Source organism: Janthinobacterium foliorum (assembly GCF_978021625.1).
The window spans coordinates 341730-399400 of the sequence record NZ_CDXDQE010000003.1 but is presented as its reverse complement, the minus strand read 5'-3'; the positions used below and the strand labels follow the sequence as shown (position 1 = coordinate 399400).

Genomic DNA, 57671 nt, shown 5'->3' with positions numbered 1-57671 from the left:
GCGGCTGGCCTGGAAGGTTGCCTCGTCCGGATATTTGTCCAGCACGTTGTCGACGCCGGCGCGGATCGATTGCTTGTCGCTGATCTTGTAGCCGACGGCCAGGTCGAGAAACTGCATGGCGCCGAAGCGCTGGAAGATATCGCCCGTGGCATTGCCGGAATTGTCCGTCCACGCGCCGTAGTAGCGCACGCGGGCCAGGGTATTCCAGTTGCCCAGGTCATAGTTGCCGCTGATGGTGGCTTTCTGGCGCGGCAAGCGTTCCTCGAAGACCTGGCGCTGGGCCGGGTTCGTCACCAGGCTGGAGTTGCCGCCATCGACTTTCGTCGTGTTGTAGTTGTAGGCTAGGGTCAGGTTCAGCTTGCCGTCGCCGATGCGGCTCAGGTGGCTGCCGACGATATCGATGCCGCGCGTGGTGGTGTCGAAGTCATTCGTGAAGTAGCTGACGGAGGTGTAGCGCAGCGGATTGGCCACGCCGGCCGGCACGGCAAACGAGGCGGACGTGCTGAAGCGGTCGCTGACCTTGATGTCATACACGTCGACGGAACCGGAAAAGCCCGCCGGCGTCTTCCACGTAAAGCCCAGCGACAGATTTTTCGATTTTTCCGGCTTCAAGGCCTTGGCTCCCAGCAACATGGCCAGCGGATCGTTGTTGGCCAGGCGGCCGCTGGTAAACAGCAGCAGGGTCTTGGTGTCGAGGCCCTGGTTGGTGCTGTTGGTGTTCGACTGGCCCGGCGTCGGCGCACGGAAACCCGTCGAATAGGAGCCGCGCAAGGCCATGTCCTCGCTCAGCGCATAGCGGGCCGACAATTTGCCGTTGACGGTGCTGCCGAACTCGGAGAAATGTTCATAGCGGGCCGCGCCGCCCAGGCTCAGTGCCTTGGTGACGGGCACTTCCACGTCCAGGTAGGTGGCATAGCTGTCCTGCCCCCAGCTGCCGGCCTGGCGGTCGCTGAAGCCGGGAGCGCCGTTCGAGTTCGCATCGAGGCCGATGGCCGCGCCCGGCCCCACCAGGTAGGACGCCGCATCGCCCGCCTTCACGCCATAGGTTTCATTGCGCGCTTCGGCGCCGAAGGCGATGTTGACCGGTTGCGGCAGCGACGCCACGGGCAATTCATAGTTGAAGTTAGCGTTGAGGATCTTTTCCGTCTGCGACAGCTGGCCCAGGTAGAACGATGTCGGACTGCCGGGACCCATCGAGGCATTGATGGAATTGGCCAGGTGATAGTCGATGCGGTTGCGGCCGTAGGAAGCGCTCACGTCCCAGCCGAAACGGTCGTTGAAATGGCCGCGCACGCCGGCCACCAACTGCATATCATCCTGGTCGTTCGAATAGCTGGGACTGAAACCGAGCGGATAAATGCTGCGCAAGTCCCAGCCCGGGAACAGGGTGCTGGTTTTATAGGCGCCCGTGCTGGTGTCGGGATTGCGCCAGTTGAAATCCGACGTGCCGTCGCTGCGGCTGAACAGGCCGAAGCCGTACAGCTCCGTCGTGTCGGACAGGGCCATGCTGGCGTTGAAGCCCACGCGCTTGCTGTCGAGCTCAGGCTGGCCCCAGCGCTGCACGGGATTCGGCACCTTCAGTTCCGGATGGGCTTGCTGGAAAGCGATGGCATCGGCCCGCTGGCGCGTGCGCGAAGTGGGGTCGGACTTGGCCAGAGCGCCAAAGAGCGTCACCTTGCCCGTCTCGCCGAAGGTAAAGCCCGTTTTCAGGTTGACTTCATTGCCCTTGCCATCGCCTTCCGAATATTGCGAGTGGTGCACGGACAGCTCCGTGCCCACCGTGTCGTCGAGAATGATGTTGATCACGCCGGCGATCGCGTCGGAACCGTACTGCGCCGATGCGCCGTCGCGCAGCACTTCGATGCGCTTGATGGCGGAGACGGGTATCTGCGCCAGGTCGGGCGCCTGCGCGCCGCGCGCGCCCAGCAGGGCGCTGCGGTGGAAGCGCTTGCCATTGACCAGCACCAGGGTCTGGTCCGGCGACAGGCCGCGCAAGGTTGCCGGACGCACGAACACTTGCCCGTCGGCCATCGGCAAGCGCTGCACCACGTAGGAAGGCACGAGTTGGGCCAGCACATCGTTCAAGTCCGACGATTCGACGGCGCCGATATCTTCGCGGTTGAAGACGTCCACGGGCGCCATGGTGTCGAACTGCGTGCGGTTGCTGCCGCGCGTGCCCGTGACGATCACGGCTTGCGGGGCTTCAAGGGACTCGCTGGCGGAGGCGGGGGCAGCGGGCGCATCGCCATGGGCTTGTGCCTGGTTGGCGAACACGGCGGTCATGGCACACATCAGGGCCACCGCGCGGGCGATGCGGGTACGGGAGTAGGTCATGGGAAAGTCACTTGGCAGGTTGGATCAACAACGACGCGTCAGTGCAAGAGTTACATCTTGCATGAAATATCACGAAGTTCGGCTTACTTACATTAAAAGCATCTAAATTGCGCAGATAACGTCAGATGGCGACATCATACGAAGGCAATATTTCACCCGTATGACGAACTGATCACTGCTGGCAAGCCGCCGCATGCCCGGCGTCGCTGACAGCAAGACCTGTCGTCCATACAGCCTTGGCTTGCGTCGAACGCACGGATGGACATGGCGGACATGGCGCCGGCATGCAGAGGGAAAAATGGGGAAACGACGAGACAATTCGATAGATTTCCTACAATAAACCATCCCTATAATGCCGCGGCGCAACGACACGCATTCTTGTCGCTCTATTAGGTTGTAAAGATGAAGAAACAGACCATATTGTGCGCTCTGGTCAGCTTGCTCGCCGCTTGCGGCGGTGGCGGTGGTGACACCGGTGGTAGCGGCGGGAACGGCAACAGCCCGGATCCCAAACCGGTGGTGCCCCCGACACCGGTCCTGGCATCCATCAATGCCGCTGACGCATTAAAGAAATTTCTGGGCAGCGATCTGACCATCTCGAACCTGGCATCCAATGATGGCTATCTGGGCTCGGCGATGTTAATCGTCAGCCAGGAAGCTGGACAGCCAGCCCCATTCGTGACCAATGGCGTGTCGCAACAGGCAGCATCCGTCAAAGTCATTTCCCTGCTGCGCAGCAGTGCCAGCGGCAAGCTGCTATACCGAAACACCTGGAAACTGCATCTGGACGCGACCATGCAGCCCATCGGCATGGCGATCGGCTATGCCGATGCCGGCTACAAGGCATGCATGTCCGTCACGGGCCGCAACGAGTTGCCCGCCCTCAGCAATTCATCCGGCACGTATTTTTCGGGCGTGCAAACCTCGGCGTATGTCGAAGGTTTCAAGGCGGGAAAATACGCGAATTACTGCGACCCAAGCGGCACGACAAGCGCCAACGTGGAGTGGTCGGTTGCGGCAGGTTCGCCGCATCCCTATTTCTGCCTGACCATGCCTGGCAGCATGTCCACGACCAAAACGAGAATGTGCATTCCGGTCGATGCGGCCGGCACGCAGAATAATTCCGCATGGGTTCGACTCTACAACCCGGACGGCAGTGTCGCGATCGACTACAAGAACACGGACCTGAATAAACCGGTTGAACAACTGGGTACCGCCGTCGATGCGAACAACTATTGGTACGGCGCCGTATGGCGTCCGCAAGACGGTTATGTCTACCAGCGCTACCAGGACAGCAAATTTGCGTCCGAGCAAGCATGCAGGGATCAGACGACGATTAACTGGAAAGCGACCTGGGATGCCTCGAATATCGCGTGGATGTGCGTCAACGTCCAATCGAAATAAGAAGGTAAGGCAGTAGCGCCCCGGCCTGCGGGCAGCAATGCCGCTGGCCGGGGTATGTCAGGGCGGCGTTAGCCGCCCGCCACTACCATGCTCTCGATGAGGATGGAGCCTGTCTGCTTGGTGCCGCGGCGCAGCACGTCGGCGCCCACGGCAACCATGTTGCGCAGCATGTCTTTCATGTTGCCGGCGATGGTGATTTCTTCCACCGGGTACTGGATCACGCCATTTTCCACCCAGAAGCCGGAAGCGCCGCGCGAATAGTCGCCCGTCACATAATTGGTTCCTTGCCCCATCAATTCCGTCACCAGCAAACCCGTGCCCAGCTTTTTCAGCATGGCGACAAAATCGTCCGTGGCGGCCGTCCGGGACGACGTCAGGTACAGATTGTGCGAGCCGCCCGCGTTGCCCGTGGTCTGCATGCCCAGCTTGCGGGCCGTGTAGGTCGACAGGAAATAGCCTTGCACCACGCCATCCTTGACGACGTCGCGGCTGACGGTTTTCACGCCCTCCTCGTCGAACGGCGCCGAGCCGACGCCGCCGATCACGTGCGGGTCCTCGAAGATCTGCACGTGCGACGGCAGCACCTGCGTGCCCAGGGAATCGATCAGGAAAGTGGACTTGCGGTAGAGGGCGCCGCCGGAAGTCGCTTGCACATAGGTACCGAGCAAACCGGCGGCCAGCGGCGCCTCGAACAGCACGGGGCAAGTGCGCGTGCCCAGCTTGCGCGCGTTCAGGCGCGACAGGGCGCGCTCGGCGGCATAGCGGCCGATGGCTTCCGGACTCGACATTTTCGACGCATCGCGCACGGACGAATACCAGTCGTCGCGCTGCATCTTCGCGCCCTTGCCGGCGATGGGCGCCACGGACAGGGTGTGGCGCGAAAACGGGTAGCCGCCGATGAAGCCGCGCGAATTGGCGGAAACAAAATGCGATTGCTGCACGTGCACGCCTGCCCCTTCGCTGTTCGTGATGCGCGGGTCGACGGCAAAGGCGGCCGCTTCGGCGCGCTGGGCCAGCACGACGGCTTCCTCGGCGGAAATGAGCCACGGATAGTACAGTTGCAAGTCGCGGGGCGCCATTTCCAGCAGCTCGGCGTCGGCCAGGCCCGCGCAATCGTCCTCGGCCGTGAAGCGGGCGATGTTGTAGGCGGCGTCCACCGTGGCGCGCAGCGCGGAAGGGGAAAAGTCGGACGTGCTGGCATTGCCGCGCTTCTTGCCGACAAATACCGTCACGCCCATGCCCTTGTCCTTGTTCTGCTCGATCGTCTCGATCTTGCCTTTTCGGACAGACACGGACAGGCCGCCCCCTTCGCTGACTTCGACGGCGGCATCGGTGCCGCCCGCTTCCCGCGCAAAAGACAACACATCACGGGCCAGTTGCTGCAATTGCTCTTGACTATGGGTAAATACGGAGTCGTTCATGCGCTGTTTTCTTCGGAAAGCCGCTAAAACGGTTATCATAGCAGTCGTTTACAGTTTACAGGAGCGGTCCACAAGTCCTCTCCCGCCTTATATATCATGCCAAATCCAAACCGGGGAGCTTGCGGCTTCCAATCCACCGAATTCGAACAGGAATACGAGCGTCCTTCGAAATCGGAACTCAAGCGCCAGATGACCGTCCTGCAAAAGCTGGGCGAAGAACTTGTCAATGAGGCACGTGACCGCGTCAAGCGCGTTCCGATGCCGGAAGACGTGCGCGACGCCATTCTCGAGTGCCAGCAGATCAAGGATCACGAAGGCCGCCGCCGCCAGCTGCAATACGTGGGCAAGAAAATGCGCACCCTGGACGAGGAAGAAGTTGCCGCCATCCAACGTACCATCGATAGCTGGAAAGGCTTGTCGAAAGCCGACACGGCGAATATGCACGCGATGGAACGCCGCCGGGACAAGCTCTTGACGGATGACAAGGCGCTGACTGTCTTGCTGTCGGAAAACCCGGAACTGGACGTGCAGCATCTGCGCACCCTGATCCGCAACGCCCGCAAGGAACAGGCCGAGAACAAGCCGCCGAAAGCTTACCGCGAAATCTTCCAGATCTTGAAAGAGATCGCCAAGAAGAATAACAGCGGCAAGAAAGATGCCGATGAAGATGGCGTTGAGCCAGAAGAAGACGAATAACCCAAAAGCAAGGACCGGAGTCGCACCTTCAGGGGCCAGGCGTCCCTGTACGTCCCCGGCTTTTGTACTTGGGTTGGCAAAAACCGGGATCAGCCCGGTTTTTTTACGACATAGACAGGTGCCCCATGACCACTCTCGAAGACGAATTGATTATCGGCCTCGTGTCGATTTCGGACCGCGCCAGCGGCGGCGTGTATGAAGACCAGGGCATCCCCGCCCTGGAAAGCTGGCTGGCCGCCGCCATCCGCACGCCGTTCCGCCTGGAAAAGCGCCTGATCCCGGACGAGCGCTCGCAGATTGAAAATACCCTGATCGACATGGTCGACCTGAACCATTGCCATCTGATCCTGACGACAGGCGGCACGGGCCCGGCGCGGCGCGACGTGACCCCGGACGCCACCTTGTCGGTCGGCACCAAGGAAATGCCCGGCTTCGGCGAACAGATGCGCCAGATCAGCCTGCAATTCGTGCCGACGGCGATTTTGTCGCGCCAGGTGGCCGTGATCCGCGAGACGCCCGAGCGCGCCGCCCTGATCATGAACCTGCCGGGCCAGCCCAAGGCCATCAAGGAAACCCTGGAAGGGCTGAAAGACGCCGACGGCAAGCAGTTGGTCAACGGCATCTTTGCCGCCGTGCCCTATTGCATCGACCTCATCGGTGGCCCCTACATGGAAACCGACCCGGCCATCTGCAAGGCCTTCCGTCCCAAATCGGCGCTGCGTCCGGCGCAACCTTTACCTGAGGAAAACACATGAGCACTCTGCTGGAAACCATCGAACTCGACAGCGCACCGAATCCCACCGTTTCCATCATCTGGATGCACGGCCTGGGCGCCGATGGCAACGATTTCGTGCCCCTGGTAAAAGAACTCGATTTGCGCGGCTGCCCCGCCATCCGTTTCATTTTCCCCAGCGCCGGCACGATGCCCGTCACCATCAACAACGGCTATGTGATGCGCGCCTGGTACGACATTCTCGTGAGCGACCTGGTGCGCCGCGAAGACGAGGCCGGACTGCGTGCCTCGCAGCAACAGATCGAAGCGCTGATCGCACGTGAAAAAGCGCGCGGCATTCCCGCCAGCCGCATCATCCTGGCCGGCTTCTCGCAAGGCTGCGCCATGACCCTGCAAACGGGCTTGCGCCATCCCGAGCCGCTGGCTGGCCTGATGTGCTTGTCCGGCTACCTGCCGCTGGCCGACAAGACGGCCGCCGAGCGTACGCCGGCCAGCCTGCAGACGCCCATCTTCATGGCGCACGGCACGGCCGACCCGGTGGTGCAGATCGCCCGCGCGCAGCAATCGCGCGACTTGCTGACCGGCATGGGCTACAAGGTGGAATGGCACGAATACATGATGCAGCACTCGCTGTGCCAGGAAGAGATCGACGCCATCGGCGCCTGGCTGAAAAAAGTATTGGCTTAAAATACAACAGGCGCGGCTCGCGCCACGCCTGCAGGTTTTCCACTACGCCGGGAACTAGTTGTTCGCCGGCGTTTTTTCGTTCCAGACCTTCAACATGTCGGGCGACGCTTCCGCGCGGATGCCGTTATCGGTCAGCACGGATTCCGTGGCCGCCAGCATGTCCTTGCGCGGCACCACGACCATTTCCGCATCGCGTTGCTGGAAACGGAAGGTGAGCAAGTCGTCGGTCTGGTCGCGCAACAGGGCCACCAGATGCGCCAGGCTGCGCACGGACACGCCATTGACGGAATCGACGACCGAGAAGAAGCGGGTGCTGTAGCCATTCATCAGTTTGTGCGGGAAAAATGGCGCGGCAACCACCACCAGCTCTTCGCGCTCGGCATCGGGCGCATCGCCGCGACGCGTGACGAGCGGATTGCCGGCAAAGCTCATGCCATTCAACATCGGCGCATTGCCGTTCGGCGCGGCCATGAATTCCGTGGTGGCACGCGAAAACACCATCGGGCCGAAGATGAAATAGGAAGGGTAATTTCCCTGCAGGCTGGAAATGAGCATCGGGTGTGCGGCCGAGACGGGCACGCTTACCTTTAAAGGCACGCCCTGGCGCACCACCGTCAACGGCAGCAAACCGTTTTTCGCCAGCTGCTGCACGCGGTACTGGAAGCGCACGCGGCTGTTGGCATTCAGCTTGACCATGCCCTGGTTATCGATGGGAAAGTCGCCGATATGCGTGATGACATCCCATTGCCTGAGCGGATAGGCGGCATCCTTGCTGGCCGGCGTCATCACGACGGCGCCCTCGACCCCCTTGGCCAGCTTCAGGTAGCTGCGCAGCGCGGGATTTTCCAGGGTCTGCGTCATGTCGCGCAGGGCCGGCTTGCCCTTGGGCGCGCCGCTTGCCTCATCGCGCAGGAACAGTTCGATTTCCTCGTTGGGGATGATGTAGCCGATGTTTTGCGCATTGACCATGCCGGCAAACGCCAGGCCGATCATCTTGTCGCCGGCAATCACGGGACCGCCGCTATTGCCCGGGTTGATGGCCGCATCGATCTGGATGCGCAGACCGGACACGGGAAAGTTGTAGCGCACAAACTCGATGCGCGAGACGATGCCCTTGGTGATCGACAGCGAGGTGCCGCCCGTCGGATAACCATAGGCCAGCACGGCATCGCGCACGTCAGGCAAGACGTTGGCACGCGGCACCGGCTTGTGGCTGTCAAAAAAACTCTCGTCGTCGACTTTCAGCAGGGCCAGGTCCATGCCCCGCGAAATGGCCAGCACCGTGGCGGGAATCTTGTCGCCCGCGCCATTCGCCTGGATCTGCACCTGGCTGGCATAGCCGACCACGTGCGCATTGGTGAGGATGCGGCGGCCATCGATGACCACGCCCGAGCCCGTCACCTCTTGCGGCGCCGCCTTGCTCCACGGCTTGTAGGGATCGGGCCCGCGCAGGGTGGAAAACACCTTGACGACGGAATTTTCCAGGGCCGAGGCGCTGGCCGTACTGCTCTCCGCAGCCAGCGCGCGCACGCTCATCAGCGGGCAAAAAGAAAGGGCCAGCACCAGCAAGGTACGGCCCATCAGGGTGAAGCACGAACGAGTTTTCATTGGGCGTTTTCGCAATGGAAGGGAGACAAAAGTATATATTGAATAACAGCAATATCATTACATTTTGTCCACCTTTGCCCGAAGAAATCTTCTAATCGGGTAAAGGCGTGACGCCCAATGCCGGCACCGCCGTCTGCGCGCCATTCATCACCATGGCCAGGAAGGTGTAGTAGCCGCTGATGCCCATCAAGTCGACCACGCCATGCTCGCCAAACAGGGCCCGCGCCCGTGCATACGTGGCGTCACTGACCCGCTTGTTCTGCTGCAACTCGATGCAGAAATCATGCACGGCTTGTTCGTCTTCCTTCAAGGCAAGGGGCGCACGCCGCGCGGCGATGGCATCCACGGCCGCTTGCGCGATGCCGTTCTGCACGGCCAGCGGCGCGTGGATGGCCCACTCGACTTGCTGGTCCCATTGACGCGCCGTCACCAGGATCGCCAGCTCCGACAGACGCGTGCCGATGGCGCTGCGGTAGCGCAAGTATTCTCCCATGCGCTGCGCCGTTTCCATCAGCTCGGGGCTGCGGATCAGCGGCACGAAGGGGCCGTACAGCGCCCCGCGCGGGCCGTCGATGATGGCTTGCGCGGCCGCGCGCTGCTGGGCGTCGAGCTGGTCCAGCGGCAGCGCGGGCAAGCGGTCGATATTTGACCCCGCCATCAGGCAGTCCAGGCGACCACGTCCTGCTGCTGTTCGCCCAGGCCGGCGATGCCCAGGCGCATGCTGTCGCCCTTTTTCAGGAAGCGCTGCGGCTTGCGGCCCTGGCCCACGCCCGGCGGCGTGCCCGTGGCGATGACATCGCCCGGTTCCAGGGTCATGAATTGCGACAGGTAGCTGACGATCTGCGCCACGCTGAAGATCATGGTTTGCGTATTGCCCGTCTGCATGCGCTTGCCGTTGACTTCCAGGTACAGGTCCAGATCCTGCTCGTCGATGACTTCATCGCGCGTCACCAGCCAAGGGCCGATGGGGCCGAAGGTGTCGCAGCCCTTGCCCTTGTCCCATTGGCCGCCCCGTTCCAGCTGGAACGAGCGCTCGGAAATATCGTTGACGACGCAGTAGCCGGCCACGTATTTCAGGGCCTCTTCTTCACTGACGTACTGCGCGCGCGTGCCGATGACGACGCCCAGTTCCACTTCCCAGTCCGTCTTTTTCGAGCCTTTCGGCAGCACGACATTGTCGTCCGGGCCATTCAGGCAGGTGATGGCCTTCATGAAGACGATCGGTTCGGCCGGGATCGGCATGCCCGACTCGGCCGCGTGGTCCGCGTAGTTCAGGCCGATGCCGATGAACTTGCCGACCTTGGCCAGCGGCACGCCAAAGCGTGGATTGCCGCGCACCAGGGGCAGCGTCTTTTCGTCGAGCTTGGCCAGCTTGCGCAGGGCCTTGTCGGACAGTTGTGCGCCGTCAATATCAGCTATCACGCCGGACAGGTCGCGCAGTTTGCCTTCTTCATCGATCAGGCCCGGTTTTTCCTTGCCTGGACGTCCATAACGAACGAGTTTCATAGTCTTCCTTGGAGTTGATCATTGCCGCTGTGCAGGCCGCCATTTTACCGGATGGCCCGGCACGCCTGCAGCGGCCGATGAAAAACATCGCAAGTCCCGGCAACTGCAAGGCCGCCAGCACGCCAAACGCCACCTGGTAGGCCTGCGGCGGATACTGCAGCTGGCTGTTCAAGGGCCAGCAGCCCAGGATCAGGCCAAAGCCCGCCTGCACCAGAAAGGCGCCCGTGAAAATCAGCAGATTCAGGCAGGTGGCCGCCCTGCCCGTCAAGCTGGCCGGCATGCTTTGCGCGACGATCGCATACTCGAGGCCCGTGACCGTGCCCAGCAAGGTGAACAGCACGGACAGCAGGGGCAGGCTGGGCGCGGCGTTGCACGCCATGGCCATTTGCACGGCGACAAACAGGGCGACGCCCATGGCGGCCACCTGCATGGGCGCGATGCCGCGCCGGCCCGCCCATTCCGTCAGCATGCCCATGCCGATGGCGCCAAAGATGACGGCCGCCATGCCCAGGTACAGCAAATACGCCACGTTGTCGCCGGACATGCCGCCCACGTCGGCCAGCCAGCGCCCTATCCACAGCCCCTGCACGCCAAAGAACACCGTGTGCGGCAACAGGATCAGCCCGATGGTGCGGCGAAAGGCCGGGTCGCGGTAGACGCTCCACACGCCGCTCTGATGCACCGCGGCGCCAGGCGCGGGCGTAGCGGGCGACAGCACGCGGATCAGCACGCCGATGGCCAGGGCCGCCAGCGCCAGCGCCAGGAACACGCCGCGCCAGTCCGTGTAATGCAGCGCCAGCTTGACGGGCATGGTGGCCGTGGCCGCGCCCAGGCCGCCGACGGCGATCAGGTAGCCATGCACGGAAGGCAGGCGCGACGGCGCGATGGCGCAGGAAATGGCTTTCACGGCAGCCATGAAGCAGCCGCCCAGCCCGGCGCCCATGATGGCGCGCGCCCACATCAGCTCGGCAAAACTGTGGCCGCGGCTGAACAGCCATACACCGGCGGCCGCCAGCGCCAGCAGCCACACTTGCACGGCGCGGGGACCGTAGCGGTCCAGCGCCATGCCAACTGGCAATTGCACCAGCGCAAAGGCGAGAAAGAAGGCGCTGGTCAGCAGTCCCAGCTGCGCCGGCGTCAGGGGCACCGCGCCCAGCAGCTCGGCCGTCAGCACGGCATTCACGCCACGCAGCAGGCACGACAGGTAATGCCCCAATGCAAACGGCAGGAACACCAGGCAAAACACGGCCACGCCGGAGCGCGATGGTGCGCCAGCCGCGTGCATGCTCAGGCTGCCTGCGCCAGGCGGATGACCTTATGCGGCAGGTGCGGAATAGGCTCATCCGTTTCAAAGAAGAATTTCTCCTGGCCGAACGCGGGTTGCAGATGATCCATCCATGTCGCTTCCGCATCGAACTTCGCATAAAACGGCCGGCGCACCCAGTCGGGATTGCGCGCTTGCAAGAACTGCAGGGCAAACAGTTTTTCCCCATTGATGGTGACGATGCCATCGATGACGACCTTGCCGGGAAACGCACTCATGGAAGGTCCGCGCACCGTGCGCGACAAGCCGGACACCATCTGGTAGGCGGCCTGGAAAATCTCGTGCGCCTTTGCCAGCGGCAACTCGAAATAGCCGCGCGGCCCCGTGTCGCGCTCGACAAACATATAGTACGGAATCGCTCCCAGGCGCGTGCCCGTCTGCCACAATTCGGCCCAGCTTTTCGGGTCTTCATTGATGTGGCGGATCAGCGGCCCCTGCATGCGCAAGGTGGCGCCCGTCGAGACGATGCGTTTCACGGCTTGCTGCGCGATATCCTGGCGCAACTCGACGGCGTGGCTGTAATGCCCCATCACGGCCAGGTTCTTGCCCGCCTTGACGATGCGTTCGAACAGGCGCAGCAAGTCATCCGCATCGCGGTCGGAGACAAAACGCTGCGGCCAGTACGCCACCGACTTGGTGCCGATGCGGATATTCTGGATGTGTTCCAGGCCCGGTTCCAGCAGCGGCTCCAGGTAGGCGGCCAGCTGCCGCGTGTTCATGATCATCGGGTCGCCACCCGTGATCAGCACGTCCGTCACTTCCGGATGCAGTTTCAGGTAGGCGGCCAGCTCATGCGACTCGCGCGCGTCGAACTTCATGTCGTCCATGCCGACGAACTGGGGCCAGCGGAAGCAGAAGGTGCAATACGCGTGGCACGTCTGGCCGGCGCTGGGGAAGAACAGCACGGTTTGCGCATACTTGTGCTGCAAGCCGCGCACGGGCGCATCGTTGACGCGCGGCACGTTATGCGTCATCTGCCCGGCCGGGTGGGGATTCATGCCCAGGCGCAGGCCATGCACATAAGCATCGATGGCCGCCTTGTCCTGCCGCGCCAGCACCAGGTCGCGCAAGTGGGCGTACTGCTCCGGCGGCAGCATGTCGCGGTGAGGAAAGACGAGGCGGTAGATGGGATCGTCCGGAATATTGTTCCAGTCGATCAGCTGGTCAAGCACATATTCGTTGGTGCGAAATGGCAACACGTGCGACACCACTTGCACGGCTTCGCGCTGCTCTTCCGGCATCCAGGCCCACTGCCGGGCCTGTTGAATGGTTTGCCGCGTATACGGCTTGAACTTGGTTGGAAACGGCTCGGTAATCAATGCGGACACGGTCGGCTCCTTGCCAGTAAATGACGATAACTTCCATGAAATCGACCGAATATCAGCCAATTCCTGCCTGTTCTTCTGCACGCCACGGTGCTGTGAAAGTCATCATAGTTCTTGCCTCAAGGAACCAAATTGCCACACATCAACAAGCGTTTCGATACGGCGCAAGCTGCCTGTGAGCACGACCTTAGTTTGTTCCATCGCAATTTGATCGCGCCCATGCCGACGTAAATTACGGCTTGGCAACACATCCCTCGATATCAAAGGAGTTTTCATGAAACGCTTATTCACGGGTAGCCTGCTGTGCCTGGCATTTGCCAGCGCCAGCGCCAGTGCCGCAGTCGAGCCGACGGAAAAAGACGCCATCGCCATGGCCGAACGGGGCGCCGCCTTCATGAAGGCGCATGGCAAGGAAGAAATGATGAAGAAGATCACGGCGAAAGATCCCGATTTCGTGCAGGGTTCGCTGTACGTGGACATGCGCGACATCAAGACGGGCATCGTGCTGGCCCACCCCATCAACCCGTCCATCGTCGGCAAGGACTTGACGGACGTGCCCGATGCGAACGGCAAGAAGTATCGCCGTGAAATCATCGAACTGGCGCAAAAGCAGGGCAAGGGCTGGGTCGACTACCAGTACAAGAACCCCACCAGCGGCAAGATCGAGCCGAAGACCACGTACATCTTGCGCGTCAATGACGTGGTGCTGGAAGCGGGCATCTACAAAAAATAAGCCATCCCCGGCGCAGTGCGGGCGCGGCGGCTGGCCGCTGCGGCGCCTGCAATGTGCACAGCCACTGGCAGGAGTCAGACATGCTCAATCGACTACGCATCGGACCAAAATTACTGCTGGCGCCCATCCTCATCCTGCTGCTGCTGATACTCAGTTCCAGCGGCGCCTGGTATGGCATGGTGCGGCAAAATGCCTCGCTGGAAAACATGGTGCGGGTGCGCATCACGCACCTGAAAGCGGCCTCCGACGTGGCCGGCGATGCCAAGCATGTGCACGGCAATATGTACCAGTTGCTGTCGTGGACGAATGGCAGTTTCGCCAAGGCCCGCATCGATGCGCTGGAGCAGCAGATCAAGGCACGCCACACGGCCATCGGCAGCCAGCTGGCCGCGCTGCGGGGCACGGCCACGGGCGCCGAGCGCACCCTCGTCGATGCGGCCATCGCGGCGCTGGCCGCCTACCGCAAGGCCGTGCTGGAAACCATGGAAATGGCGCAGATGGATCAGTCGATCGCCACCAATTCCATGCTCAAGGCGGAAACCCAGTTCGTCCAGCTGGCCACGCAGCTGGCGCAGCTGTCCGCGCTGGAAACCACGCTCAGCAGCCAGGCGCACGCCACGGCCAGCGCGGAGTTCCGCAGCCTGGGCTGGAGCATGCTGCTGACCGTGCTGCTGTCCATCCTGGTGTCCATCGTGGTGACGGTGCTGGTGCGGCGCGCCATGCTGGCGGAAATCCGCGGCATCGCCGACGCCGTGCAAGACCTGGCGGCAGGCAAGCTGATCGCCGGCGCCGCCAAGCAGGGCAACGACGAGATCGCCGATGCGTCGCGCGTGCTGGACCAGACCATCGCCAACCTGAACCAGACCTTGCGCACCATCATGGATGCCGTGCAATCGATCGACACGGCCTCGCGGGAAATTGCCAGCGGCAACCTGGACTTGTCGGCGCGCACGGAAATGCAGGCCAGCTCGCTGGAAGAAACGTCGAGCGCCATGGAAACCCTGACGGAAGCCGTCAACGACAATGCCAACAATGCGCAGATGGCCTGCGACCTGGCCGCGCAAGCGTCGGACCTCGCCGTGCAGGGCGGGTCGGCGATGCAGGAGGCGGTGACGACGATGGCAACCATCCGCGCCAATTCGCGCCAGATCGTCGATATCATCGGCGTCATCGACGGCATTTCCTTCCAGACCAATATCCTCGCCCTGAATGCGGCGGTGGAAGCGGCGCGCGCGGGCGAGCAGGGACGCGGCTTTGCCGTGGTGGCGTCCGAAGTGCGCACCCTGGCGCACCGTTCGGCGCAGGCGGCCAAGGAAATCAAGACCCTGATCGCCACCTCCGTCACCACCATCGATGGCGGCAGCGTGGCGGTGCAAAAGGCCGGCGACAGCATGGGCGCCATCGTTGCCTCGGTACAGCAGGTCAACGATATCATCCAGCGCGTGAAACAGGCCAGCGCCGAGCAGGCGTCGGGCATCACGGAAGTGAACCAGGCCGTCACGCAAATGGATGATGTCACGCAGCAAAATGCGGCCCTGGTGGAAGAGGCGGCGGCGGCGGCGGCCAGCCTGCAGGACCAGGCCGTGAAACTGTCGGCGGCCGTGGCCGTATTTACGCTGGACAGTCCGGCGCCGTCCGCGGCGGGCACCGGCGATGAACAGGCCTTCCAGGATCCGGCCAGTTCCGCCGCGGGCACGCAGGCGGAACGCCGGGCGCTGCACAGTCCATTGCGCGGCGCGCCACGCAATGGCGCCGGCGCTGCAGGCCGCGCCCCGCAGCGCCAGCGCGGCGCCTGATACCGGCCCGCGCGCTAGCCGGCGGGCACGCGCATGGGCTTGCTCAAATACGGCGAACCGGCCAGCACGAAGCGCCACGGCGTGTCCATCGCCTTGGATATGCCGATGCGCGGGCCCGCCTGCACCGTCACGTCGGCCTCGCGCGCCAGCAAGGTGAATGGCGGCGCATCGAGCGCCAATCGATTCTGCAGGTGGCTCACGCCCAGCGCCTGGCACACCTTGCCCGGTCCCGAGCACAGCAGCCGCAACGCTTCGACCCCGCGTCGCTCGCGCATGACATCGATGCCGGCCAGCGGTTCAATGGCGCGTATCAGCACGCCCGCGCCATGGCCCGGCTCGCGGCAAACGAAATTCAGGCACCAGTGGATGCCATACGAGCGGTACACATACGCGTGCGCGGGCGGACCGAACATGGCCGCATTGCGCGGCGTCATGCCGCCATATGTGTGCGAGGCCGGGTCCAGCCGGTCATACGCTTCCGTTTCCACGATGCGCCCGCCCACGCCATCGACCAGCACGGTCACGCCGATCAGCTGGCGCGCCACGGCATGGGAATCATCCGCAAAATCGATACCGGCAAGGATTTTTTTCATGCGGCAATTGTAGCGCCGCCCTGCCCTGCGCACGCGCCCGACAGCCTTGAAAACAAATAAAGCTTACCGTTTCAACCATGAAAATCGAGAGAATGATCGTCGCAAATCGGCGAAAACCAGGCGGTAACAGGGAAAAAAACAGGATTTTTTCGTCAATCCATTGCTAAGATGAACTATTGCCATGCATAAACAGCGATAATCGTCCGGCACTGCGTTGCACGCCCCCGAGGCGGCCAGCGGCAGCGCGCCAAAGAATATCCACCAAGCATGCAAAGACAACGATGATGAGAGCGGCAGCGCAAGCGCAAGTAGTGCAGGAAGATCCGGTCGACGCCCTGATGCGCTCCATCCGTATCCCGCCGCGCCCCAGCCTGCTGGTCGACTTGCAGCGCGAGCTGGCCGAGGACGACCCGTCGCCGCGCAGGATCGCGCGCATCATCGCCGACGACGTCGGCATGTCGGGCGCCCTGCTGAAACTGGCCAATTCGCCGTTCTATGGCGCCGCGCGCAAGGCCAAGTCCGTCGAGCAAGGCATCAATTTTCTCGGTATCAACCAGTGCAGCGCCATGATGACGGGCTTGCTGGCGCGCCAGGCGCTGGAAGCGGAAGGCGTGGAGCTGACCAACTTCTGGGACGTCTCGGCCAAGCGCGCGCGCGCCGTGGTATTTACCTCGCGCAAGCTGCGCATCGCCCCGCCCGACATCGCCCACACCTTCGGCCTGTTCTGCGATATCGGCGTGCCCCTGCTGATGAACCGCTTCCCCGACTACGTCAAGACGTACGCGGCGGCGGCCAACGATGCGCACAATTGCTTCACCACCCTGGAAGACGCGCGCCACCAGACCAACCACGCGGCCATCGGCTGCCTGCTGGCGCGCAACTGGGGCCTGTCGTCCGACGTGTCCTGGGCCATCCTGCACCACCACGACTACACGGTGCTGGCCGATCCGTCCACGGACGACGCCATCCGCTCGCTCGTCGCCCTGTCGCTGCTGGCCGAAAAGGGCATTCAGCGCTACCATGGCAACAGTACCTCGCTGGAGTGGGACAAGGGCGGCAGTCTTGCCTGCCAACATCTCGGCCTGTCGGAAGAAGAAGCAGCCGACCTGCTCGACGAACTGCACGAGATGTTCGATACCGACCATTGATGTCCCAGGCTGTATGATCTGTCCGGGCGCCAGGCAAAGCCTGGGCGCCCGTTTCCGTTTGCCTGACCCGTTTTACTTAACCTGTTGATCGCCATGCCCAAAAATAAGCGCCCTGTCCCCCGTAAATCCGCCAACACGCCTGAAGACAAGGATGAAGCCGTCACGCGCATGCTGTGCACGATGGCCCTGAACCTGGCGGAACAGGAAGACAGCGAGTCGCAGGGCACGGTACTGGCCGAGCAAGCCGTCGAATTCGGCCGCCTGATCCGCAAGGCCCTGAATCAAAAGAAAGATGAAATCCTGTACGACGCCATCGAGCGGGCGAAGTACGAAGACGTGGGCGCCTACCAGTACCTGCGCGGCCATATCGAGGAAGCTTCGTCCGTCGTGACGATCCGCCGCGACAACGCGCCGGCCATGGAAATCAATGCCTTTGTCGTGCCGCTGCTGGTGCAAAGCTCGGGCGGCTTGCAGGAAGCGGACAGTTTCCAGAACCAGGACGCGTTCGAAGCGCTGGTGAAAAGTTTTCAGCAAGCAGGACTGGAAAGCCCCAAGGCCAAGGTAGTCTTGATGAGCCATGCCTACGACCTCGATGAAATCGACCGCATCACCTACAGCCATGTGCACGAGATGGTGCGCGACGCGTACAACTCCATGACGGACAAGAAGATCGTCGCCACGCCGGGCCTGGAAAGCAGCATCGTCGGCTGGAGCGGCACGGCCTTCGGCCCGCAGGACACGGCCGTCGAGCTGCGCTTCCTGCTGGGCTTTGCCCTGAAGCGCGTGGATGACCCGTTCTATGCGGAACCGAAGGACGAGGCGGCGCTCGACGCCTGGTTCGACGCGCGCATGGCGCGCTACCAGAAGTGGACGGGCGACGTGAGCGGTCTGGTCAAGCGCTGCCTGGCACCGGCCGGCAGCACGCTGGAAGTAAGTTTCCTGTACCAGGACCTGTTCCACGGCGGCAAGGAACAAGGCTTGAGCGAGTACGCGATCCTGCAAATGATGTCGGGCATCAACCATGCCCTGGCGGAAAACGCGATCGATGCCGCCGACGTGGCGGTAGTGGTCGGCCCGGCCGACGCGCACGGCGAGATGCTGCTGCGCGTGAACGTGCATGCGGCTGGCGGCGCCCTGCTGCACAGCGCCGACAAGCCGCTGGACCTGGCGGCCGACTTGCAGGATGAGGTCGACGACATCTGCGACGCGCTGGCCACCATCGGCGTCACGCAATTGTCCGTGGCGCTGAAATTCGACGCCCAGGGACAGCCGCTGGAAGCGCAGGCGTACAGCCCGGCCGTCTGAGCTACCCCTCCAGCTTGAACAGGCTGACCAGCGCCGACAGCTGATGCGCCTGTTCCTGCATGGCTTGCGCGGCGGCGGCGGCCTGCTCCACCAGGGCCGCGTTCTGCTGCGTCACGTCGTCCATGCTGATGATGGCCTGGTTCACTTGCGCGATGCCGACACTCTGCTCGTGCGTGGCCGTGCTGATGTCGTGCATGAAGGCCGTCACCCTGGCGATGCTGTCCACCACGTGCAGCATGGCGTCGCCGGCCTGGCCGGCCAGCTCGCCGCCCGCTTCCACCTGCGTCACCGAGACGCCGATCAAGTCCTTGATTTCCTTCGCCGCGCCGGCCGCGCGCTGCGCCAGGCTGCGCACCTCGCCCGCCACCACGGCAAAGCCGCGTCCCTGCTCGCCCGCGCGCGCCGCCTCCACGGCCGCATTCAGGGCCAGGATATTCGTCTGGAAGGCGATGCCGTCGATCACGCCCGTGATGTCGGCGATCCTGCCTGACGATTGGCGGATGGCGCCCATGGTGTCGACCATGCGCGCCACCACGGCGCCGCCCTGGCGCGCCAGCTGCGCGGCATCGCCCGCCAGCACGCTGGCTTGCTGCGCATTGCCCGCATTCTGGCTGACGGTGCCCGTCAGTTCCTCCATCGACGCTGCCGTCTGCTCCAGCGAACTGGCTTGCGCCTCCGTGCGCGCCGACAGGTCCAGGTTGCCGCTGGCGATTTCCTGCGATGCCGCGGCGATGGCCGCGGCATTGCCGCGGATCTGGCGCACGGTGCCGGCCAGGTCCTGCTGCATGCGCGCGATGCTGTGCAGCAGGCTGGCGTCGTCGCCTGCCCGCAGGTGCACGGCAGCGGACAGGTCGCGCCCGGCGATGCGCCGCGTGACGTCGCCCGCGTAGGCCGGCTCGCCGCCCAGCGCGCCCAGCACGCTGCGGATGACTTGCCAGCCCAGCGCCGACATCACGGCCAGGGCGGCGAGGAAAAACCACAGGAACTGCATGGCCGCATGCCAGAAGGCGCTCTCGATGTCGTCATTGAAAAATCCCGTGCCGATCCACCAGCCCCAGGGCTTGAACGCAATGATGCCATTCAGCTTGCCCACCAGCTGTCCTTCCCGCTTGCTCTTGACCGTGACCAGGCCCACTTCGCTGCTGGCCAGCGCCTCGACATATGCCTGCGAATCGGGCCGGCCATCCAGCGTTTCGCCTTCGGCGATCACGCCGATATTCTTCGGGTTCGGGTGCACCAGGTTCAAGCCGTTCGGCAGGCGCGCCCAGTAATAGCTTTTGCCGTCGTTATTGAGCTGGGTCAGCGCTTCTTTGGCGGCCGCCTGCGCCTGTTCGCGCGTCAGGCGTCCCGCCAGTTCCTCGGCATGGTAGTGGGCGGCCAGGTGTTCGCCCATCTTGAGCATGTTGACGATCTGCGCTTCGCGGTCGTGCCGCATGGCCTGGTACAGATTGCGCAGGCTGTAGGCGCCCAGCAGGGCCATGCCGAGCAGGGCGGCGCCGACCAGCAGAATCAGGCGGTGAGAAACTTTCATGGATATCCTTGGATGCGGCTGCATCCCGGCGCGCCATCGGCCACGACAGGCGTGGCTATCCCTGCCCTGCGGCCGGCAGCGGCTGGCGGACAGGCGATGGACAGGCGCGGGAGGCTAGCGTTTGGGTTTGACGGCGAGGTGCGGCATGAAATATTCAGGCCGCAGTTTGCGGGTAATTTCCAGCACCGGCAGCACGTGGTCGAGATGGCTGCGCATGGCCGTGACGGCGTGTTGCGGATCGCCCGAGGCCACCGCCTCCACCACGTCGCGGTGTTCGGCCATGACGTCGCTCATGCGCCCTTCGAGGGGCAAGGTCAGCTGGCGGTAGCGGTCCATCTGGGTCTTGGCCTGCAGGATCATGGGCCACACGCCGGGATAGCCGGACAGCTCGGCCAGGGCGGCATGAAAGCTCTCGTCGGTGCGGTGAAAGCCGCGGATGTCGTTTTGCGCGATGCACTCGGCCTGCGTCGCCAAAATGGCGCGCAGGCTGGCAATGCCTTCCGGCGTGGCCCGTTCCGTGGCCTTTTCGATGATGGCCGTCTCCAGGGCGCAGCGCACCAGCATGGCTTCTTCCAGCGAGTCGAGCGGGATGCGCGCGACAAAGGTGCCCACGCGCGGCAGCACCTCGATCAGGCCTTCCTCGGCCAGGCGCTGCACCGCTTCATGCACGGGCGTGCGGCTGGTGCCCAGTTCATCGGCCAGCTCCTTTTCCACGATGCGCGTCCCCGGCAGCATGCTCATGTCGACGATACGCTGGCGCAGCAATCCATACACGCGGCGCGCGGCGCTGACACCGGTTTCGCCATCGGCAGGAGGAAGAGAGGACGTCAGATTCATAGACTTATTTTAGCGGAACGGCAAGGTTAAACGGGAAAAAACAGTGTCTTCGATGATACAGGGTCTGCGCTCATCCGGCAGGCATTTCCGTGCGCGCGATAATGGCGCCACGCTGGCCGATCACGCATGCGGCCAGGCGGTGTCCCGCCGCCGCCGCCATGGCCGGCGATTGCCCTGCCAGCCGCGCCGCCACGTAGGCAGCGCCAAACGAGTCGCCGGCCGCGGTAGTGTCGACGACGTTGCGCACCGGCTGCGCCGCCACTTCCTCGACGACGCCATGCAGGCTGACGATGCACGGCTGCTCGCCGCGCTTGAGGACGATCTCGGGCACGCCCAGGGCCCCCGTGCGCGCCAGCACCTGGGCGATATCCGCCGGGCCGTACAAGGCGTCTTCATCGTCCAGCGTCAGCAGCGCCAGCGACGACAGGCTCAATACGCGATGGTAGACCGAGGCGGCCGCATCGGCGCTTTCCCACAGGCGCGGACGGTAATTATTGTCGAAGATGATCTGCCCGCCCTGCGCCTGGCACTGCGCCAGCGCCGCCAGCAGCACTTCGCGGTCGGCCGGCGCCAGGATCGCCAGGCTGATGCCCGACAAATACACGTGGCGCGCGCCTGCCAGCTGCTGCAGGATGGCCGGCGCCTGCGGCCCGCGCAGCCAGTGGCGCGCGGCCGCATCGCTGCGCCAGTAGTGGAAGCGGCGCTCGCCCTGCGCATCCGTCTCGATCAGGTACATGCCGGGCAGCTTGTCGGCCAGGCGCTGCACGCAGCGCGTATCGATGCCCTCTTCCTGCCAGCTGGCGCACATCTCGTCGGACAGGCTGTCGGTTCCCAGCGCCGTCACATACGCTACCGCGTGGCGGCGCGCGTCGAGCTGGCGCGCCAGGTACACGGCCGCGTTCAGGGTGTCGCCGCCGAAGCGGTAGGCCATGGCCTGCTTGTTCTCCCCGCCCGCGCGCTGCAATTCGATCATGCATTCGCCGATGACGAAAACGGTGTGTGGTGCCTGCATTGCGATTTCCTCCCGATTTTTCATCGTGGCAGAGCGGCGCCGCGCCGGCATCCCGAAAGATGGCCGGCGCGGCGCGCTTTGCTCCTACTGCACTGCTACTGTGCTACCCGAGCCTGCGCTGCTGCGCGGGCTTACTTCTTGTCCCAGGTCGAACCGAACAGGTTCGACTGGCCGATGGCCGGGAAGTCGACGAAGGCCTTGCTGCAATCGACCACTTTTTCCACGTCGACCGCTTGCGTGGCCGTGCCGTTGACCGTCACGCGCTCGGCCGCATTGGCGAAGATCGGCAGGTTGGTGCCCTTGATCGTCAGGTTAGCGTCCGACGACGTCATCGTCGTGCCGTTCGGCGAGTCCGTCACCACGTTATTCAGGGACATCACCAGAGGATACTGCGGATTGTCGAAACCGCCCGTATTCGCCTTGAAGCCCTGCAGCTTGATGGCCGTGTTGCCGAGGATGCGCACGTTATCGAGGGTGATATCGTGGAAGTTCGGATATTGCGGACCAGCCGTCGGCAGCGCCTTGGTGCTGTAGTACGTGGTAAACAACAGCGCGTTCAAGGCATCGCGGATGCAGATATTGCGGTAGTGGACGTTGCTCACTTCGCCGCCGCGCGCGTAGTCGGACTTGATGCGCAAGCCTTCTTCCGAATGCGTGAACGAGTTGTCATACACTTCGACGTTGGTCACGCCGGCATTCGTTTCGCTGCCGACCGAGATGCCATGGCCCCAGTAGATGTGGTTATGCGCGATGACGATGCCGTGCTTGCGGTCCGAGCGCACGTCGCGCTTGCCGTCGATGGCGAACAGGCCCGAGCCGGCCGGCGATGGATTGGCGCTGCCTTTCAAGGCCACGTCATCGTCGCCCGTGCTGACGAAGTTATACGCGAAGACAAAGTTCTTCAGGTAGCCGTCGAACGACATGGCGCCCGTCGAAGTGGTCTTGCTGCCGGTGGCCAGCTTGCCGGAAATAGCCTTGCTTGCCGCGCCCGGATCGAAGGCGTCCGTGTTCTTGACGTTGTCCGCGTTATAGGTCTCGCCGTTGTACAGCGGGTTGCCGTTGCCGGCCGGGTTGGCGAATGCCGCCAGGGTCGGCGTCTGCACCTTCACGCCCCACACCGTCAAGCCATCGACGCCGCTTGGCACGACGTGGAAGTTGGCGCTGTTATTGAGCGAGATGCGGTACAGGGTCAGGTTTTTCGCATAGTTGAAGACCATCATGCGGAAGTTCGACTGCGAGCCCGTGCCCGTCACGCCGTTCTGCACCATGTTGCCCAGGAAGGCCAGGTCCCACCAGCTCATGTTGCGCGCCGACGATTTCGAGTCGACGATGGTGCCGCCGTTATCGCACGACACGCCATCGGCCGCCTGTTTGCCCGTGGCGTACATGGCGTAGGTGTTCGAGCAGGTCATGTCGACCTTCATCAGCGGATACAGCTTGTTAGTGGTGACGATTTCCGCGTACGCGCGGCTGTCGATGGAGCCATCGCCCATGACGGCCGAGTTGACCAGGTTGCTGCCGTTGATCAGCGCCGAGCAGTTGCCCGAGCTGCCAGCCTTGCTGGAGCTGACGGCCGTGTTGCCGCAGTACGGACCGGCCGGATTCGGCGAATACGTGGTGACGTCGCGCGAGGCATACAGTGTCACGCCCTTGTCGATCCACAGGGTCACGCCCGACGGCAGGGTCAATGGGCCGCTGATGAAGCCATCGCCCACGCCGGAGCTGTTGACCACCAGGCGCACGGCGAACTTGCTGCCGCGGTATTCCGGCTTGGCCAGTTCTTCGCCCGTGACGCCGGCGATATTCACGTTCTTCACGTTGGCGGTCTTTTGCGCGGCCGTGGCGGCGGCGTCGGCGGCGGCGATCTTCGCGCCCACTTCCGCATCGACGGCGGCGCCGCAGGCGTCCAGCGCGGCCTGGATGCGGGCCTGGTCAGGATTGGCGGTGGCGGTGGTGACGACGGCGCCCACGCCCGGCTTCGACGGGTCGGCTTCCGGCGGCAGCGAACCGTCAGGACGGCGCACCAGATTGGTCGACGCTTCCAGGGTGGCGCATACCTGCGTGTCCGTCGGCAGGGTCGGTTCTGCCGGCAGATCCGGATCGAACGAGGTCGTGCCTACCTGGTAGACGCTGCCCGGGTTGTACGTGGTGGACGTGGCGCCGTCGGTGCTGCCACCGCCGCCGCAAGCGGCCAGCATGGCGGCCAAAGGCAATGCGACGCATGCTTGCGTCCAGCCTGAATTGAGTTTTTTGCTACCTGACTTCATGAATGCATCTCCTGATATAAGCGCCGCTCTGAGGTGGCAACGCTGTATAAATAAGCCGGTCATGCGGTTCCGCTGGAACCGCTGGCCGGCGGTGTCCCGGCTCGCGCCGGACTACTTCAGAAACGGGCGATGAAACCGAAACCGAACGCGCGCGGCGAATTGCCTGGCGCGAGGAAGGCATCGTCCTGGCCCGAGTTATTGCTGTGCAGCGGCGACTGGCCCAGGTTGACGTTCTGCTGCGACTTGTTGTTGATGCGCGTGAAGTACACGTATGGCATGAACTGCTCGTCGATCTTGTAGGTCGCGCCCAGCGAAATCTGCGTCGCGCCGAAGTCGTCCGGCTTGGCGAAGGTGGTGTTATCGAGCTTGCCCAGCTTGCCGGCGGCCAGCATCACGGTCACGTCGTAGCCCACTTCCTGGCTCAGGGAGGCCATCACGGAGCGCTGCTTCATGCTGCCCGTGGTCAGCGAGGTGTAGATGTTGCCCGGCGTCGGCAGCGACTGCACCGCGTAGCCATAGCTGCCCGACTCGAAGCCCAGGCCAACCGAGGTCTTGGTAGGGAACTTGTAGGTGGCCAGCAGCTTGTAGAAGGAGGTGTTCACGCCGCTGACGGAGGCATTGCGCATGCCGAAGCCCTTCGACAGGTTCTCCACGTCGACGCCCGTGTTCTGCTGGCGGTCGTAGCCGGCGCCGATGGAAAACGCGCCGATGCTGTACTTGGCCGCCAGCGAGTAGCGCGCGCGGTCATCGCCCGTGGTGCGCTGTTCGTCAAAGCCGTACGAGGCGCCGGCCTGGAAGCCGCGCCATTCCGGCGACAGGTAGTGCGCCGAGTTCTTGTAGCGCGCTTCGCCGCGGCCAAACAGGCTGTCGGCATTGCCGCTCAACTGGGCCGAGGTGTTGTTCCACACGTCGACGCCCTGCACCGTCAGGCCCAGGTTGCCGCCCAGCGCGCCGCCCGAGCCCACCAGGCTGCGGTAGACGGAATCGTTATTGCCGACGACGAAGCGGCCGAAGCGCTTGCTCTCGACGCCGACAAAGGTGTTGCGCGACTCGATGGTGGCCGATTTGCCCTGGCCATTCACGCCGCCTTCGTCGAAGTTGTTCAGGCTGCCCTCGATTTGCCAGATGCCGCGGATATCGTCGCGCAGGCCGATCGAGCCGGCAAAGCCGATGCGCGAATTACCGTCCGAAATACGGCCACGGCTGGCGTATGGCGTGGCGCCGCCGACGGCTTTCACCGATTCGATCTCGCCGTTCAGGAAGCCGTAGATGCGGGTTTCGACGTGGCGGTTTTCCAGGATGCCTTCGGCCAGCGCGCCGCCGGACAGGGCGGCCAGAATCGCCGCCGCCAGGACGCGGCGGGTGCAACGGTTGTTCTGTGGTGTCATGTGCTTCTCCTCTTCTCGCGCCTTCATTGGCGCATATGTATAAACATCAAAAAAATAGCTCCCCGCCGCACCATGCGGTGCAGGGAAACGGCGGGAAAAATGGGGGGATGCGGTCGTCAGGTACTGAAGGCAGGCTTGGCCAGCGGCACGCCTGGCGCCATCTTTTCGCGGATCAGCAGGCAGACGACGGCGGCGGCCACCAGGTCGAACACGGCCAGCAGCATGAACAGCGGGCTGTAGCCGACGAGCGTCACCAGCACGCCGAAGACCAGGGTGAAGATCGTCGCGCCCAGGTAGCCGGACATGCCGGCCAGGCCCGTGGCCGTGGCCACTTCATTCTTGCCGAAGACATCGGAGGTGATCGAATACAGCGCGCCGGACAGCGTCTGGTGGGCAAAGCCGCCCACGCACAGCAGGGCGATGGCCGCGTACGGGCTGGCCACCAGGCCGATGCAGGCCGGGCCGATCATGCACACGGCACCGACGACGACCACCAGCTTGCGCGAGGTGAACAGCGACACTTTCCAGTACTTGTGGAACCACGGGCTCAGGTAGCCGCCCAGCACGCAGCCGATGTCGGCGGCCAGGAATGGCAGCCAGGCGAACATGGCGATTTCCTTGATGTTCATGTGCCGCTCGGTGGCCATGTACAGGGGAATCCAGGCATTGAAGGTTTGCCAGGCCGGTTCGGACAGGAAGCGCGGAATGGCGATGGCCCAGAAATTGCGGCTGCGGACGATCTGGTGCCAGCGCGCCTTGGGCGCCTTGTCGCTGTGGTGGGTCGCTTCCTGGCCTTCCAGGATAAAATCGCGCTCCTTGTCCGACAGCAGTTTCTGGTCGCGCGGATGCTTGTAGAAGGCCAGCCACAGGCCCGTCCAGACGATGCCGATGGCGCCGACGATGACGAAGGACATTTGCCAGCTGCCGTGCAGGATGGTCCACACCACCAGCGGCGGCGCGCACAGGGCGCCGATCGAAGAACCGATGTTGAACCAGCCGATGGCGATGGAACGCTCCTTGGCGGGGAACCACTCGGTCGTCGCTTTCACGCCGGCGGGAATGCCGGCCGCCTCGGTCAGGCCCAGCATGCCGCGGAACAGCGCCATGCTTTGCCATCCCGTCGCCATGGCCGCGCAGGCACACGCCACGGACCAGGCCAGCGCAAAGACGGCAAAACCGATCTTGGTGCCGATGGCATCGATGACGTAGCCGGCGATGGGCTGCATCAGCGCGTAGCACACCTGCCACGCCACCACGATGTACGAATACTCCTGCGTGGTGATATTGAGTTCGCTCATCATCGTGGGCGCCGCCACCGACAAGGTATTGCGCGCCAGGTAATTCACGATCAGTCCAGCCGTTACCAGGCCGACCATCCACCAGCGCATGCCGCGTATTTTAGTCATGTTGTCTCCCTCTATCCATCCAAGGCGGCGCAGCTGCGCCGCCACTTTTTGGGCCGTTCAGCCTTCCTGGGGAAGTGCCTTCGGCCTCGGTTCTTATGGGTGCTGCGGTGTTGCGATAGTTCTGTTGCGGTCCGGCTGCCCTACAGGGCCTGCAAGGCGCCGCGCATGCCCTGCGAGGCGATGTCCTGCAAGGCCGCGGCCACGGCTTGCGCCAGGCCTGGCACCGCGTTCAAGTCGCGGCCCCACATTTTTTCCTGCGCCAGCCAGCCCTGCGCCAGCTGCAGCAAGGTCTGGCGGCCCGCGTCGACATCGGCCCAAGCCTGGCTGAACCACGCCAGGCTGGCGGCGTCGTCGGCCAGGGCGATGACGTCGCCGCGGTACAGCCGCATGGTGGCCGCCAGCGCCAGCACCAGGCGTTGCGGCAGGCGGCCGTGCAATTCCACGTAGCGCAGCAGCTGCGGCGCGATGCGCGCGGCGAACTTGCTCCAGCTGTTCAGGGCGATGGACGCCAGGCGGTGCTGGATGTAGGGATTGCGGAAGCGCAGCAGCACGTCGCGCGCGAACTGCTGCAATGCGTCTTGCGGCAGGGGCAGCGCGGGGATGATTTCCTGCGCCAAGGTGTCGGCCAGATAGCCGCCCACTTGCGCGTCGTTGACGGCATCGCCCACCGTCTCGAGCCCGGCCAGCAGGGCCACGGGCACCAGCGCCGTATGGCCGCCGTTAAGGATGCCCACCTTGCGCTTCTTGTAGGGCGTGATGTCGTCGACCAGCAGGATGTTCAGGTTCGCGCCCGCCAGCTTCAGTTCATCGGCCAATGATGCGGGGCCTTCGATGACGAACAGGTAGTAGTATTCGGCGGCCACCATGAACTGGTCGCGATAACCGAGTTCCGCCTCGATGGCGGCGGCGTCTTGCGGATAGCCGGTGACGATGCGGTCGACCAGGGTCGAGCAAAAGACGCAGGCGTTGTCGAGCCAGTCGGCAAAGCCCGCGTCGAGCTGCCACAGGCGGGCGAAATGCAGCACGGCCGCCTTCAGCGCCGGGCCGTTCTGTTCGATCAGTTCGCACGGCAGCAGCACCACGCCTTTGCTACGGTCGCCTTCAAAATACGCATAGCGGTCGAACAGCAGGCGCGCCAGCTTGGCGGGAAAACTCGATGGCGGCGCGTCGTCGAAGGCATCGCTGTCGTTGGTGGCGATGCCCGCCTCGGTGGTGTTCGACACGATGAAGCGCAGCTCCGGCAGGCTGGCCAGCGCCAGGTAGTCGCCGTACATGCTGGTTGGGTTGATTTCGCGCTGCACGCAGGAGATGGTGCGGCAGGTGCTGACGGGCTGGCCCGCTTCATCGAGACCGCGCACGACGGTGGTAAACAAGCCGTCCTGCACGTCGAGCAGGGGCGAGGCGCCGCCGCCGCGCGGACGCACCACCACCACGCCCGCATTCAGGCCGCTGCGCTCGTTGAGCAGGTCGATCTGCCAGTCAAAAAAACCGCGCATGAAATTGCCCTGGCCGAATTGCAGGATCTTGATCGGCAGGTCGAACGGTGTACTGCGGCGCAATGCTTGCATGGGAATCTCGTTCACAGTGAAATGTCGCGTTTCCAGAAGATGAAGTCGTACTGCTGCAGGCGGTCAGCCTTGGCCGTGTACTGGCCGCCGGCCGTGGCCACCACCATGTCGAACAGGCCGTTGGCCACGTCCGGCAAGGGCGTGCCGTCGATCACGGGGCCGCAGTCATAGTCGATCAGATCCGAAAGTTTTTTCGCCACCCGCGTGTTGCTGGAAATTTTCAGCACCGGCACGATCGGGTTGCCCGTCGGCGTGCCCAGGCCCGTGGAAAACAGCACCACGTTGGCGCCCGAGGCCACGATGCCCGTCACGGATTCGACGTCGCCGCCCGGCGTGCACAGCAGCGACAGGCCCGGCTTCGGGCTTTGCTCGCCATAATCGAGCACGGAAACGATGGGCGAAGTGCCGCCCTTCTTCGCCGCGCCGGCCGATTTCATGGCGTCCGTGATCAGGCCGTCGCGGATATTGCCGGGGCTGGGATTGTCGGCGAAATGCGTGCCCACGGCTTCGGCGCGCGCCTCGAAATCGCGCATCAGGCCCAGGAAGCGGCGCTTGTCGTCGTCGCTTTCACAGCGCTCGATCAGGTTCGCCTCGACGCCGCACAGTTCCGGGAATTCGGCCAGGATGGAGGAGCCGCCCACGGCCACCACCATGTCCGACACCAGGCCCATGGCCGGGTTGGCGGAGATGCCGGAAAAGCCGTCCGAGCCACCGCACTTGACGCCAATTTTCAGGTGCGACAGCGGCACCGGCTGGCGCCGCACCTTGTTCGCTTCCTTCAGCTGCGCCAGGGTGTCCGTCAGCACGGCTTTCATCATGGCCTCCTCGCTATCCCATTTCTGCTGTTCGTAGATCAGGCAAGGCTTGTCGAAGTGCGGGTTCTGTTTCGCCAGCGCGTCCTGGAACATGGAAATCTGCGCGTTCTGGCAGCCAAGGCTGAAGACGGTGATGCCGGCCACGTTCGGGTGGTCGGCGTAGGCGGAGAGAATCTTGCACAGCGAGCGCGCATCGGCGCGCGTGCCGCCGCAGCCGCCGTTGTGCGTGATGATGCGCACGCCATCGAGGTTCGGGAACGGTCGCACGACGGGCTTCGGCGCTTCCATGTCCTCGCCCAGCAAGGACAGGGTGAACGACGCCAGGTCGTTGCGCGTGTAGCCGAGCGGCGCTTCGAGCGCATTGCGCAAGTGCTCGACGTTGCGGTTTTCGCAGAAGACGAGGGGGAAGATCAGCCAGTAATTGGCCGTGCCGACCCTGCCGTCGGCGCGCACCACGCCGGGGAAGGTGGCGCCATCGAGACGCGCCACGTCGGGCGGCGTCCAGCTGTACGGCGCTTGCGGCTCGAGCTCCACTTCGGCCGCGTAATGCTGCAGGTTTTCCGTGGTGACGGCTTCGCCGCGGCGGATCGCCACCGTGGCCTTGCCGACGGGGACGCCGTACAGGCGCAGGATGTCGCCGGCGGCGAAGGCGCGACGGGCCAGCTTGTGCTTGGTCTTCACGGCACTGCTGATCAGGATGGACTCGCCCTCCCAGCTCACCACTTCGCCGGCGGCCAGATCGGACAAGGCGACCAGCATGTCGTCGTCTGGATGGATACACAACACTTTTTGCATGACTAATTCCTGGCGGCGGCTATGGGATTACAGCTGAAAATACTTTTGCGCGTTTTCGTAGCAGATGCCGCGCACGATGGTGGCCAGCGCCTCGAAATCGTTCGGGTATTCGCCGCCGTGCACCCATTCGCCGATCTGGCGGCACACCAGGCGGCGGAAGTAGTCGTGGCGCGGGTAGGAGGCGAAGCTGCGCGAATCGGTCACCATGCCGACGAACACGCCCAGCACGCTGTGATTGCCAAAGCCCACCAGCTGCTGCAGGTTGCCTTCCTTGTGGTCGTTGAACCACCAGGCCGGGCCGAATTGCAGCTTGCCCGCCACCGTGCCGTCCTGGAAGTTGCCGACCATGGTCGATAGCACTTCATTCATGTTCGGGTTCAGGCAGAACAGCATGGTCTTCGGCAGGCGGTCGTCCAGGTCCAGCGCGTTGAGCAGGGAAGCCAGGCCGGCGCTGCAGCTCATGTCGGAGATCGAGTCGTAGCCCGTGTCAGGACCCAGCAAGCCGCGCATGCGGTCGTTGTTGTTGCGCTGCGCGCCGATGTGCAGGCACATGGTCCAGCCATAGTTCGCATACACGCGGCCGATCGCTTCGAGCAGGCCGCGCAGGTACAAGCCGTTTTCCACGTCGGTCAGCAGCGTGCCTTGCAGGCGCTTGGCGAACAGCGCTTCGAGTTCCTCGGCGCTGGCCGCCTGCACGGGCAGAGTCACATCGACGGCGTGATCGGAGATGCGCGCACCGCGCGAATGGAAGAATTCCACGCGCACGGCCAGCGCGGCGATCAGCGAGGCAAACGAGGTGACAGGAACATCGGCCACCGCGCTCAGTCGCTGCAGGTACTCGGGGAAGCGCGGCTGGTTGATGCGCATGGCCTTGTCCGGACGGTAGGCGGGCAGCACGCGCGTCTTCAGGCCGGAGGCGGCGATTTCCGCGTGCTGCAGCAGGTCGTCGGCCGGATCGTCGGTGGTGCAGGCGATTTCCACGCCCGCCTGTTCCAGCAGCGACCAGGTATCCATGGTGGCCAGCATGGCGTTGGCCTGTTCCCAGATGGCGTCCGCATTCGCTTCGTTGATGAGCAAATCGATATTGAAGATGCGGCGCAGCTCCAGGTGGCTCCAGTGATGGATCGGATTGCCGATGGCCAGCGGCAGCACCTTGCAGAAGGCGCGGAATTTTTCCTGGTCCGAGCGTTCGCCCGTGATGAATTCCTCGGCCACGCCGGCCGTGCGCATCAAGCGCCATTTGTAGTGGTCGCCGGCCAGCCACAGTTCGGCGATGTTGCGGAAGGTCTTGCGGCTGGCGATCTCGCGCTGCTGCAGGTGCGAATGGTAATCGATGATCGGCAGGTCGGCCGCCACTTCGTGGTACAGCTTGCGGGCCGTCTCGGTGGTGAGAAGAAAATCCTGATTCATGAACTCGGTCATCGTAGCCATCTCCTTGCTGCGCGCGACAGGCATCGCGCTATGTTTTTGTGGTGGCACCAAACTGGCGCACTCTGATATATCAGAATATTAAATGTAATATATCAGTAAAGGCAAGCGCAAAAATCAAGCGGGGGCCATCGATGGGCGTGGAAACAACAGGCGGCGCCGAATCGCGCGGCGCGGCGGCCGGCGCCGGCACGAGGGGAGGCGGTCAGCGCCGGGGGCTGGCGCCAGGCTGCCGGCTGGCGGCGATGGCGGGCGATGTCAGGCGAGCGCGTGGCGCAGGACGCGCCACTGTTCCAGCTTTTCCAGATAGGGTTTGGTATGCGCCGGGCTGCTCGACGGCAGTTCCATGATCCGATAGCGCGCTGCCTGCTCGCCCAGCACCTTGATGCCCACTTTGGCGGCCGTGCCGCCATTGAAGGCGATGGCGCGGATGGCAGGAAAGCGCGCCAGCAAGCCAGGCAGATCGTTGTCGTCGCGGTTGCGGATATTGCTGTCCAGGCTACCGCTACGGTGCGCCTGCGCCACCACGTCCCACAGGCCCACGCCGTGCGCCAGTACGCTGGCCAGGCGCGCTTCGTAGGGCAACCCCTGCAAGTCCGCGCCCAGCACGTCGCCCAGCAACCGCCAGAACTTGTTTTGCGGATGCGCGTAGTACTGGCTGTGCGCCAGCGACTTCTCGCCGGGCAGGCTGCCCAGTATCAGCAGGCGCGTCTGCCCATCGACGACGGGATCGAAGCAGCGCTTGCGCGTATCGGCCAGCGGCGCTGGCGCGGAAAGGGAAGAACTCAAGGCGGATGTCCTGCGGTGTAGAAACAGGCCATTTTACCTGTGCCACGGCGGCCAACCAGCGGCAAGCTGCCGGTGTAGAATTGCCGGATAACCATTCGAACCAGAGACCACCCCATGCGCACCATCGACAGCCTGCTGGCCCGGTATGGCGAAAGCCACCGCAACCACGTCAACGAATGGGTGCACATCGTGTGCGTGCCGTTGATCGTTTTCAGCCTGCTGGGGTTGCTGTGGAGCCTGCATGCCAGCGTGGCGCTGCTCGGCAGTATTGTTGCCCTATACTACTATTACAGGCTGTCGCCGCCGTTTGCGGCGGGCATGCTGGTGATGCTGGCGGTCATGCTGGGCCTGCTGCTGGCCATGCCGCCGCTGACCATCCTGCCCGTCTCGCTGGCCGTCTTCGTGCTGGCGTGGATAGGCCAGTTCATCGGTCATCAGATCGAAGGCAAGAAACCTTCGTTTCTCGACGATCTGCGTTTTCTGCTGGTGGGGCCGCTGTTCGTGCTGGGCTTCCTGTACCGCCGCTTGCGCGTGGCCTATTGACAGAGGCGGTCACGCAGGCCCGTAACAGATTTTTACTATTCGAAACTAGTTATCTTCAGCAAGTGTCCTTATGATAAGTAACAAGTTTTTTCATGGCCGGTCGACGTAACCGGTACACCAACTTTTGTCCAAGGGAGTTCCATATGAAAGCACCAATTATTGCAGTGGCATTGCTGGCCACTCTGGCAGGTTGCGCCGTACAACCGAACTCGGCGAACGTCTACAATGCGCGCCAGGCGCAAAATGAACAATCGGTACGCATGGGGACGGTTGAATCCGTGCGCCAAGTAACCATCGACAAGGGTGAAACAGGCACGGGCGTGCTGGCTGGCGCAGCGCTGGGCGGCGTGGCCGGCTCGACAGTCGGTGGCGGCAAGGGCGCCATCGCGGCCAGCATCCTGGGCGCGGTCGCCGGCGGCATGGCGGGTAAGAGCATCGAAGCGAACGCCTCCAACAAACCCGGCCTGGAGATCACCGTGCGCCTGGACAATGGCGACATGCGCGCCATCGTGCAGGATGCCGATGAGCTGTTCCGTCCGGGCGAGCGCGTGCGCTTGCTGTCGGATGGCCGCAAGACCCGCGTCACGCACTGATCGGCTTGCCGGCGCATGGGCTCAGCCGAATGCGCCGGCAGCAAGCACGACAGAAGGATGCAGCCAGATGGCAATCACTGCGGTGACGATGACATACGCGATCACGCTCCATACTTTGATCCGCAGTGAGGCTGGCATGGCACTCTCCTTCGACAATGTCACTCATGCTGCAATTCGGAAAACAGTGACTTGATCATAAAGTAAATATTTTCATAAATTCAACGTTTTCTGCAAGCACTGCGTTGCCTCAATGCCTGAGAGCATCACGCGTGGCTTTTTCCTCTATTCAACTTGCAAGCTCGACCGGGACACGCGATCCCCGTATACTTGCGCGATGTCCTCTCCCCTCCTGTTCATCATTGCCTGCCTGATCTGGGGCTCCACCTTCTGGGCCATCACCTTGCAGCTGGGCGATGTCGCCCCCGCCGTTTCCGTGGTCTACCGTTTCGGCCTCGCATCCGCCACCCTGTTTGCCTGGTGCGCGCTGCGCGGCGATACCCTGCGCCTGCCCTGGCGCGCGCAAAAATGGATGCTGCTGCAAGGCCTGGCCTCGTTTGCCCTCAGCTATGTGTGTACTTACAGTTCCGAGCAATACCTGGTCTCGGCCCTCGTCAGCGTGCTGTTCGCGCTGATGGTGTTCTGGACGCCATTGCTCAACCGCATCGCCTTTGGCACGCCCATCACCTGGAGCACGTGCTGCGCGGCTTTCGTGGCCATCTGCGGCATCGTGCTGCTGTTTTACCAGTCCATCGGCGCGGCGCTGCAAGACATTCTGGGCGGCGGCAATGGCCATTTCCTGCTGGGATTCATCCTGGCCCTGGTGGCCACCGTCTCGAGCACGGCGGGCAACGCCCTCGTCATGAAAGTACGCCAGCATTCCGGCAACGTGATGCTCACCATGGCCTGGACCATGCTGTGGGGCACCTTGATGGTGGCCGCGTGGGCCATCGCCACGGGCCAGTCCTGGCCGCTGCCCACGCGCCCCAGTTACTGGATGGGCTTGCTGTACCTGGCCATCTTCGGATCCGTGATCGCCTTCAGTGCGTATTTCACCTTAATCGCGCGCATCGGCACGCAAAAGACCGTGTATATCGGCGTCGTCACGCCCGTCATTTCCGTGCTTCTGTCGGTGCAGTTCGAGCATTACCGCCCTGCCCCCATCGAATGGCTGGGCATGGCACTGTGCCTGTCCAGCGTGGCCTGGGCCCTGACGTCGGGCGCGCGCAAGACCGGCCCCATCGCTTCCCTTTCCAGTAATCAACCAACAAAGGCAACATGAGCATTTCTTCCTCCCTCGCCATCCGCCCCGCCACCGCCTCCGACGTGGCCGCCATCTTTGGCATGATCCACGAACTGGCCGTCTTTGAAAAACTCGAACACATGATGAGCGCCACGCAGCCCATGCTGCACGACAGCCTGTTCGGCAAACAGCCCGCATGCGAAGCGCTGGTGGGCGAGGAAGATGGCGTGGTCGTGACCTTCGCCCTGTTCTTCCACAATTTCTCCACCTTCCTGTGCCGCAAGGGCCTGTACCTGGAAGACCTGTATGTGAAACAGTCGGCGCGCGGCAAGGGATATGGCAAGCAAATGCTGGTGGCGCTGGCGCAACTGGCCATCGCCCGCGATTGCGGCCGCTTCGAGTGGTCGGTGCTCGACTGGAATGAGAACGCGATCAATTTCTACAAGGGCATGGGCGCGGACGTGATGCCGGACTGGCGCATCTGCCGGGTCGCCGGCGCGGCCTTGACGCAATTGTCGGCAGGAACGCCAACAGCGGCATAAACCGCTTGCCCAAAAAAAATCCCCACGGGCTAGCGGCACCGGGGGGAAGAACCCATTGTCAAGTGGGAGGGGGAGAATGCAATCAACGGTTATCAATATAAACGCTACGACTGGTCACCGCGCTGACCTTTACATTTGCTTACCGGGCCTTACATTTCCCTTAAACTTGTGATGCCATGTGCATCATTTGCCACAGTTTATTTCCTTGGTTCAATCAATGTGCCATGCAGACCGATATGTTGTGGCGCAACCCCGCTGCCGCCCTGCGATTTTCTATGGATTTGGTACACTGTCAGGCAGGCGATGCAGCCAGCAACCACGGCAAAAATGACCATGCGACGCTCCTTGAGTTTTTTTACTTCAGACTTCAGGGTATCCGGAACTGCGGCTGATTCATGACTTAGCCAGCAGGAAAGATTCAGTGTGGCATCTTCGGCTAGTGGGGCATTGCGGAAAATCAAACGCGCCTGTTTGGCGGCCCGATGGTGTTTGATGCGACGCAAAATGGCTGCATTCCGCTCACACAAAATGAACGAATCGCTACGCACTGGAGCCTCATCATGAATGTCTCTGCCAAACCGCTCGTCATGAAACTGTACCGCGCCTACCTGCGTTCCCGTCTGGAACGCTATACGCGCGACTTGCAAGCCATCGCGGAACAGCGCGAGAACGACTTCCAGGCCGAACGCATCCTGCACCAGGCCGTCGTCTCGGTGCGCTCGAAACTGCATTCGCTGTAGCCGTGATGCCGTCAGCGCTGCCGGCCGGCCACGGCCCAGCGCTCCACCACTTCGAACAAGCCTTGCGTCAGCAGGGCCAGCACGGCTGCGGGAATGGCGCCGGCCAGCAGCATGTCGTTGTCATTCAGCGCCAGCCCTATGGTGATGCGTTCGCCATAACCGCCCGCGCCGATGAAGGCGGCGATGGTGGCCGTGCCCACGCTCATCACGGCCGCCGTTTTGATGCCTGCCAGCATGACCGGCAAGGCCAGCGGCAAATCCACGTGCAGCAGGCGGTCACGCTTGCTCAAGCCCAGCGCCAGCGCCGCCATGCGCAAGCCCTGCGGCACCTGCAAGAGCCCCGTGCACGTATTGCGCACGATGGGCAGCAAGGCGTACACGAATAGCGCCACCAGCGCCGGCACGGTGCCGATCATGCCCAGCAGGGGAATCAATATGGCCAGCAAGGCCAGCGACGGCACCGTCTGCAGCACGCCGACGAACGCCAGCACGGTTTGCCGCAGCGGCGCGGAAAACGCCGCCAGCACGCCCAGCGGAATGCCGATCACACAGGCCAAAGCCACCGACAGCAGCACCAGGGTCAGATGCTGGCGCGTCAGGGTCCACAGATCGTCGCCGATGATTTTCTCCAGCAGATTGCTGCGCGCGGCGGCCCCTTTGTTCGCCGGCGCTCCGGAAGCCAGCCACTGGCGCGCCACGTCCGCAAAACGCTTGCCGTCGATTTCCACGGCCGCGTTCATGGCGATCATGTCGCTCTCGCTGATGCGTCCCTGCAGTCCTTGCAGTGCCTGCCATGCGGCGGGAAAGCGCGGCGGCAAATCGAGCCGGTACAGCAGCATGGCGTCGTAGCGGGGAAAATACTGCTGCGTGTCAGCCAGCACGCGCAAGCCATATTGGCGGATCTTCGCATCCGTCGAATAAATGTCGATGACATCCACCTGGCGCTGCGCCAGCGCTTCATAGGCGATACCGTGATCGAGGCCGCGCGGACGCTGCGGCAAGCCGTAGCGGGCGGCCAGGCCGGGCCAGCCATCGACGCGGCCGATGAATTCATGCGACAGGCCGAACTTCAACGACGGATGCTGCGCCAGCTGCGCCAGATTGGCGATGCTTTTTTCATCGCCGCGCATGGCCAGCGCATAGGTATTGTTGAACCCCAGGGGCACGGCCACGCCCAGGCCCAGCGGCGCCAGCTCGCGGCGCATGGCATCGAGCGACATGGGCTTGTCGTGCTTGAGGATTTCGCTGGCGATGGTGCCCGCGTATTCGGCATACACGTCGATGCTGCCCGCCTGCAGCGCGGCCAGCACGATGGCCGTGTTGCCCAGGCCCTGGCGGTGCTCCGCCCTGGCGTGCGGCGCCGCGCTCTGCTTGACGATTTCGCCGAGAATGTAGGATTCCGTAAAACGCTTCGAGCCCACCTTCAGGGTGCCGCCATCGAGGGCATGCGCGGGCGCGGTGGCGAAGACAAGCAACAACAGCAGGTAGACTACACGCACGCGGCGCTCCGGACGAATGATCAATCCGTCAAGCTTACCACCGGCGCGCGCCAGACACCGCCATGCACCACGCCGGCGCACGGGTTCAGGCCCAGCGCATACGACAGGTCGGCAGGACGCGCGATGCGCCACAGGGCAAAATCGGCGCGCTTGCCCACCGCCAGGCTGCCCGTTTCCTGCTGCAAGCCCAGCGCGCGCGCCGCGTGGATGGTGCAGCCGGCCAGCGCTTCCTGCGGCGTCAGGCGCCACAGGGTGCAGGCCATGTTCATCGCCAGCAGCAAGGACGTCATGGGCGAGGTGCCCGGGTTGCAGTCGGTGGACACGGCCATCGGCACGCCCGCCGCGCGCAAGGCCGCCACGGGCGGCGGCTGCGTCTCGCGCAAAAAGTAATACGCGCCGGGCAGCAGCACGGCCACGGTGCCATGCTGCGCCATGGCGGCGATGCCGTCTTGCGACAGGAATTCCAGGTGGTCGGCCGACAGGCCCCCGTAACGGGCCACCAGGGCGGCGCCGCCCTGGTCGGACAGCTGCTCGGCATGCAGTTTGACGGGCAGGCCCAGCGCCTGCGCCGCCGCGAATACGCGCTCGGTTTGCGCCGGCGTAAAGCCGATGCGCTCGCAAAACGCGTCGACGGCGTCGACCAGGCCATCGCCCGCCAGCTCCGGCAGCATCTGCGCGCACAGCAGGTCGATATACGCCTCGGCCCGGCCCGCAAATTCGGGCGGCAGCGCGTGCGCGCCGAGGAAGGTGGTGCGCACGGAGACGGGCAGCTGCGCCCCTATCCGGCGCGCCACGCGCAGCATCTTCGCCTCGCTGTCCGCGTCAAGGCCATAGCCGGACTTGATCTCGAGGGTCGTCACGCCTTCGGCCAGCAGCGCCAGCACGCGGGGCAGGCTTTGGCGCAGCAATTCGTCGTCGCTGGCGGCGCGCGTGGCGCGCACGGTGGACATGATGCCGCCGCCGGCGCGGCTGATGTCTTCATAGCTGGCGCCATTCAGGCGCGCCTCGAATTCATCGCTGCGGTTTCCCGCGTGGACGATATGGGTGTGGCAGTCGATCAGACCCGGCGTCAGCCAGCAGCCCTGGCCGTCGATCAGCGGCGCGCCACTGGCCGGCAGCTCGTCGCCGGGGCCGAACCAGGCGATGCGGCCGTCCTTGACGGCGATGGCCGCGTCCAGCAGTTCGCCGTAGCCTTGCTCCATGGTGGCCAGGTGGACGTTGTGGATGACCAAATCCCAGTCTTGCATGGTATGTCCTTCTCAGATGAACAGGTCGACGCGCAGCACGGCCGAGCGCTGCAAGGCTTCCAGCTGCCACTCCGGCGCATCATCAGCGTCGAGCAGCAGCGCGTCATGGCGGGCCAGCGCGAACTGCTGTCCGCCGCCGCGCGCCAGCACGGCGCCGTCGCCGGCGATGAACAGCAGGGTCGTCTGGCTGCGCCGCACCAGGCGGCCAGGCGCCGTGATTTTTTCCAGCTGGTGGCGGCAGCGGTCGCGCCGCGTCATCACGTTGAAGTCCGTCGTGACGCCCCTGACTTGCGCATGCACGGCCGCTTCGCCGGGGAACCACAGCATCGGCTGCGCCGCGTTCAAATGCACCTTGCGCGCGCCGTCCAGCGTCAGCTGCACGCTGTCGCCCTCGACCAGCATCAGGCTGCGGTCGATGCCGGGAAAACTGGAAAACGGCCCGTCGGCCGTGATGGTCGCCAGGCTGACCCGCCAGTCGAAATCATCAAAGCCCGCATCGGGCGGCGCGACGGCGATTTCCGTCGTGCTGCCGCCGCCATTTTTCCACGGCGTGGCGCGCAGGCATTCGTGGGCAAGGAAGGTCGCCATCAGAGCGCCCGCAGTTGCGCCAGGGTGCGCTGGTAGGCGATGGCGATGGCGTCCTGCGCCACGTGGCGCCCGCCGCGCACCTGCCATTGTCCGCCGCACAGCACGTCGCGCACCAGGTTGTCGTTGCCGCAGAACAGCACGCTGCCCAGCACATTCTCGATGGCCACGCCGCACAGGTTCACGTGGGCGTCGTCCAGCACCAGCAGGTCGGCGCGGCAGCCCGGCGCCAGCACGCCCAGCTTGCGCCCGGCCGCCTGCGCGCCGCCTTGCAAGGCGGCTTGCCACAGGAAGTCGCCCACGCGGCGCTGATCCGGCGTGGCGGCCACATTGCGCTGCTGGCGCTGCAGGCGCTGGCCATATTCGAGCCAGCGCAATTCCTCCACGGGCGACTGCGACACGTGGCTGTCGCTGCCGATGCCGAAACGCCCGCCGGCAGCAATGAATTCGGCCAGCGGAAACAGGCCGTCGCCCAGGTTCGCTTCCGTCGTCGGGCACAGGCCCGCCACGGCGCCGCTGGACGCCATCCGCGCCACCTCGTCGGGCTGCACATGCGTGGCGTGCACCAGGCACCAGCGCGCGTCGACATCAAGCTGCTCGTACAGATACTGCACCGGACGCCGGCCGCTGGCATCGAGGCACTGGCGCACCTCGCCCTGCTGCTCGGCGATATGGATGTGGATGGGACGCTCCGCAGGCAGCGCATCGGCCACTTCACGGATCTGCGCCACGCTGGCGGCGCGCAGCGAATGCGGGGCAAAGCCTACCTCCACCTGCCCGCCGCGCAGCGGCGCCAGCGCCTCGATGATGCGCAGAACGTCATCCGCATTCGTGCGGAAGCGCGCCTGCTCCGCTTGCAAGGGCTGTTCGCCAAAGCCCGCATGGCTGTACAGCACGGGCAGCATGGTCATGCCGATGCCGCTGACGCGTGCCGCGGCCAGCACCCGTTCCGCCGTCTCGGCGGGTCGCGCATACAGCGCGCCGGCCGCATCGCGCTGCAGGTAGTGGAATTCGCACACGGCTGTGTAGCCATGGCGCAGGCATTCGGCAAACAGCTGCGCGGCGATGCTTTCCAGCTGCTCCGGCGTGATGTGGCGCGCGAAACGGTACATCAGGTCGCGCCAGGTCCAGAAACTGTCCGGCCCGGCGCCGGCCATCTCCGTCATGCCCCCCAGCGCCCGCTGGAACGCATGCGAATGCAGGTTGACCATGCCGGGCAAAATATAGTGCGCCACCTCGACGCCGGCAGGCGGCGCGGCGCTCTCCGCCACGGCCGTCAAGTCGCCGGCAGCGTCCCATTCCAGCAGCACGTCGCGGCGCCAGCCCTGCGGCAGCAGCGCGTGGCGCGCGAAAAGACGGGAACTCAACGCCGCACCCACGCCACGGCCGCTTCCATCATCTGGCGCAGCAGCGGCTGCACTTGCGCCGCCAGGTCGGGCCGGTAGCCGAAAGGCGCCGCTTCATCCATGTACACGCACTGGCACATCTCCAGCTGGATCGCATGCACGCGGCTTTGCGGCTGGCCGTAATGGCGCGTGATATGCCCGCCCTTGAAGCGGCCGTTCAAGGCCACCGTGTACTGCGCCTGCGCGCGCGCGATGTCCACCACGGCGGAGGTCAGGCCGGCATCGCAGCTGGCGCCATCGGCCGTGCCGAAGTTCAGGTCGGGCAGCTTGCCGTCAAAGAAGCGCGGCACGTGCGAGGCGATGGAGTGCGCGTCCCACAGCACCACGGCGCCATGCACGCGCAGCAGGCGGTCCAGCTCCGCGCGCAATTGCCGGTGGTACGGCGCCCAGTAGCGCGGCAGGCGCTGCTGCACGTCCTGCGCATCCGGTTCGCGGCCCGGCAGGTACAGCGGTTCGCGGCGGAAGGTATCGCTGGGCAGCAAGCCCGTCGTGTCCTGGCCCGGGTACAGATTCGTGTCTTCCTGCGGCCGGTTCAAGTCGATGGTGTAGCGCGACCAGCGCGCCAACAGCACGGACGCATCCATCTCGTGCAGGAAGCCATGCAGCTCGCGCAGATGCCAGTCCGTGTCGGCCTTGAGCAGCGCCTGCGGCGTCATGCGGGCGGCGATATCGTCGGGAATGTCGGTGCCCACGTGGGGCATCGACACCAGCAGCGGGATGCTGCCTTCGTTGAAGCGGAAATCCATGCGTGTCTCCTTGCGCGCGCTCAGGCGTACAGCGGCGCGAACAAATTCTTGCACGTGCTGCTCAACTCGCCATGCAGCACCATCTGCTTGGCCGCTTCGATATCGGGCGCGAAGAAGCGGTCGGCGTCGAAGAACGGCACTTTCTGGCGCAGCTGGTGGTGCACGTGCTCCAGGTGCGGCGAGGTTTTCAGCGGACGGTGGAAATCGATGCCCTGCGCGGCGGCCAGCAGCTCGATGCCGACGATGACGGCCGTGTTGTGCGCCATGTCGTCCAGGCGGCGCCCGGCGAACGTGGCCATGCTCACATGGTCTTCCTGGTTGGCGGACGTGGGCAGGCTGTCGACGCTGGCCGGATGCGCGAGCGACTTGTTTTCCGACGCCAGCGCGGCGGCCGTCACGTGGGCGATCATGAAGCCGGAATTGACGCCCGGGTCGCGCACCAGGAACGGCGGCAGGCCGGACAGGGTGGCGTCGATCAGCAGCGCGATGCGGCGCTCGGCCAGCGCGCCGATTTCGGCGATCGCCAGCGCCAGCGTGTCGGCGGCAAAGGCCACCGGCTCGGCATGGAAATTGCCGCCAGAGACGATTTCCGCCTGCCCGTTGGGGCCATCCTGGAAGATCAGCGGGTTGTCCGTGACGGCATTGGCCTCGATCAGCAGGGTGCGGCCCGCATTGCCCAGCAAATCCAGGCAGGCGCCCATGACTTGCGGCTGGCAGCGCAGGCTGTACGGGTCCTGCACGCGCTCGTCGCCTTCCAGGTGCGAGGCGCGGATGGCGCTGTGCGCCACCAGCTGGCGGTACATCTGCGCGGCCAGGATCTGCCCCGGCTGTCCGCGCACGGCATGCACGCGCGCGTCAAACGGCGCGTCGCTGCCTTTGGCCGCGTCGAGCGACAGCGCGCCCGTGACCATGGCCGCTTCCAGCAGGCGCTCGGCCATGAACAGGCCATGCAGCGCCAGCGCGTTCGATACCTGCGTGCCGTTGATCAGCGCCAGACCCTCTTTTGCCGCCAGCACCACGGGCGCGATGCCCGCCTGCGCCAGTGCCTCCGGCGCCGCCATCAGTTCGCCGTTGACGCGCACGTCGCCCACGCCCAGCATGGCCAGCGTCATGTGCGACAGCGGCGCCAGGTCGCCCGAGGCGCCGACGGAGCCCTTGGCGGGAATGGCCGGCATGATGCCCGCGTTGTACAGCGCAATCAGGGTGTCGACGATCAGCGGGCGCACGCCGGAAAAGCCGCGCGCCAGGCTGCCGATCTTCATCAGCATGATCAGGCGCACGACGGCGTCCGACAGCAGCTCGCCCGTGCCCACCGAGTGCGACAGGATCAGGTTGCGCTGCAACTGCTCCAGTTTTTCATCGGGGATGCGCGTCTTGGCGAGCAGGCCGAAACCCGTGTTGATGCCGTAGGCCGCATCGCCCTTGGCGACGATGGCCTGCACGGCGGCGGCCGACGCCTCGATGACGGGATAGGCCTCGGCGGCCAGGATCAGTTTGGCCGGCGCGGCCCAGACGGCGCGCAGGTCGGCCAGGGTCATCGCACCGGGTTTCAGGGTCCAACTTTTGGCATGCTGTGTCATAGTCATTCGAATTCAGGTCTCAAGGAATCATGGGAAGAATCAGGCCATTGCGCTTGGCGCAGGCGGCCGCCGTTTCGTAACCGGCATCGGCATGGCGCATCACGCCCGAACCGCTGTCGTTGACCAGCACGCGCGCCAGGCGTTTCGCCGCCGCTTCGCTGCCGTCGGCCACGATGACCATGCCCGCATGCTGAGAATACCCCATTCCCACGCCGCCGCCATGGTGCAGCGAGACCCAGGTGGCGCCGCCGGCCGTGTTCAGCATGGCGTTCAGCAGCGGCCAGTCGGAAACGGCGTCCGTGCCATCCTTCATGCTTTCCGTCTCGCGGTTCGGGCTGGCGACGGAACCCGTGTCCAGGTGGTCGCGGCCAATGACGATGGGCGCCTTCAGTTCGCCCGTGCGCACCATCTCATTGAAGGCCAGGCCGGCGATGTGGCGTTCGCCCAGTCCCAGCCAGCAGATGCGCGCCGGCAGGCCCTGGAAGGCGATGCGTTCGCGCGCCATGTCCAGCCAGTGGTGCACCTGCGCGTGGTGCGGGAACAGCTCCTTGATCTTCGCATCAGTTTTATAGATGTCTTCCGGGTCGCCCGACAGGGCCACCCAGCGGAACGGCCCGCGCCCCTCGCAAAATTGCGGGCGGATATAGGCGGGCACGAAACCGGGGAAGTCGAAGGCGTTCTGCACGCCCTGGTCGAACGCCACCTGGCGGATGTTGTTGCCGTAATCGACGGTGTGCACGCCCATGGCGTGGAAGTCGAGCATGGCCTGCACGTGGGCGGCGCAGGAATCGGCGGCGGCCACCGTCAGGCGCGCGTGGCGCTGCGGGTCCTGCTGCGCCGCCTTCCAGTCCGACACGCTCCAGCCGCGCGGCAGGTAGCCGTTGACCAGGTCGTGCGCGGAAGTCTGGTCCGTCACCAGGTCGGGGACCAGGCCGCCCGCCTTGGCGCGGCGCACCAGTTCCGGCAGCACTTCGGCCGCATTGCCCAAGAGGCCAATGGAAATGGCTTCCTTGCGCCCGGTGTGATACTTGACCAGTTCCAGGGCTTCGTCCAGGCTGGCCGCCTGCTTGTCCAGGTAGCGCGTGCGCAGGCGGAAGTCGATGCTGCTTTGCTGGCATTCGATGTTGAGCGAAACGGCGCCCGCCATGGTGGCGGCCAGCGGCTGCGCGCCGCCCATGCCGCCCAGGCCCGCCGTCAAAATCCAGCGTCCGGCCCAGTCCCCGCCGAAATGCTGGCGGCCCGCCTCGGCGAAGGTTTCATACGTGCCCTGCACGATGCCCTGCGTGCCGATGTAGATCCAGCTGCCGGCCGTCATCTGGCCGTACATGAACAGGCCTTGCCGATCGAGTTCGTTGAAGTGTTCCCAGTTTGCCCATTTCGGCACCAGGTTGGAATTGGCGATCAGCACGCGCGGCGCATCCGCGTGGGTCTGGAACACGCCCACCGGCTTGCCGGACTGGATCAGCAAGGTCTGGTCGTCTTCCAGCTCGCGCAGGGAGGCGAGGATCTGGTCGAAGCAGGCCCAGTTGCGGGCGGCGCGGCCGATGCCGCCGTAGACGACCAGATGCTGCGGATTTTCCGCCACTTCCGGGTCCAGGTTGTTTTGCAACATGCGGTAGGCCGCCTCGGCCTGCCAACTCTTGCAAGCCATGACCGTGCCGCGCGGCGCGCGGATGGTACGGCTGGCATCAAAGCGTGGATCGGTGTCCATTGTGCTGTTCATGCTGTCTCCTCGTAGGGGGCGAGCGGTCGTACCTGGCCCGGTACCTGGGCCGCTCTTGTGCTCCCAGCATAGGTTGTCTATACAACCAAGTCAACAGATTTTTCCTTGGGGCCGGACCCGGCGGGTCTGGCCCGCGCCTTTACTTTTTCTCGTACACGCGCCGGCCCGCCACCCACGTCTGCAGCACCTGCGTCTTGCCGATGACGGCCGGCGCCACGGTGAACAGGTCCTGGTCGACGACGATGAAGTCGGCCCATTTTCCCGCTTCCAGGGTGCCGATGACCTTTTCCTGGTGCGCCGCCCACGCCGCGTCGAGGGTGAAGCAGCGCAGCGCTTCAGTGACCGTCATGGCTTGCTGCGGGTACCAGCCGCCGGCCGGGAATCCCTCGCTGTTTTGCCGCGTGACGGCCGCGTGGATGCCTTCGAACGGGTTCGGCGATTCGATGGGGAAGTCGGAACCGCAGGCGATGCGCGAACCCTGCTGGAGGAAGGTGCGCCACGCATACGCGCCCTTGATGCGCTCATGGCCCACGCGCTGCTCCGCCATGTTCTGGTCGGACGTGGCATGCGTCGGCTGCATCGACGGCACGATGCCCAGGGTCTTGAAGCGGGGGATGTCGCTCAATTGCACCACCTGCGCGTGCTCCATGCGGTGGCGCAGGCCCGCGCTGCGGTATTGCGCGATCAAGGCCTGGTAGCCGTCGAGGATCTGGTGGTTGCCCGCGTCGCCGATGGCATGCACGTTCACCTGGTAGCCGGCGCGCATGGCTTTTTCCATCTTCGCGCGCATGGCGGCATCCGGGTAGAACAGCAGGCCGCGGGTAGATGGATCATCGCTGTACGGCGCCAGCAGGGCCGCGCCGCGGCTGCCCAGGGCGCCATCGGACAGCAGTTTCACGGCGCGCAAGGCATACAGGTCGCGCGCGTAGCTGTTCAAGGGACCGTTTTTCGACAGGGCGTCGAAATCTTCCGTCGTGTCGAAGATCATGCCGTATACGCGCACCGTCAGCTTGCCATGGTCCGCGTAATCGCGGAACAGCCGGTCCTGCATCTGGCCGATGCCCGCATCGTGCACGCTGGTCAGGCCCGCCTGCGACAGCTGCGCCAGCGCGCCATCGAGGGCGGCGCGGTTTTCCACATCGCCGGGCTTGGGCAGCACGGCGTCCATCAGGTCCATGGCGCTGTCAACCAGCACGCCGGTGGCGTTGCCGTCCGCATCGCGTGCGATCTTGCCGCCAGGCGGATCAAGCGTCTCCCGCGTAATGCCGGCCAGCGCCAGCGCGCGGCTGTTGGCCCAGCCTGCGTGGCCATCGACCCTGCGCAGCCACACGGGCCGCGCGCCTTCCGCCGCATCGAGTTCCGCCGCCGTGGGAAAGCGCCCCAGCTTCCAGATTTCCTGGTTCCAGCCGCTGCCGATAATCCAGTCGCGCTCAGGGTGCGCGCGGGCGAAGTCGCCCACGGCCTGGACGGCGACCGGCAAGGTCGATGAACCATACAGCATCACGCCGCTGGCAATCGTCCCCAGGCCGAACACGTGGCCATGCGCGTCGATCAGGCCAGGCAGCACCGTCTTGCCCTGCACGTCGACGCGCAGGGCGCCCCTGGCCGCCTTGCGTTTTACCTGCGCGGCGCTGCCGACGGCGAGCAGCTTGCCCCCGTCGTCAAAGGCCAGCGCCGTGAAGCGCAGCACCTTGCCGTTGGCATCGAGCGTGTAGCCGTTCGCGTTGTCGATGACGGTATCGGCATGCGCGTGGCCGAGGGCGCCCAGGCAGGCGAGCGTGAGCAGGGTGCGGCGCAGTGGCAGGGTCGGCATTTCCATCTCCAGGTCTTCGAGTCGTTGGCAAAAAGACGAGTGTATAGAAATTGGCAAAATGGTCAATCAGGCAGCGCGCGGTGGCCGTACCATCAGCCAGTAGTCGCAGCCCGTGACGGCTTCCGCATACCGCCCTGCCGCCTCGAAGCCCAGGCGGCCATAGAAGGGCAGGCTGCGTTCGTTGTACGTCTCGAGGAAGCATGCGGCACCGGCCGCATCGACGGCGGCCAGGCCCGGCGCCAGCACGGACGCGCCCAGCCCCTGCCCTTGCGCGGCCGGGGCGATGCCGGCGATCGACAGATACCACGCATCCTGCAGGCCATGCGGCGCCAGCGCGTGTTCCATGTTCGCGACGATGGCCGCGAAATGCGCGAAGCCGCGCTCCCCCAGCAGCGCGCGCAAGGCGGTTTCGCGCTGGGCGTAGGCGGCCTGGCGCAGGGCCGCCGGCGTATCCGTGGTCCAGATGGCGGCGCCATGGCCCGCCGCATCGGCCAGGTCGACGCGCCCCGCCTGCTCGCCCTCGGCCAGCGCCAGCGCGAAGTAGGCCTCCAGCATGGCCAGCCGCGCCGCCTCGTCGTCGCCGCACGCCACCGTGACGGTGCGGTAAAACGGATCGCCAACCAGGGCGGCGGCAAGGCTGCGGGCGGTGCGGGAGACTGCGGCAGGGGCGGGGCTGGACATGCTTCTCTTTCTGTTCGTTGTATCTTTTCATTGCGGCGCACGGCATCTTAACGCAAGCGCGCAGGCCTTGCGCCCAATCAATATTTTGCCTGCTCACGGCGCCTTCCGGCGGATTTCACGTCGTTCAACGCACAAACGGCAAGAATGCCTGTGCCCCCGAAGGAAAGTCACGGCAAGCCATGCGACATCAAGGAACCGAGCCTTGCACTCAAGGCTTGGGCGGAACCACCTCAATCGCATCCTCCCCCCGCTGCGCTGGCGCCCTGAACCATTCCGCCGGCGGCACCACGTGCGACTCTTTCGGGTCGTCGATATAGTGCGGCGACGTGATCTGCACGTCGAATTCGTTGAAGACGTCGATGATGTTCTGGTGCAAGCGGTTCAGCACTTCGGCGCGCTGGCGGGGGACTTCGGCGCTGGCGTAGGCCACCAGGCGGTACTGCACGTAATAATCTTGCAGAGCCAGCTGCATCACGTACGGTTTCGGCGTGGCGGACAGCTCCGTCGTGCGCGAGGCGGCCAGTTCCAGCATGGCGTGCACTTGCCGCCACGGCGTGGCGTAGCCGATGGTGACGGTGGAGTCGAGCACGAAGCCGCCGCCTGGCTGGGCCCGCGAGTAATTCTTTGTCGTCTGCGACATGACCCAGGCGTTCGGCAGGGCCACCTCTTCGCCCAGGCCCGTGCGCAGGCGCGTCTCGAACATGCCCACGTCGACCACCGTGCCTTCGCTGTCGCCCACGCGCACATATTCTCCCTTGCGCAAGGCGCGCGTGTACATCAGGATCAAGCCGCTGGCGCCCTGCCCCACGATGCTCGACGCGCCGATCGACACCATCAGGCCCACCAGCACGGACAGGCCCTGGAAGGCGGCCGTATGCGAGCCGGGCAGATACGGATACGCCATGGCCAGGGCGAACAGCCAGATCACCACGCTGGCGATGCGCCGCGTCGGCAAGGCCGTGTCCTTGTCGAGCCAGCCGATTTGCAATTCGCCGCTTTCCACCCGCTTGAACAACGAAGCGGCCGTGGCGGCGATCAGCCGCGCGATGGCGAAGATCACGCACACCAGCACCAGCCCCGGCAAGGCGCCGATGATGGCGTGGAAGACGTCGGCCGCCACGTCGAACAGGTAGCCGCTCAGGCTTTCGCCCCACGAGCGCGTGTAAGGCAAGCGTCCCAGCACGAAGGCGGCCCACAGATAGGTGGCCATCAGGCGCAAGCCCCACAGCACGGCGCTGAGCAGTTGATACGCAAAGGCGATGTAGTGCTCGGCGTCGAGCACGCGCACGTTTTTCAGGCGCACGTCGCGCAGGCGCGACGCCAGCAGGATGCCGCTGCGGCGCTTGGCCCAGCGGTACAGACGGGTCAAGCCCATCCACACGAGCCAGAACACGAGGGTGGCGGCCGCGCAGACGGCGGCGGCGATCGACAGGTAGCGCCAGCTGCTTTGCTCCCGGTAGTCGGTCAGGGCCTTGCTCAACTCCTCGGCCGCCACCTTGGCCACGCTGTCCGTCGTATCGCCGGCCAGCTGGTTGACGTCGCCTGGCACGACGACAAACAGCTGCACGCCGTCAAGCAGCACTTGCGTGCCTTCGGGAATCATGCGCGTCGCCGTCTGCAGCGGGCCGTTCTTGGCCAGCACGCCTTCCAGGCGGCGCTGCGCCCCGGTGGCGCGCTCGTCAGGCGGATAGCCTGCCAGCGCGGCGCGGAAGACAAAGACCTTGCGGTTGGCAAACATCAGCGGCGCCGTCTTGACCGTCGCGGCATTCGCCCGCGCCACGGCGGAAGCGGCCTCCGCAACGAGCGAGGAGGCGTCCTCATCCGCATGGGCTGCGGGCAGCAGGAAAATGGTCAACAGGCAGAACAGGCGGAGCAACGCGGACATGGCGGGAATCGATAAGTAACTGGGAGTAGCCATCATGCCATGTAATCCCGGAAACTCAAGCGTCACACGTATTGCTCAGCTCGCATCATGGAAAATGATGCCCAGCGTGTGGCGCATTCCCGAACGCAGGCGCGACACGCCATGGCGCATGTTCACCCGGTAGCTGCCGCGCGTGCCGTTCACGGGCCGCTGCGCCACGGGAAAGATGACGGCGTCCCCCTGCGCCAGCGGCACCACTTCGGCGCGCGACTGCATGCGCGGGCGCTGTTCCGTCAGGACGAACTCGCCGCCCGTGAAATCGGCGTGCGGGCGCGACAGCAGTACGGCCAGTTGCAGCGGAAAGACGTGCTCGCCATACAGATCCTGGTGCAGGCAGTTGTAATCGCCGGCGCGGTAGCGCAGCAGCAAGGGCGTGGGCCGCGTCTGGCCAGCCGCGTGGCAGCGCGCCAGGAACTCCGCGTGGCTGGATGGAAAACGCGCCGCCAGGCCCATGCTGGCGTGCCAGCGATTGGCGATCGCCGCCAGCGGCGCATACAAGGCAGCGCGCAAGTCGGCTACCGGCGCAGGCAGCGGATAGGCCCAGTACTGATACTCGCCCTGGCCGAAGCCGTGGCGCTGCATCACCACCTTGCTGCGAAAGCGCGATGCCTCGTCGTACTGCGCCGCCAGCGCGGCGCACGCCGCCGCATCGAGTAAACCAGGCACGACGGCGCAGCCATGCGCGTTCAGATCGTCCTCGATCTGCCGCCAGTCCGGCGCTTTCATGCCTTCCCCTCGCGCTCCAGCAGCGCCTGCTTGCGCTCCACGCCCCAGCGGTAGCCGGACAGGGCGCCATCGTTGCGCACCACGCGGTGGCACGGGATGGCGATGGCCAGCGCATTGGCCGCGCAGGCGCCCGCCACGGCCCGCGCCCCGTTCGGCGCGCCGATGCGCCGGGCCAGCTCGGCGTAGCTGACGGTGCTGCCGGCGGGAATCTCGCGCAAGGCTTGCCACACGCGCTGCTGGAAGACGGTGCCGCGCACGTCGAGCGGCAAGTCCAGGCCCAGCCCCGGCGCCTCGACCAGGCCCACCACCTGCGCCACCGTCCGCTCGTAATCAGGCTCCGCGCCGCGCAGTTCCGCGCGGGGAAAACGGTCTTGCAAGTCGCGCAGCAGCACGGCCGGATCGTCATCGATGAGGATGGCGCAAATGCCCTTCTCCGTGCTGGCCACGAGGATGGCGCCCAGCGAACAATCGGCGATGGCGAAGCGGATCACGGCGCCGTTGCCGCCGTCGCGGAAGGCCCCGGGCGTCATGCCAAGCAAGCCCGGCGTGGCGGCATACAGGCGGCCGCTGGAATTGAAACCGGCCGCATATAAGGTTTCCGTGACATTTGCTGTTCCCTGCAAGCCGGCCTTGAGGCGTTCGCCGCGCCGCGCCGCCGCATATGCTTTCGGCGTGATGCCCGTGTGCGCCTTGAAGACGCGGTGAAAGTGGAAGCGGCTCATGCCGGCGGCCCTGGCAAGACTGTCCAGGTCGGGCAGGGTCTCGCTGGCATCGATCAGGCGGCAGATTTCGGCCACCATGCCGGCCTGGCGCTGGGCCAGCGGCGGCAGGTTGGGCTTGCAGCGCAGGCAGGGGCGGAAACCGGCCGCCTCCGCCTGCTCGCAGCTGGCGTGGAAGGCCACGTTGCGGCGCAAGGCGGGGCGCGCCGCGCAAGAGGGCCGGCAATACACGCCCGTCGTGCGCACCGAATAGTAAAAGACGCCGTCGGCGTCGGGCGCGCGCCGCTGCAGGGCATCCCAGCGCTCATCATCGGTCGAATAAGAGTGTTTCATGGCAAACTCCATGCAAGTCAATAGTCAGTAGCCAGCATAGCCAGTCGCCGCGCGCGCCACACTCCGGCGCTTGCTTTTGAATTCAAAAAAAGGCTGGCGGCGCCGGGCTTGCTGGGTGCTAAAATCGGCCATCGCGCTTCCGCCCGGAGGCGCGCCCTGCCCGCGCTTCGGAGAAACCGCATTGGACGATCACAATACACAAGAAAATACGCCCATTTTCCAGCGCATCAAGGATTTTCTGCTGGCCGGCATCGCCGCCGGCCGCTGGAAGGAAGGCGACGTGATTCCGTCCGAGCAGGCACTGGTGAAACAATTCGGCGTCTCGCGCATGACGGTCAACCGCGCCGTGCGTGAACTGACGAGCGAACAGATACTGACGCGGCGCCAGGGCTCCGGCACCTATGTGGCGCAGCAAAAATACCAGGCAACCCTGCTGGAAATCAAGAGTATCGCCGACGAGGTGCGCGCGCGCGGGCATATCCACCGCAGCAGTTTGCAGTTGCTGGAGCGCACCAAGGCCTCGGATTTGCTGGCCAAGCAATTCGGCCTGCCGCCGGAACATCCGCTGTTTCATTCGCTGATCGTGCATTTTGAAAACGGCGTGCCGATCCAGGTGGAGGACCGCTGGGTCAATCCCGTGTGCGCGCCCGACTACATGACGCAGGACTTTTCCAGCATCACGCCGAACGAATACCTGATGGCCGCCGCGCCCCTGCAGGGCGCCACCTACAGCATCGAGGCGCTGTCGGCACCGCGCGACATCGCCGAAATGCTGGCCATCGACACGAAACAGGCTTGCCTGGTGCTGCGCCGCCAGACGCGCTCGGGCGGCAAGATCGCCTCGATCGCCACCATGTGGCACCCGGGCCACCGCTATCAGTTCGCCGGCAGCTTTGCCTGATAGCCTCGGACACGAGCCCGGCGCGGCTCGCTGCGCATTTATCAGGCGTCCCGCGCTGCGGATTCATTAGCACGATTTTGCGCTGAATTTCTCTCAAATTCTCACAAAATCAGGAATAAATTCATCCTTTCGCCGTAAAAAAACGCCCGTTTCTGGCGTTTCCGAACTTAAATACTCTCAGTAAATATTCGATGCTATAGTTGCCGCCAGAATGCGCCGCCAACGTCGATATGCGCGCGCATCCCGTATGCCAGCCCGGTTCAATCACGCCCCAGAAAGGGATGCATTTGTCGTCTTGCAGCCACACGAGTTTCGGCGCACCACGCCCCCGGCGCCTTGCGCTGCGCCGGCTCGCGCCTACGCTGCTGGCTGCGGGCGTTCCGCTGTCCCTGCCCGCCGTGGCGCAGGCCGCCTCGCCGGGCATGGCGCCTGCACAGCTGTGGCCGTTTGCTGCCGCCAGCGCCACGGCCCTGGCGGCGCTGGCCTGCTGGCAAGCCTGGCACTGGCGGCAGCAAGTCCGGCATGGGCAAGGGCCCGCGGATGCCCGCGCCGAACACCTCGCCGGGCACGCCCTGCGTGGCGCCGCCATGGCCGGCTGGACCTGGCGGCGCGAAGCCGACCAGTTGCTGTTCGCCCCCCTGTACCAGGAGATATTGGGCGATAAGCAGGCGCGGCTGGAACTCACGCTGCCCGCCTGGCTGGCCGAAGTGCACCGCGATGACCGTGCACGCCTGAGCCTGGCGTTTCGCCAGCATTTCGATGGCCAGGCGCCAGGTACTTTCAACTGCGAATTTCGTTTGCGCCACAGCGATGGCCAGTGGCGCTGGCTGCTGGCGCGCGGCGCCGTCCTGACGCGCGCGTCCGATGGCGCCGCCACGCAGGCGAGCGGCATCGTCTGCGACATCAGCGAACGCAAGCAGGACGAAGAGTGGCGCATGCGCTGCATGCTGGAAGCGGCGCCCGAAGCCATGCTGGTGGCCGACGTGGAAGGCAAGGTGCATTACGCCAACCAGATCGGCGCGCGCTGCTTCGGCTATCCGCTGGCGGAATTGACGGGCATGTCGCTGGAACAACTGGTGCCGGAAAGCGCGGCCAGCCAGTCCTCGGGCGATCCGCAAGCACGCCACAGCCTGCCTGGCAGGGTGATGATGGCGCGCCGCCGCGACGGCACGCATTTCCCTGCCAAGGTCAGCCTGTCGCCGCTGCGCATGGCGGGACAAGTCTTTTCCATCGTCTCGCTGCGCGACATGACGCAGCGGCAACGCGCCGAAGAAGCGCTGCATGCCAGCTCGGAACGCTACCGCCTGATCGTGCAGACGGCCGCCGAAGGCATCTGGATGACGGATGCGGAGGGCAAGACCACCTTCGTCAACCCGAAGATGGCGCACATGCTGGGCTATACGGTGCAGGAAATGTTGCATCGGCCCCTGCTCGAATTCATGGACCGCGACAGCCAGCTGCTGATGCAGCGCCGCCTGGCCAGTCACGGCAGCCTGGCCAGCCAGCCGGACCAGGTCGACTTCCGCTTTTTCCGCAAGGATCAATCGAGCCTGTGGGGCTTGCTGTCGAGCACCAGCATCCAGTCGGACAACGGCGAGCCGGGCGGCACGCTGGCGATGATCACCGACATCACGGAACGGCGCCAGGCCTCGATCGCGCTGTCGAACTCCAGCCAGCGCATGGCCTCAGTCTTCGGCGCCGTGACGAACGGCCTGGTGGTGCAGGACAGCCACGGGCATATCCTCGAAAGCAATGCCGCCGCCGAGCGCATGCTGGCGGCCAGTCCGGCCGGCAACAGCCTGTGGCAAGCCATCCGCGAGGATGGCTCCGCCTTCGACCAGCGCAGCCATCCCGTGCACATCACCCTGTCGACGGGCGTGGCCATGCGCGACGTGCTGATGGGCGTGCAGCAGCCCGACGGCAGCCTGTCGTGGCTGTCCGTGAATACGGAAGCCATCCGCGATGAATACGGCAAGGTGGGCATGGTGGTGGCCAGCCTGACGGACATCACGTATCACAAGCGCAGCGAAAGCGCCTTGCGCGAACTCAATGAACATCTGGAAGAGCGCGTGGCGCAGCGCACGGAACAGCTCGACCAGGCCAAGCAGGTGGCCGAGGAAGCCAGCCTGGCGAAAGGCCAGTTCCTCGCCAACATGAGCCATGAAATCCGCACGCCGATGAATGGCGTGATCGGCATGGCCTACCTGGCCCTGAAAACGGAGCTGGAACCACGCCAGCGCGATTACCTGGAAAAGATCCGTTTTGCCGGCGAACACTTGCTGGGCATCATCGACGATATCCTCGACATTTCGAAGATCGAAGCGGGCAAGCTGGAAATCGAGCGCGTCAACTTCAGTTTCGACCATGTGGTGCAAACCTTGATGACCGTGGTGGCGCCGCGCGCCGCCGGCAAGAACCTGGAACTGGTGTTCGAGATCGATCCGCAATTGCCGGCCGTGCTGGTGGGCGACCCGCTGCGCCTGGGACAAGTGCTCATCAACTATGCGAATAACGCCATCAAGTTCAGTGAACAGGGCAGCATCACCATCAAGGTCAACAAGGTGGTGGCGGACGCCAGGCACTGCCTGGTGCGCTTCGAAGTGTGCGATCACGGCATCGGTCTGTCGCAGGATGAAATGAGCAAGCTGTTCCAGTCCTTCCAGCAGGCCGACACCTCCACCACGCGCGAATACGGCGGCACGGGCCTGGGGCTGGCCATCTGCAAGCAGCTGGCCCAGCTGATGGGCGGCGATGTCGGCGTCGACAGCCGCCCCGGCGCCGGCAGCACCTTCTGGTTCACGGCCAACCTGGGCATTTCCGACCAGGCGGCGCCAGCCATGCTCGACAGCATGGTGCAGACGGCAGCCGCCATGCGCGCCAGCGCCGACGCGGCCCTGGTGATGCGCACGCTCAAGCATGCGCGCATCCTGCTGGTGGAAGACAATACCTTCAACCAGCAGGTGGCGCTGGAATTGCTGGAAGAAGCGGGCGCCTCCGTCTGCCTGGCCAACAATGGCGAAGAGGCGCTCGATTTGCTGCGCCAGACGCAGTTCGACTGTGTGCTGATGGATGTGCAAATGCCGCTGATGGATGGCCTGGAGGCGACGCGCCATATCCGCGCCGACCCGCAGCTGGCGCATTTGCGCGTGCTGGCCATGACGGCCACGGCCACCAGCGAAGACCGCGTGCGCTGCCTGGAAGCGGGCATGGACGATTTCATTTCCAAGCCCATCCAGCCGGCCATGATGTACCAGACGATCGCCAGCTGGCTGCCGGCGCGCGAAACGCCGCCGCCGGCGCGCACCCGCGCCGCGCCCGCCTTCAAGACCACCCTGGCCGGCGATCCGCAAGTGATCGACCTGTCCATCCTGGCCAAGCTGCTGGGCTACAACCCGCAAAAGGTGCGCAAGTTCGCCTTCAAGTTCCTGCAGACGACGCAGGATGGCTTTGGCGACATCGATGCGGCCCTGGCGCGCGGCGATGTGCACCAGGTGCGCGAACTGGGACACCGCATCAAATCCTCGGCGCGCACGGTGGGCGCGCTGGGATTGGCCGAGCTGTGCCACAACCTGGAAACGCTGGCGCCGGGCGAACCGGCCGAAGAGGCAGAGCGGGCACAGCGCATCGTCACGCGCCTGTGGCCGCTGCTCGACCAGATTACCGAAGAAATCATGAATAACACCAGCTTTGCCAATGACGACTAATCAGCTACCGCCGATTGACGTCGCGGCAAGCTAACGGCATCCACCAGATGCTGCAGACAAACCGGAAACTGAAAGACATCACGATGAACACTGCATCCAATCAACACCCCGAGGCCCAGGCCCAGAATGAGAGCCAGGCCGGCCTGGCGCCACTGCGCATCTTGCTGCTCGACGACGATGTCTTCATGCTCGACGTGCTCAGCGACATGCTCGAACAGCTGGGCCCCTTCGACATCCGCTGCGAGTCGCACAGCGAGCAGGCGCTGTCCACCTTGCAGCAGCACCAGCCCGACCTGCTGATCTGCGACCTGTCCATGCCCGACATCGACGGCATCGAATTTCTGCGCATGGCAGCGGAAAACGGTTTCCGCGGCGGCGTCGTGCTGTTATCGGGCCTGCACTCGGCCGTGCGTCTGGCGGCCGAGCGCCTGGCCATGGCCAATGGCCTGCATATATTAGGCACCTTCCGCAAGCCGATGGAGAGCGCGGAATTGCAGCTCATGGTGAACTTGCAACTGCAGCACACGGCGCGCCAGGCCGGCGTGCAAGCTTGAGCCAGGAAGGGGGCGAGACCGCTTGCCGCGCCGCCGCAGGCCTGCAGCCATGCGGCTTTGCGGCCCGTTGAAAGGGCCGCGGGCCGATCTGCCTCAAGTTTTTCTGCAATAATCGCCACGCTTTGAAAAAATGGGTTATTATTTCAGCCATCCCCGCCTGCATACCTCTGGTCGCACCTTCCAAGAACATTGAAGTCGTGCCCATTGCCCCCATCTGCTAGCTGCATTCCAGGAAGCATGGATGGCGAACCAGCGTATGGTTAATTCCAGGCATTATTGATCCCACCCTCATTTGAGGAAAATATGAGCGAAAATATCAAACACATTAGCGATGCATCTTTTGAAGCAGACGTCCTGAAATCCGAGTTGCCAGTACTGGTCGACTTCTGGGCAGAATGGTGCGGTCCCTGCAAGGCCATCGCCCCGATCCTGGAAGAAGTCGCCAAGGAATACGCCGGCCGCATCCAGATCGCCAAGATGGACGTGGACGCCAACCAGGCAGTGCCTGCCAAGTTCGGCATCCGCGGCATCCCGACCCTGATCCTGTTCAAGGATGGTGTCGCCGCTGCGCAAAAAGTGGGCGCCATGGCCAAAGGCCAGTTGACCGCTTTCGTCGACAGCAACATTTAATGTATGATAGGCAGCGCTGCGCCCGCAGCGCCGCCTGATTGGACACACCGGGAAGCGGCTTTCGTACCATTCGCGCAAAACCTTCCCGAATAATTAATCAAGCCACGCAGTTCCCTCCCCTACCTTTACATCCCGTCTCGGGACACTCAACACATATGCATTTATCCGAACTAAAGGCCCTACACGTATCCGCCCTGCTTGAGATGGCGATCGGTCTTGACATTGACAACGCGGCCCGCTTGCGCAAACAGGAGCTGATGTTCGCTATCCTGAAAAAACGCGCGAAGTCCGGCGAACAGATTTTTGGCGATGGCGCCCTGGAAGTGCTGCCTGACGGCTTCGGCTTCCTGCGCTCGCCCGACGCCAGCTACATGGCGTCCACCGACGACATTTACATCTCCCCTTCGCAAATCCGCCGCTTCAATCTGCACACCGGCGATTCGATCGAAGGCGAGGTACGGACCCCGAAAGATGGCGAACGCTATTTCGCACTGGTCAAAGTAGACAAGGTCAACGGCGAATCGCCGGAAGCCTCGAAGCACCGCATCCTGTTTGAAAACCTGACGCCGCTGCACCCGAACGAGCCGCTGCGCCTGGAACGTGAAATGAATGGCCAGGAAAACATCACCGGCCGCATCATCGACCTGATCGCCCCGATCGGCAAAGGCCAGCGCGGCCTGCTGGTGGCGTCGCCGAAATCGGGCAAGTCCGTGATCCTGCAGCATATCGCGCATGCGATCACGGCGAACCATCCCGACATCACCCTGATCGTGCTGCTGATCGACGAACGTCC

General features: G+C 64.4%; 50 protein-coding genes (2 of these 50 cut by a window edge). 18 read left to right on the top strand and 32 right to left on the bottom strand.

Going from position 1 to position 57671, the window contains the following annotated elements; translation table 11 throughout:
- Positions 1–2334: the 5' portion of a TonB-dependent receptor plug domain-containing protein gene (locus ACZ92H_RS09260; RefSeq protein WP_465049097.1), read on the bottom strand. The gene continues 78 nt to the left of window position 1, outside the view; only the first 2334 of its 2412 coding nucleotides appear in the window; it begins with the start codon at positions 2332–2334; its stop codon lies beyond the left edge, outside the window.
- Positions 2335–2736: 402 nt separating this feature from the next.
- Here ACZ92H_RS09260 and ACZ92H_RS09255 point away from each other — a divergent pair, with 402 nt between their 5' ends.
- Positions 2737–3738, top strand: coding sequence for a hypothetical protein (locus tag ACZ92H_RS09255; protein WP_465049096.1), 1002 nt, complete (start codon positions 2737–2739; stop codon positions 3736–3738).
- Positions 3739–3806: 68 nt separating this feature from the next.
- Here ACZ92H_RS09255 and pmbA read toward each other — a convergent pair whose 3' ends face one another.
- Positions 3807–5159, bottom strand: coding sequence for a metalloprotease PmbA (gene pmbA / locus ACZ92H_RS09250; protein ID WP_465049095.1), 1353 nt, complete (start codon positions 5157–5159; stop codon positions 3807–3809).
- A 96-nt stretch (positions 5160–5255) separates the two neighbouring features.
- On the opposite strand from pmbA, the gene yjgA reads away from it, so the two are divergent.
- The 3 genes from yjgA (at position 5256) to ACZ92H_RS09235 (ending at position 7275) form a co-directional block, all read left to right on the top strand.
- Positions 5256–5855: a ribosome biogenesis factor YjgA gene (gene yjgA, locus ACZ92H_RS09245; RefSeq protein WP_131373528.1), complete on the top strand. Its 600-nt coding sequence runs from the start codon at positions 5256–5258 to the stop codon at positions 5853–5855.
- A 125-nt stretch (positions 5856–5980) separates the two neighbouring features.
- A complete protein-coding gene (gene mog / locus ACZ92H_RS09240) occupies positions 5981–6610 on the top strand; it encodes a molybdopterin adenylyltransferase (RefSeq protein WP_465049094.1) in 630 nt (209 codons plus the stop codon).
- Positions 6607–7275: an alpha/beta hydrolase gene (locus tag ACZ92H_RS09235; protein ID WP_465049093.1), complete on the top strand. Its 669-nt coding sequence runs from the start codon at positions 6607–6609 to the stop codon at positions 7273–7275. The genes mog and ACZ92H_RS09235 overlap by 4 nt, the downstream gene beginning before the upstream one ends.
- A gap of 54 nt (positions 7276–7329) precedes the next feature.
- On the opposite strand, the gene ACZ92H_RS09230 is transcribed toward ACZ92H_RS09235, so the two are convergent.
- From ACZ92H_RS09230 to ACZ92H_RS09205, 6 genes are all read right to left on the bottom strand, one after another.
- Complete coding sequence (locus ACZ92H_RS09230; RefSeq protein ID WP_465049092.1) at positions 7330–8883, bottom strand: S1C family serine protease; 1554 nt, start codon at positions 8881–8883, stop codon at positions 7330–7332.
- A gap of 91 nt (positions 8884–8974) precedes the next feature.
- The gene (locus ACZ92H_RS09225; RefSeq protein WP_465049091.1) at positions 8975–9541 is read right to left on the bottom strand and encodes a carboxymuconolactone decarboxylase family protein; all 567 of its coding nucleotides are present in this window, start codon (positions 9539–9541) and stop codon (positions 8975–8977) included.
- Entirely contained in the window at positions 9541–10389 is an 849-nt protein-coding gene (locus ACZ92H_RS09220; protein ID WP_131373524.1) for a fumarylacetoacetate hydrolase family protein, read from the bottom strand. The genes ACZ92H_RS09225 and ACZ92H_RS09220 overlap by 1 nt, the downstream gene beginning before the upstream one ends.
- Positions 10334–11674: an MFS transporter gene (locus ACZ92H_RS09215; protein WP_465049090.1), complete on the bottom strand. Its 1341-nt coding sequence runs from the start codon at positions 11672–11674 to the stop codon at positions 10334–10336. The genes ACZ92H_RS09220 and ACZ92H_RS09215 overlap by 56 nt, the downstream gene beginning before the upstream one ends.
- A gap of 2 nt (positions 11675–11676) precedes the next feature.
- Entirely contained in the window at positions 11677–12954 is a 1278-nt protein-coding gene (locus ACZ92H_RS09210) for a KamA family radical SAM protein (RefSeq protein ID WP_465049242.1), read from the bottom strand.
- A gap of 189 nt (positions 12955–13143) precedes the next feature.
- A complete protein-coding gene (locus tag ACZ92H_RS09205) occupies positions 13144–13314 on the bottom strand; it encodes a hypothetical protein (RefSeq protein WP_465049089.1) in 171 nt (56 codons plus the stop codon).
- Here ACZ92H_RS09205 and ACZ92H_RS09200 point away from each other — a divergent pair.
- Positions 13313–13771, top strand: coding sequence for a cache domain-containing protein (locus tag ACZ92H_RS09200; RefSeq protein WP_131373522.1), 459 nt, complete (start codon positions 13313–13315; stop codon positions 13769–13771). The two genes, ACZ92H_RS09205 and ACZ92H_RS09200, sit on opposite strands and share 2 nt — an antisense overlap.
- 80 nt (positions 13772–13851) lie before the next feature.
- On the top strand, positions 13852–15567 hold the full coding sequence (locus tag ACZ92H_RS09195) for a methyl-accepting chemotaxis protein (protein WP_465049088.1): 1716 nt from the start codon (positions 13852–13854) through the stop codon (positions 15565–15567).
- A gap of 14 nt (positions 15568–15581) precedes the next feature.
- Here the strand turns inward: ACZ92H_RS09195 and ACZ92H_RS09190 are convergent, their stop codons facing one another.
- Complete coding sequence (locus ACZ92H_RS09190) at positions 15582–16160, bottom strand: DNA-3-methyladenine glycosylase (RefSeq protein ID WP_465049087.1); 579 nt, start codon at positions 16158–16160, stop codon at positions 15582–15584.
- Between the two features lie 281 nt (positions 16161–16441).
- On the opposite strand from ACZ92H_RS09190, the gene ACZ92H_RS09185 reads away from it, so the two are divergent.
- Both ACZ92H_RS09185 and ACZ92H_RS09180 read left to right on the top strand, forming a co-directional pair.
- Complete coding sequence (locus tag ACZ92H_RS09185; RefSeq protein WP_131373519.1) at positions 16442–17308, top strand: HDOD domain-containing protein; 867 nt, start codon at positions 16442–16444, stop codon at positions 17306–17308.
- Between the two features lie 93 nt (positions 17309–17401).
- Positions 17402–18613 (top strand): hypothetical protein, encoded by a 1212-nt coding sequence (locus tag ACZ92H_RS09180; RefSeq protein WP_465049085.1) that lies wholly within the window; start codon positions 17402–17404, stop codon positions 18611–18613.
- A 1-nt stretch (position 18614) separates the two neighbouring features.
- Here the strand turns inward: ACZ92H_RS09180 and ACZ92H_RS09175 are convergent, their stop codons facing one another.
- The 10 genes from ACZ92H_RS09175 to ACZ92H_RS09130 form a co-directional block, all read right to left on the bottom strand.
- Positions 18615–20144, bottom strand: a complete 1530-nt coding sequence (locus tag ACZ92H_RS09175; RefSeq protein ID WP_465049083.1) for a methyl-accepting chemotaxis protein — start codon at positions 20142–20144, stop codon at positions 18615–18617.
- Positions 20145–20258: 114 nt separating this feature from the next.
- A complete protein-coding gene (locus ACZ92H_RS09170; RefSeq protein ID WP_131373516.1) occupies positions 20259–20981 on the bottom strand; it encodes a GntR family transcriptional regulator in 723 nt (240 codons plus the stop codon).
- Positions 20982–21051: 70 nt separating this feature from the next.
- Positions 21052–21993, bottom strand: coding sequence for a 2-dehydro-3-deoxygluconokinase (gene kdgK, locus ACZ92H_RS09165; RefSeq protein ID WP_465049082.1), 942 nt, complete (start codon positions 21991–21993; stop codon positions 21052–21054).
- Between the two features lie 131 nt (positions 21994–22124).
- The gene (locus ACZ92H_RS09160; RefSeq protein ID WP_131373514.1) at positions 22125–24260 is read right to left on the bottom strand and encodes a glycoside hydrolase family 28 protein; all 2136 of its coding nucleotides are present in this window, start codon (positions 24258–24260) and stop codon (positions 22125–22127) included.
- A 116-nt stretch (positions 24261–24376) separates the two neighbouring features.
- Positions 24377–25648, bottom strand: a complete 1272-nt coding sequence (locus tag ACZ92H_RS09155; protein ID WP_465049081.1) for a porin — start codon at positions 25646–25648, stop codon at positions 24377–24379.
- A gap of 116 nt (positions 25649–25764) precedes the next feature.
- Complete coding sequence (locus tag ACZ92H_RS09150; protein WP_131373512.1) at positions 25765–27054, bottom strand: MFS transporter; 1290 nt, start codon at positions 27052–27054, stop codon at positions 25765–25767.
- Positions 27055–27194: 140 nt separating this feature from the next.
- A complete protein-coding gene (locus tag ACZ92H_RS09145; protein ID WP_465049080.1) occupies positions 27195–28622 on the bottom strand; it encodes a tagaturonate reductase in 1428 nt (475 codons plus the stop codon).
- 11 nt (positions 28623–28633) lie between these two features.
- Positions 28634–30232, bottom strand: a complete 1599-nt coding sequence (locus ACZ92H_RS09140; RefSeq protein ID WP_465049079.1) for a UxaA family hydrolase — start codon at positions 30230–30232, stop codon at positions 28634–28636.
- A 27-nt stretch (positions 30233–30259) separates the two neighbouring features.
- Positions 30260–31663: a glucuronate isomerase gene (gene uxaC / locus ACZ92H_RS09135; protein WP_465049078.1), complete on the bottom strand. Its 1404-nt coding sequence runs from the start codon at positions 31661–31663 to the stop codon at positions 30260–30262.
- A gap of 255 nt (positions 31664–31918) precedes the next feature.
- On the bottom strand, positions 31919–32449 hold the full coding sequence (locus ACZ92H_RS09130) for a DNA-deoxyinosine glycosylase (protein ID WP_465049077.1): 531 nt from the start codon (positions 32447–32449) through the stop codon (positions 31919–31921).
- A 114-nt stretch (positions 32450–32563) separates the two neighbouring features.
- Here ACZ92H_RS09130 and ACZ92H_RS09125 point away from each other — a divergent pair, with 114 nt between their 5' ends.
- The 4 genes from ACZ92H_RS09125 (at position 32564) to ACZ92H_RS09110 (ending at position 35367) form a co-directional block, all read left to right on the top strand.
- Entirely contained in the window at positions 32564–32992 is a 429-nt protein-coding gene (locus tag ACZ92H_RS09125) for an Mpo1 family 2-hydroxy fatty acid dioxygenase (RefSeq protein WP_131373508.1), read from the top strand.
- 143 nt (positions 32993–33135) lie between these two features.
- Positions 33136–33585: an outer membrane lipoprotein gene (locus tag ACZ92H_RS09120; RefSeq protein WP_034780449.1), complete on the top strand. Its 450-nt coding sequence runs from the start codon at positions 33136–33138 to the stop codon at positions 33583–33585.
- 334 nt (positions 33586–33919) lie between these two features.
- Complete coding sequence (locus ACZ92H_RS09115; protein WP_465049076.1) at positions 33920–34864, top strand: DMT family transporter; 945 nt, start codon at positions 33920–33922, stop codon at positions 34862–34864.
- Positions 34861–35367, top strand: a complete 507-nt coding sequence (locus tag ACZ92H_RS09110; RefSeq protein ID WP_465049074.1) for a GNAT family N-acetyltransferase — start codon at positions 34861–34863, stop codon at positions 35365–35367. The genes ACZ92H_RS09115 and ACZ92H_RS09110 overlap by 4 nt, the downstream gene beginning before the upstream one ends.
- Before the next feature lie 197 nt (positions 35368–35564).
- Here ACZ92H_RS09110 and ACZ92H_RS09105 read toward each other — a convergent pair whose 3' ends face one another.
- Positions 35565–35915 carry a hypothetical protein gene (locus tag ACZ92H_RS09105; RefSeq protein WP_465049073.1) on the bottom strand — a complete coding sequence of 117 codons (351 nt, stop codon included), beginning with the start codon at positions 35913–35915 and terminating at the stop codon, positions 35565–35567.
- A 12-nt stretch (positions 35916–35927) separates the two neighbouring features.
- Here ACZ92H_RS09105 and ACZ92H_RS09100 point away from each other — a divergent pair, with 12 nt between their 5' ends.
- Positions 35928–36107 (top strand): hypothetical protein, encoded by a 180-nt coding sequence (locus ACZ92H_RS09100; protein ID WP_092796620.1) that lies wholly within the window; start codon positions 35928–35930, stop codon positions 36105–36107.
- 11 nt (positions 36108–36118) lie between these two features.
- On the opposite strand, the gene ACZ92H_RS09095 is transcribed toward ACZ92H_RS09100, so the two are convergent.
- The 12 genes from ACZ92H_RS09095 to ada form a co-directional block, all read right to left on the bottom strand.
- Positions 36119–37606 (bottom strand): glycine betaine ABC transporter substrate-binding protein, encoded by a 1488-nt coding sequence (locus tag ACZ92H_RS09095; RefSeq protein ID WP_465049071.1) that lies wholly within the window; start codon positions 37604–37606, stop codon positions 36119–36121.
- Between the two features lie 20 nt (positions 37607–37626).
- Complete coding sequence (hutI, locus tag ACZ92H_RS09090) at positions 37627–38853, bottom strand: imidazolonepropionase (protein WP_465049070.1); 1227 nt, start codon at positions 38851–38853, stop codon at positions 37627–37629.
- A gap of 12 nt (positions 38854–38865) precedes the next feature.
- Positions 38866–39441 carry a HutD/Ves family protein gene (locus ACZ92H_RS09085; protein ID WP_465049068.1) on the bottom strand — a complete coding sequence of 192 codons (576 nt, stop codon included), beginning with the start codon at positions 39439–39441 and terminating at the stop codon, positions 38866–38868.
- Complete coding sequence (locus ACZ92H_RS09080) at positions 39441–40805, bottom strand: formimidoylglutamate deiminase (RefSeq protein ID WP_465049067.1); 1365 nt, start codon at positions 40803–40805, stop codon at positions 39441–39443. Before ACZ92H_RS09080 ends, ACZ92H_RS09085 begins: the two co-directional genes overlap by 1 nt.
- Positions 40802–41590: an N-formylglutamate deformylase gene (gene hutG, locus ACZ92H_RS09075; protein WP_465049066.1), complete on the bottom strand. Its 789-nt coding sequence runs from the start codon at positions 41588–41590 to the stop codon at positions 40802–40804. Before hutG ends, ACZ92H_RS09080 begins: the two co-directional genes overlap by 4 nt.
- Before the next feature lie 20 nt (positions 41591–41610).
- Positions 41611–43170: a histidine ammonia-lyase gene (gene hutH / locus ACZ92H_RS09070; RefSeq protein WP_465049065.1), complete on the bottom strand. Its 1560-nt coding sequence runs from the start codon at positions 43168–43170 to the stop codon at positions 41611–41613.
- A 19-nt stretch (positions 43171–43189) separates the two neighbouring features.
- Entirely contained in the window at positions 43190–44893 is a 1704-nt protein-coding gene (gene hutU / locus ACZ92H_RS09065; RefSeq protein ID WP_465049063.1) for a urocanate hydratase, read from the bottom strand.
- 139 nt (positions 44894–45032) lie between these two features.
- Positions 45033–46706, bottom strand: a complete 1674-nt coding sequence (locus ACZ92H_RS09060) for an amidohydrolase (protein WP_465049061.1) — start codon at positions 46704–46706, stop codon at positions 45033–45035.
- Between the two features lie 66 nt (positions 46707–46772).
- The gene (locus ACZ92H_RS09055; RefSeq protein ID WP_131373498.1) at positions 46773–47387 is read right to left on the bottom strand and encodes a GNAT family N-acetyltransferase; all 615 of its coding nucleotides are present in this window, start codon (positions 47385–47387) and stop codon (positions 46773–46775) included.
- Between the two features lie 208 nt (positions 47388–47595).
- Positions 47596–49272 (bottom strand): mechanosensitive ion channel family protein, encoded by a 1677-nt coding sequence (locus ACZ92H_RS09050; RefSeq protein WP_465049059.1) that lies wholly within the window; start codon positions 49270–49272, stop codon positions 47596–47598.
- A gap of 75 nt (positions 49273–49347) precedes the next feature.
- A complete protein-coding gene (locus tag ACZ92H_RS09045) occupies positions 49348–50037 on the bottom strand; it encodes a 2OG-Fe(II) oxygenase (protein ID WP_465049058.1) in 690 nt (229 codons plus the stop codon).
- Positions 50034–51089, bottom strand: a complete 1056-nt coding sequence (ada, locus tag ACZ92H_RS09040; protein WP_465049057.1) for a bifunctional DNA-binding transcriptional regulator/O6-methylguanine-DNA methyltransferase Ada — start codon at positions 51087–51089, stop codon at positions 50034–50036. The genes ACZ92H_RS09045 and ada overlap by 4 nt, the downstream gene beginning before the upstream one ends.
- Positions 51090–51270: 181 nt before the next feature.
- Here ada and hutC point away from each other — a divergent pair, with 181 nt between their 5' ends.
- The 5 genes from hutC to rho all read left to right on the top strand — a co-directional run.
- Positions 51271–51990, top strand: a complete 720-nt coding sequence (gene hutC / locus ACZ92H_RS09035; protein ID WP_092796643.1) for a histidine utilization transcriptional repressor HutC — start codon at positions 51271–51273, stop codon at positions 51988–51990.
- Between the two features lie 281 nt (positions 51991–52271).
- Positions 52272–55694 (top strand): PAS domain S-box protein, encoded by a 3423-nt coding sequence (locus ACZ92H_RS09030; protein ID WP_465049056.1) that lies wholly within the window; start codon positions 52272–52274, stop codon positions 55692–55694.
- 83 nt (positions 55695–55777) lie between these two features.
- Positions 55778–56248 carry a response regulator gene (locus ACZ92H_RS09025; RefSeq protein ID WP_465049055.1) on the top strand — a complete coding sequence of 157 codons (471 nt, stop codon included), beginning with the start codon at positions 55778–55780 and terminating at the stop codon, positions 56246–56248.
- Between the two features lie 303 nt (positions 56249–56551).
- On the top strand, positions 56552–56878 hold the full coding sequence (trxA, locus tag ACZ92H_RS09020) for a thioredoxin TrxA (RefSeq protein ID WP_034780502.1): 327 nt from the start codon (positions 56552–56554) through the stop codon (positions 56876–56878).
- Positions 56879–57033: 155 nt separating this feature from the next.
- A protein-coding gene (rho, locus tag ACZ92H_RS09015) for a transcription termination factor Rho (protein ID WP_010401543.1) crosses the window boundary here: on the top strand, positions 57034–57671 show its 5' portion. Its footprint extends 625 nt past the window's final position; the window shows 638 of its 1263 coding nt (coding positions 1–638); it begins with the start codon at positions 57034–57036; the stop codon falls past the right edge of the window.

Coding starts and splice junctions, on each gene's coding strand:
- hutH (WP_465049065.1), bottom strand. CDS start 43,170: ATGACACAGCATGCCAAAAGTTGGACCCTGAAACCCGGTGCGATGACC.
- hutU (WP_465049063.1), bottom strand. CDS start 44,893: ATGAACAGCACAATGGACACCGATCCACGCTTTGATGCCAGCCGTACC.
- ACZ92H_RS09155 (WP_465049081.1), bottom strand. CDS start 25,648: ATGACACCACAGAACAACCGTTGCACCCGCCGCGTCCTGGCGGCGGCG.
- ACZ92H_RS09115 (WP_465049076.1), top strand. CDS start 33,920: ATGTCCTCTCCCCTCCTGTTCATCATTGCCTGCCTGATCTGGGGCTCC.
- ACZ92H_RS09100 (WP_092796620.1), top strand. CDS start 35,928: ATGAATGTCTCTGCCAAACCGCTCGTCATGAAACTGTACCGCGCCTAC.
- ada (WP_465049057.1), bottom strand. CDS start 51,089: ATGAAACACTCTTATTCGACCGATGATGAGCGCTGGGATGCCCTGCAG.
- ACZ92H_RS09190 (WP_465049087.1), bottom strand. CDS start 16,160: ATGAAAAAAATCCTTGCCGGTATCGATTTTGCGGATGATTCCCATGCC.
- ACZ92H_RS09230 (WP_465049092.1), bottom strand. CDS start 8,883: ATGAAAACTCGTTCGTGCTTCACCCTGATGGGCCGTACCTTGCTGGTG.
- ACZ92H_RS09085 (WP_465049068.1), bottom strand. CDS start 39,441: ATGGCGACCTTCCTTGCCCACGAATGCCTGCGCGCCACGCCGTGGAAA.
- ACZ92H_RS09200 (WP_131373522.1), top strand. CDS start 13,313: ATGAAACGCTTATTCACGGGTAGCCTGCTGTGCCTGGCATTTGCCAGC.
- ACZ92H_RS09235 (WP_465049093.1), top strand. CDS start 6,607: ATGAGCACTCTGCTGGAAACCATCGAACTCGACAGCGCACCGAATCCC.
- ACZ92H_RS09215 (WP_465049090.1), bottom strand. CDS start 11,674: ATGCACGCGGCTGGCGCACCATCGCGCTCCGGCGTGGCCGTGTTTTGC.
- ACZ92H_RS09110 (WP_465049074.1), top strand. CDS start 34,861: ATGAGCATTTCTTCCTCCCTCGCCATCCGCCCCGCCACCGCCTCCGAC.
- ACZ92H_RS09180 (WP_465049085.1), top strand. CDS start 17,402: ATGCCCAAAAATAAGCGCCCTGTCCCCCGTAAATCCGCCAACACGCCT.
- ACZ92H_RS09030 (WP_465049056.1), top strand. CDS start 52,272: ATGCATTTGTCGTCTTGCAGCCACACGAGTTTCGGCGCACCACGCCCC.
- uxaC (WP_465049078.1), bottom strand. CDS start 31,663: ATGGCTACGATGACCGAGTTCATGAATCAGGATTTTCTTCTCACCACC.
- ACZ92H_RS09175 (WP_465049083.1), bottom strand. CDS start 20,144: ATGAAAGTTTCTCACCGCCTGATTCTGCTGGTCGGCGCCGCCCTGCTC.
- ACZ92H_RS09160 (WP_131373514.1), bottom strand. CDS start 24,260: ATGAAGTCAGGTAGCAAAAAACTCAATTCAGGCTGGACGCAAGCATGC.
- ACZ92H_RS09195 (WP_465049088.1), top strand. CDS start 13,852: ATGCTCAATCGACTACGCATCGGACCAAAATTACTGCTGGCGCCCATC.
- kdgK (WP_465049082.1), bottom strand. CDS start 21,993: ATGCAGGCACCACACACCGTTTTCGTCATCGGCGAATGCATGATCGAA.
- ACZ92H_RS09060 (WP_465049061.1), bottom strand. CDS start 46,706: ATGCCGACCCTGCCACTGCGCCGCACCCTGCTCACGCTCGCCTGCCTG.
- ACZ92H_RS09145 (WP_465049080.1), bottom strand. CDS start 28,622: ATGCAAGCATTGCGCCGCAGTACACCGTTCGACCTGCCGATCAAGATC.
- ACZ92H_RS09210 (WP_465049242.1), bottom strand. CDS start 12,954: ATGCCGGAAGAGCAGCGCGAAGCCGTGCAAGTGGTGTCGCACGTGTTG.
- ACZ92H_RS09045 (WP_465049058.1), bottom strand. CDS start 50,037: ATGAAAGCGCCGGACTGGCGGCAGATCGAGGACGATCTGAACGCGCAT.
- ACZ92H_RS09255 (WP_465049096.1), top strand. CDS start 2,737: ATGAAGAAACAGACCATATTGTGCGCTCTGGTCAGCTTGCTCGCCGCT.
- ACZ92H_RS09120 (WP_034780449.1), top strand. CDS start 33,136: ATGAAAGCACCAATTATTGCAGTGGCATTGCTGGCCACTCTGGCAGGT.
- ACZ92H_RS09055 (WP_131373498.1), bottom strand. CDS start 47,387: ATGTCCAGCCCCGCCCCTGCCGCAGTCTCCCGCACCGCCCGCAGCCTT.
- ACZ92H_RS09225 (WP_465049091.1), bottom strand. CDS start 9,541: ATGGCGGGGTCAAATATCGACCGCTTGCCCGCGCTGCCGCTGGACCAG.
- yjgA (WP_131373528.1), top strand. CDS start 5,256: ATGCCAAATCCAAACCGGGGAGCTTGCGGCTTCCAATCCACCGAATTC.
- ACZ92H_RS09170 (WP_131373516.1), bottom strand. CDS start 20,981: ATGAATCTGACGTCCTCTCTTCCTCCTGCCGATGGCGAAACCGGTGTC.
- pmbA (WP_465049095.1), bottom strand. CDS start 5,159: ATGAACGACTCCGTATTTACCCATAGTCAAGAGCAATTGCAGCAACTG.
- ACZ92H_RS09205 (WP_465049089.1), bottom strand. CDS start 13,314: ATGAAAACTCCTTTGATATCGAGGGATGTGTTGCCAAGCCGTAATTTA.
- ACZ92H_RS09150 (WP_131373512.1), bottom strand. CDS start 27,054: ATGACTAAAATACGCGGCATGCGCTGGTGGATGGTCGGCCTGGTAACG.
- trxA (WP_034780502.1), top strand. CDS start 56,552: ATGAGCGAAAATATCAAACACATTAGCGATGCATCTTTTGAAGCAGAC.
- ACZ92H_RS09220 (WP_131373524.1), bottom strand. CDS start 10,389: ATGAAACTCGTTCGTTATGGACGTCCAGGCAAGGAAAAACCGGGCCTG.
- hutI (WP_465049070.1), bottom strand. CDS start 38,853: ATGCAAGACTGGGATTTGGTCATCCACAACGTCCACCTGGCCACCATG.
- ACZ92H_RS09140 (WP_465049079.1), bottom strand. CDS start 30,232: ATGCAAAAAGTGTTGTGTATCCATCCAGACGACGACATGCTGGTCGCC.
- hutG (WP_465049066.1), bottom strand. CDS start 41,590: ATGGATTTCCGCTTCAACGAAGGCAGCATCCCGCTGCTGGTGTCGATG.
- ACZ92H_RS09025 (WP_465049055.1), top strand. CDS start 55,778: ATGAACACTGCATCCAATCAACACCCCGAGGCCCAGGCCCAGAATGAG.
- ACZ92H_RS09185 (WP_131373519.1), top strand. CDS start 16,442: ATGATGAGAGCGGCAGCGCAAGCGCAAGTAGTGCAGGAAGATCCGGTC.
- mog (WP_465049094.1), top strand. CDS start 5,981: ATGACCACTCTCGAAGACGAATTGATTATCGGCCTCGTGTCGATTTCG.
- ACZ92H_RS09125 (WP_131373508.1), top strand. CDS start 32,564: ATGCGCACCATCGACAGCCTGCTGGCCCGGTATGGCGAAAGCCACCGC.
- ACZ92H_RS09050 (WP_465049059.1), bottom strand. CDS start 49,272: ATGTCCGCGTTGCTCCGCCTGTTCTGCCTGTTGACCATTTTCCTGCTG.